Origin of the sequence: Gordonia sp. i37 (assembly GCF_002043085.1) — a bacterium.
Classification (GTDB): Bacteria; Actinomycetota; Actinomycetes; order Mycobacteriales; family Mycobacteriaceae; genus Gordonia; species Gordonia polyisoprenivorans.
Genome location: NZ_MVPX01000069.1, coordinates 1 through 43,944 on the forward strand (window position 1 = coordinate 1; position 43,944 = coordinate 43,944).

The 43,944-nt window shown below is 67.3% G+C and carries 44 protein-coding genes and 1 pseudogene; 25 read left to right on the forward strand and 20 right to left on the reverse strand.

What is annotated here, in order from left to right; all coding sequences use genetic code 11:
* Both B1964_RS02730 and B1964_RS02735 read right to left on the reverse strand, forming a co-directional pair.
* A partial coding sequence (locus B1964_RS02730) for a RidA family protein (RefSeq protein WP_079928713.1) occupies positions 1-335 on the reverse strand: 335 nt, incomplete at its 3' end.
* 34 nt (positions 336-369) lie between these two features.
* Positions 370-1,632, reverse strand: coding sequence for an NAD(P)/FAD-dependent oxidoreductase (locus tag B1964_RS02735; RefSeq protein WP_079928714.1), 1,263 nt, complete (start codon positions 1,630-1,632; stop codon positions 370-372).
* Positions 1,633-1,803: 171 nt separating this feature from the next.
* Between B1964_RS02735 and B1964_RS02740 the strand changes: the two genes are divergently transcribed.
* Positions 1,804-2,739 (forward strand): NADP-dependent oxidoreductase, encoded by a 936-nt coding sequence (locus tag B1964_RS02740; protein WP_079928715.1) that lies wholly within the window; start codon positions 1,804-1,806, stop codon positions 2,737-2,739.
* 18 nt (positions 2,740-2,757) lie between these two features.
* On the opposite strand, the gene paaI is transcribed toward B1964_RS02740, so the two are convergent.
* From paaI to B1964_RS02760, 4 genes are all read right to left on the reverse strand, one after another.
* Entirely contained in the window at positions 2,758-3,129 is a 372-nt protein-coding gene (paaI, locus tag B1964_RS02745) for a hydroxyphenylacetyl-CoA thioesterase PaaI (protein WP_172398733.1), read from the reverse strand.
* 44 nt (positions 3,130-3,173) lie between these two features.
* Positions 3,174-3,488 carry an EthD family reductase gene (locus B1964_RS02750; RefSeq protein ID WP_079928717.1) on the reverse strand — a complete coding sequence of 105 codons (315 nt, stop codon included), beginning with the start codon at positions 3,486-3,488 and terminating at the stop codon, positions 3,174-3,176.
* Between the two features lie 5 nt (positions 3,489-3,493).
* Entirely contained in the window at positions 3,494-5,533 is a 2,040-nt protein-coding gene (gene paaZ / locus B1964_RS02755; RefSeq protein WP_079928718.1) for a phenylacetic acid degradation bifunctional protein PaaZ, read from the reverse strand.
* 79 nt (positions 5,534-5,612) lie between these two features.
* Positions 5,613-6,227 carry a TetR/AcrR family transcriptional regulator gene (locus tag B1964_RS02760; protein ID WP_014361429.1) on the reverse strand — a complete coding sequence of 205 codons (615 nt, stop codon included), beginning with the start codon at positions 6,225-6,227 and terminating at the stop codon, positions 5,613-5,615.
* Positions 6,228-6,341: 114 nt separating this feature from the next.
* Between B1964_RS02760 and B1964_RS02765 the strand changes: the two genes are divergently transcribed.
* The 10 genes from B1964_RS02765 to B1964_RS02810 are packed head-to-tail and all read left to right on the forward strand — an operon-like array spanning position 6,342 to position 14,874.
* Positions 6,342-7,103 (forward strand): enoyl-CoA hydratase/isomerase family protein, encoded by a 762-nt coding sequence (locus B1964_RS02765; protein ID WP_079928719.1) that lies wholly within the window; start codon positions 6,342-6,344, stop codon positions 7,101-7,103.
* A complete protein-coding gene (locus B1964_RS02770; protein ID WP_079928720.1) occupies positions 7,100-7,978 on the forward strand; it encodes a 3-hydroxyacyl-CoA dehydrogenase family protein in 879 nt (292 codons plus the stop codon). The genes B1964_RS02765 and B1964_RS02770 overlap by 4 nt, the downstream gene beginning before the upstream one ends.
* Complete coding sequence (locus B1964_RS02775; protein WP_079928721.1) at positions 7,975-8,754, forward strand: enoyl-CoA hydratase-related protein; 780 nt, start codon at positions 7,975-7,977, stop codon at positions 8,752-8,754. The genes B1964_RS02770 and B1964_RS02775 overlap by 4 nt, the downstream gene beginning before the upstream one ends.
* 13 nt (positions 8,755-8,767) lie before the next feature.
* Positions 8,768-9,718: a 1,2-phenylacetyl-CoA epoxidase subunit PaaA gene (gene paaA / locus B1964_RS02780; RefSeq protein WP_006369754.1), complete on the forward strand. Its 951-nt coding sequence runs from the start codon at positions 8,768-8,770 to the stop codon at positions 9,716-9,718.
* Positions 9,715-10,008, forward strand: coding sequence for a 1,2-phenylacetyl-CoA epoxidase subunit PaaB (gene paaB / locus B1964_RS02785; protein ID WP_006369755.1), 294 nt, complete (start codon positions 9,715-9,717; stop codon positions 10,006-10,008). Before paaA ends, paaB begins: the two co-directional genes overlap by 4 nt.
* 12 nt (positions 10,009-10,020) lie before the next feature.
* Positions 10,021-10,938 (forward strand): 1,2-phenylacetyl-CoA epoxidase subunit PaaC, encoded by a 918-nt coding sequence (gene paaC, locus B1964_RS02790; protein ID WP_079928722.1) that lies wholly within the window; start codon positions 10,021-10,023, stop codon positions 10,936-10,938.
* Position 10,939: 1 nt separating this feature from the next.
* On the forward strand, positions 10,940-11,449 hold the full coding sequence (gene paaD / locus B1964_RS02795; RefSeq protein WP_014361423.1) for a 1,2-phenylacetyl-CoA epoxidase subunit PaaD: 510 nt from the start codon (positions 10,940-10,942) through the stop codon (positions 11,447-11,449).
* 2 nt (positions 11,450-11,451) lie between these two features.
* On the forward strand, positions 11,452-12,558 hold the full coding sequence (paaE, locus tag B1964_RS02800; RefSeq protein ID WP_079928723.1) for a 1,2-phenylacetyl-CoA epoxidase subunit PaaE: 1,107 nt from the start codon (positions 11,452-11,454) through the stop codon (positions 12,556-12,558).
* Positions 12,559-12,590: 32 nt separating this feature from the next.
* Positions 12,591-13,907 carry a phenylacetate--CoA ligase PaaK gene (paaK, locus tag B1964_RS02805; protein WP_079928724.1) on the forward strand — a complete coding sequence of 439 codons (1,317 nt, stop codon included), beginning with the start codon at positions 12,591-12,593 and terminating at the stop codon, positions 13,905-13,907.
* A 4-nt stretch (positions 13,908-13,911) separates the two neighbouring features.
* On the forward strand, positions 13,912-14,874 hold the full coding sequence (locus B1964_RS02810; RefSeq protein WP_079928725.1) for a helix-turn-helix domain-containing protein: 963 nt from the start codon (positions 13,912-13,914) through the stop codon (positions 14,872-14,874).
* Between the two features lie 136 nt (positions 14,875-15,010).
* Here B1964_RS02810 and B1964_RS02815 read toward each other — a convergent pair whose 3' ends face one another.
* Together B1964_RS02815 and styD are read right to left on the reverse strand one after the other, a co-directional pair.
* A complete protein-coding gene (locus tag B1964_RS02815) occupies positions 15,011-16,123 on the reverse strand; it encodes an NDMA-dependent alcohol dehydrogenase (protein ID WP_006369766.1) in 1,113 nt (370 codons plus the stop codon).
* 71 nt (positions 16,124-16,194) lie between these two features.
* Entirely contained in the window at positions 16,195-17,682 is a 1,488-nt protein-coding gene (gene styD, locus B1964_RS02820; RefSeq protein ID WP_079928744.1) for a phenylacetaldehyde dehydrogenase StyD, read from the reverse strand.
* A gap of 200 nt (positions 17,683-17,882) precedes the next feature.
* On the opposite strand from styD, the gene B1964_RS02825 reads away from it, so the two are divergent.
* Entirely contained in the window at positions 17,883-18,998 is a 1,116-nt protein-coding gene (locus tag B1964_RS02825; RefSeq protein ID WP_079928726.1) for an alpha/beta hydrolase family protein, read from the forward strand.
* A gap of 17 nt (positions 18,999-19,015) precedes the next feature.
* Here B1964_RS02825 and B1964_RS02830 read toward each other — a convergent pair whose 3' ends face one another.
* A complete protein-coding gene (locus tag B1964_RS02830) occupies positions 19,016-19,162 on the reverse strand; it encodes a DUF1059 domain-containing protein (protein WP_006369769.1) in 147 nt (48 codons plus the stop codon).
* Positions 19,159-19,803 carry a cholesterol catabolism transcriptional regulator KstR gene (gene kstR / locus B1964_RS02835; protein ID WP_006369770.1) on the reverse strand — a complete coding sequence of 215 codons (645 nt, stop codon included), beginning with the start codon at positions 19,801-19,803 and terminating at the stop codon, positions 19,159-19,161. The genes B1964_RS02830 and kstR overlap by 4 nt, the downstream gene beginning before the upstream one ends.
* A 136-nt stretch (positions 19,804-19,939) precedes the next feature.
* On the opposite strand from kstR, the gene B1964_RS02840 reads away from it, so the two are divergent.
* Genes B1964_RS02840 through B1964_RS02870 form a run of 7 tightly spaced genes read left to right on the forward strand, consistent with a single transcriptional unit; the run spans position 19,940 to position 28,703 of the window.
* On the forward strand, positions 19,940-22,081 hold the full coding sequence (locus B1964_RS02840) for an acyl-CoA dehydrogenase (protein ID WP_079928727.1): 2,142 nt from the start codon (positions 19,940-19,942) through the stop codon (positions 22,079-22,081).
* A gap of 49 nt (positions 22,082-22,130) precedes the next feature.
* Positions 22,131-23,201: an acyl-CoA dehydrogenase family protein gene (locus tag B1964_RS02845; protein ID WP_079928728.1), complete on the forward strand. Its 1,071-nt coding sequence runs from the start codon at positions 22,131-22,133 to the stop codon at positions 23,199-23,201.
* Entirely contained in the window at positions 23,191-24,354 is a 1,164-nt protein-coding gene (locus B1964_RS02850) for an acyl-CoA dehydrogenase family protein (RefSeq protein WP_079928729.1), read from the forward strand. Before B1964_RS02845 ends, B1964_RS02850 begins: the two co-directional genes overlap by 11 nt.
* Positions 24,351-25,361 (forward strand): OB-fold domain-containing protein, encoded by a 1,011-nt coding sequence (locus B1964_RS02855; RefSeq protein WP_079928730.1) that lies wholly within the window; start codon positions 24,351-24,353, stop codon positions 25,359-25,361. The genes B1964_RS02850 and B1964_RS02855 overlap by 4 nt, the downstream gene beginning before the upstream one ends.
* Complete coding sequence (locus B1964_RS02860) at positions 25,358-25,774, forward strand: MaoC family dehydratase (protein ID WP_079928731.1); 417 nt, start codon at positions 25,358-25,360, stop codon at positions 25,772-25,774. The genes B1964_RS02855 and B1964_RS02860 overlap by 4 nt, the downstream gene beginning before the upstream one ends.
* Positions 25,775-25,804: 30 nt before the next feature.
* Positions 25,805-26,980, forward strand: a complete 1,176-nt coding sequence (locus tag B1964_RS02865) for a lipid-transfer protein (RefSeq protein ID WP_079928732.1) — start codon at positions 25,805-25,807, stop codon at positions 26,978-26,980.
* Between the two features lie 28 nt (positions 26,981-27,008).
* On the forward strand, positions 27,009-28,703 hold the full coding sequence (locus B1964_RS02870) for an AMP-binding protein (RefSeq protein WP_079928733.1): 1,695 nt from the start codon (positions 27,009-27,011) through the stop codon (positions 28,701-28,703).
* A gap of 7 nt (positions 28,704-28,710) precedes the next feature.
* Here the strand turns inward: B1964_RS02870 and B1964_RS02875 are convergent, their stop codons facing one another.
* Together B1964_RS02875 and B1964_RS02880 are read right to left on the reverse strand one after the other, a co-directional pair.
* Positions 28,711-30,003: an SLC13 family permease gene (locus B1964_RS02875; protein ID WP_079928734.1), complete on the reverse strand. Its 1,293-nt coding sequence runs from the start codon at positions 30,001-30,003 to the stop codon at positions 28,711-28,713.
* A gap of 9 nt (positions 30,004-30,012) precedes the next feature.
* Complete coding sequence (locus B1964_RS02880) at positions 30,013-31,524, reverse strand: MFS transporter (RefSeq protein ID WP_079928735.1); 1,512 nt, start codon at positions 31,522-31,524, stop codon at positions 30,013-30,015.
* 129 nt (positions 31,525-31,653) lie between these two features.
* On the opposite strand from B1964_RS02880, the gene B1964_RS02885 reads away from it, so the two are divergent.
* The gene (locus B1964_RS02885) at positions 31,654-31,842 is read left to right on the forward strand and encodes a hypothetical protein (RefSeq protein WP_020170108.1); all 189 of its coding nucleotides are present in this window, start codon (positions 31,654-31,656) and stop codon (positions 31,840-31,842) included.
* Between the two features lie 52 nt (positions 31,843-31,894).
* Here the strand turns inward: B1964_RS02885 and B1964_RS02890 are convergent, their stop codons facing one another.
* The 5 genes from B1964_RS02890 to B1964_RS02910 form a co-directional block, all read right to left on the reverse strand.
* Entirely contained in the window at positions 31,895-32,323 is a 429-nt protein-coding gene (locus tag B1964_RS02890) for a hypothetical protein (RefSeq protein WP_020170109.1), read from the reverse strand.
* Positions 32,324-32,526: 203 nt separating this feature from the next.
* Positions 32,527-33,387, reverse strand: coding sequence for a MaoC/PaaZ C-terminal domain-containing protein (locus B1964_RS02895; RefSeq protein WP_079928736.1), 861 nt, complete (start codon positions 33,385-33,387; stop codon positions 32,527-32,529).
* 2 nt (positions 33,388-33,389) lie between these two features.
* A complete protein-coding gene (kstD, locus tag B1964_RS02900) occupies positions 33,390-35,171 on the reverse strand; it encodes a 3-oxosteroid 1-dehydrogenase (protein ID WP_079928737.1) in 1,782 nt (593 codons plus the stop codon).
* A 58-nt stretch (positions 35,172-35,229) separates the two neighbouring features.
* Entirely contained in the window at positions 35,230-36,330 is a 1,101-nt protein-coding gene (locus tag B1964_RS02905) for an acyl-CoA dehydrogenase family protein (protein ID WP_079928738.1), read from the reverse strand.
* Positions 36,327-37,463, reverse strand: coding sequence for an acyl-CoA dehydrogenase family protein (locus B1964_RS02910; protein ID WP_079928739.1), 1,137 nt, complete (start codon positions 37,461-37,463; stop codon positions 36,327-36,329). The genes B1964_RS02905 and B1964_RS02910 overlap by 4 nt, the downstream gene beginning before the upstream one ends.
* Before the next feature lie 98 nt (positions 37,464-37,561).
* Between B1964_RS02910 and B1964_RS02915 the strand changes: the two genes are divergently transcribed.
* From B1964_RS02915 to dmpG, 3 genes are read left to right on the forward strand one after another with little or no spacing between them, the layout of a single operon-like run.
* Complete coding sequence (locus B1964_RS02915; protein ID WP_079928740.1) at positions 37,562-38,350, forward strand: 2-keto-4-pentenoate hydratase; 789 nt, start codon at positions 37,562-37,564, stop codon at positions 38,348-38,350.
* Between the two features lie 40 nt (positions 38,351-38,390).
* Positions 38,391-39,311, forward strand: coding sequence for an acetaldehyde dehydrogenase (acetylating) (locus B1964_RS02920; RefSeq protein WP_079928741.1), 921 nt, complete (start codon positions 38,391-38,393; stop codon positions 39,309-39,311).
* On the forward strand, positions 39,308-40,384 hold the full coding sequence (dmpG, locus tag B1964_RS02925) for a 4-hydroxy-2-oxovalerate aldolase (RefSeq protein ID WP_079928742.1): 1,077 nt from the start codon (positions 39,308-39,310) through the stop codon (positions 40,382-40,384). The genes B1964_RS02920 and dmpG overlap by 4 nt, the downstream gene beginning before the upstream one ends.
* A 91-nt stretch (positions 40,385-40,475) precedes the next feature.
* On the opposite strand, the gene B1964_RS31530 is transcribed toward dmpG, so the two are convergent.
* A complete protein-coding gene (locus B1964_RS31530) occupies positions 40,476-40,790 on the reverse strand; it encodes a hypothetical protein (RefSeq protein ID WP_366664253.1) in 315 nt (104 codons plus the stop codon).
* 52 nt (positions 40,791-40,842) lie between these two features.
* Between B1964_RS31530 and B1964_RS31535 the strand changes: the two genes are divergently transcribed.
* Positions 40,843-41,472, forward strand: a complete 630-nt coding sequence (locus B1964_RS31535; RefSeq protein ID WP_366664254.1) for a hypothetical protein — start codon at positions 40,843-40,845, stop codon at positions 41,470-41,472.
* 69 nt (positions 41,473-41,541) lie between these two features.
* Here B1964_RS31535 and B1964_RS02935 read toward each other — a convergent pair whose 3' ends face one another.
* Positions 41,542-42,345: a VOC family protein gene (locus B1964_RS02935; protein ID WP_079928745.1), complete on the reverse strand. Its 804-nt coding sequence runs from the start codon at positions 42,343-42,345 to the stop codon at positions 41,542-41,544.
* A gap of 71 nt (positions 42,346-42,416) precedes the next feature.
* Positions 42,417-43,328 carry a LysR family transcriptional regulator gene (locus B1964_RS02940; protein WP_079928743.1) on the reverse strand — a complete coding sequence of 304 codons (912 nt, stop codon included), beginning with the start codon at positions 43,326-43,328 and terminating at the stop codon, positions 42,417-42,419.
* Between the two features lie 99 nt (positions 43,329-43,427).
* Between B1964_RS02940 and B1964_RS02945 the strand changes: the two are divergent.
* Positions 43,428-43,944: pseudogene (locus B1964_RS02945) on the forward strand (TDT family transporter); the annotation flags it as partial.

Genomic DNA, 43,944 nt, shown 5'->3' on the forward strand with positions numbered 1-43,944 from the left:
AGCCATCGGCCCATCACGCGGTACACGGTCTCGCGAAACCGGATGTCGGTGAGATACACGGTGACCTTGACGATGTCGCGCAGCGAACTCCCCGACTCGTCGAGCAGCATCGCGATGTTGGCCATGGCCTTGTCGGCCTGTGCCTCGACATCGCCGATGCCGATCGACTCGCGCGTGTCGAGGTCTTGTCCGATCTGACCGCGCAGGTACACCACGCCGCCTGCGACGACGGCCTGGCACAGATCGTTGTCGAGGTTCTGCTCGGGATAGGTGTCGCGGGTGTTGAACGGACGGATCCGGGTGTGGGTGACCCCGCGGGAGGGTGCGGCGCTCATGGAGAGAATCCTTTCGGCTGTCAGGTGCCGGGGCTCAGCGTGCGGCGAGAGCGGGCGCTTCGTAGGCGAGGTAACCGCGCTGGATGGCGATCTGATCGGCGAGATACTTGGCGTCGTGCCAGACACCCCAGATGAAGCTCGATCCGCGTCGCGACAGCCATGGCAGCCCGAGGAAATACACGCCGGGCTCGCTGGAGACACCGCGCTGATGCCGCGGCCGACCGAGTTCGTCGAGGGCCGCGACCTGTAGCCAGTCGTAGTCGTAGGCGAAGCCGGTGGCCCACACGATGGAGGCCACCGAATGCGCCGCCAGGTCGAGTGATCGGACCGGTGTGGTGACGCAGGCCGGATCGGGTCCGATGACCCGGGCCTGCGGTTCCTCGGGCAGATCGAGTCCGTTGCGGGCGATGTGGGCGTCGGCCTCGTCGAGCATCGACAGGTAGTTGGCGTCACCGGCCTCGATGTTGGCGCGCAGGTCGTCGGCAAAGGTCATGACTCCGTCGACGACGGCCTCCGCACGTCCGAGCAGGGTGATGCCATCGGCGGCGAGGCTGCGGAAATCGACGGTGTGTCCGCCGTGAGCGCCGCTGACGGCGATCGTGACATGCTCGGCCCCGGCGGGCGGAACGGCCATGTCCCACTTGCCGAGAACGCCGAGCCACCAACAGAAGTCACGGCCGCGATAGCTGCGCGGGGGACGGTCGTGCGGTCCGACCGCAAGATAAACCGTACGCCCCGATTCGCGGAGCTCGTCGGCGATCTGCACACCCGACGAGCCGGCACCGACGACGAGTACCGCGCCGTCGGGTAGCTGCTGTGGCCGGTGATAGGAACTCGAATGGATCTGGTGCAGTGCCGAATCGGCGGGTACCAGCGGCGGGATGACGGGCTTCTGGAAGGCCCCGGTTGCCGAGACGACGAAGCGGGCGTCGATGGTGCCCTCGCTCGTTTCGACACGAAAACCCGAGCGGCCGTTGTGTCGTCGGACCGAGATCACCTCGACACCGGTGCGGATGGGCGCGGAGATCATCGAGGCGTAGGCTGCGAGATAGTCGGCGACGCCGTCCTTTCCGACGAAGGAATCGGGGTCGGCATCGAATTGCATGTTCGGGAAGCGGTCGTGCCACGCCGGCCCGTTGGCGACGAGGGAGTCCCACCGCCACGAGCGCCAGCGCTCGGCGACGCGATCACGCTCGAGCACCAGGTGCTCGATTCCCTGCGCGCCGAGGTGTTCACTCATGGCGATACCGGCCTGCCCGGCACCGACGATGACCACGTCGATCTGCTCGTTCTCCACTGCCAACCTCCAACGTTCGCCCAATGTCTCGTGCGTCGGATCAAGGATCGCGTGAAGCTGTTGAATCTGTACAGCGGTATTAATCGGTGCATTGCATCGGTTTTCCCGAATACTGTCAGAGCGGTCGACAACCCACGGAATCAATCGATCGGGGAGCCCGTTGCAGCGACCATGCGAGCAATCACCTATGACCGCTTCGGCGGCTCCGATGTCCTGACGCTGCGCGATCTCCCGACACCTCACGTCGGACCCGACTCCGTCCTCGTGCGCGTGCGCGCTTCGAGTGTCAATCCCGTGGACTGGAAGGTTCGCCAGGGCTACCTCGCCGAGGTCCTCGACACCGTGTTCCCGGTCGTCCCGGGATGGGATGTCGCCGGTGTCGTCGAGCAAGTGGGCTTGGACACACCGGAATTCGAGGTCGGCGACGAGGTGTTCGGCTACGTCCGCAAAGACGTCGTCGGTGGGGAGGTGGCGGGCGGAACGCTCGCCGAATTCGTCGCCGCGCCGGTACGAACCCTCGCCCGCAAGCCGGCCGGGTGGTCGTTCGAAGACGCAGCGGCCGTTCCGCTCGCCGGGCTTACCGCGTACCAGACGATTCGGCGCGCGGGCGTGCGATCGGGGCACACGGTGCTCGTCCACGCCGCCGCCGGCGGTGTCGGCTCGTTTGCCGTGCAGATCGCGCGGTCGATGGGCGCCCGGGTGATCGGCACGGCGTCGGCCGCCAATCACGACTTCCTCCGACGCCTCGGTGCCGAACCCGTCACCTACGGACAGGGCCTGGCCGAGCGGGTATGCGCGCTCGAACCCCGAGGTGTGGACGCGGTTCTCGACTATGTCGGCGGTGACGCGCTGGACTCGGTGCCGGAGGTGTTGCGCGCGGGCGGCACCGTCGCCTCCATCACCGATGCGCGGGCGCGAGACGAGTTCGGTGGCCAGTACGTCTGGGTGCGGCCCGACGCCACCGATCTTGCAGAACTCGCCCGACTCGGCGAGACGGGTGCCCTGACTCCCGAGATCGCCGAGGTGTTCGACCTGGCCGATGCCGCCGCCGCGCACGAGCGCAGCGAGTCCGGCCATGTGCGCGGGAAGATCGTCGTCCGCGTCTGAGACCGGCCGGCGCGTGGCTCAGGGGCGGGCGATGGTGCGGCTGTCACCGCGGAATTCGGCGACCACCTGCTCGCCGCAGGTGACGGTGACATCGTAGATCCCATTGCGCCCGAAGCCCGCTACCTCGCGGGCGTCGGCGACGAGCAGGTCACCGGCGTGGGTGGGACGTAGGAAGCGGATATCGCAGCGGGCGGCCACCGCAGCGTCGTCACCGCTGTTGCAGGCGACCGCGAACGCGGTGTCGGCGAGGAGAAACACATAGCCGCCGTGGGTGATGCCGTGGCCGTTGACCATCTGTGCTGCTATGCGCATCGACATCCGCGCCCACCCGGCACCGAGCTCGAGGAGCTCGATGCCGAGCGCGCGAGACGCGTTGTCCTCGGCGAACATCCGCCGCGCGATCGCGTGGTCGGTGACCTCGTCGGGAACCGACGTCACGGACGCACCGAGGTCTCGGCGTGGGTGAACATGGTGACCCCACCGGTGGCGAAGTTGGGCACATCACCTGCGGCGGCGGCCATCTCGGGAGACCCCAGGCCGGCCTTCAACGAGTCGTCGTCGGCGAAGTACAGGCTCGCGACCGAATAGTACGGCGGCTCGGAGCCGTCGAGCGTCGACACCTTGGCATAGGTGTACTCGGTCAGGCCCGGGATCGCATTCGCGAGCGGGATGTGCACCCGCTCGTAGTAGTCGTCGAACGCGGCGGGGTCGGCGGGTTGTCCATAGCAGACGGCAACGCGAACGGTCATGTCGATTACTCCTTTTCGGCTTTGGCGACGAGCGTGAGCACGTCGTAGGTCGCCACCGGGTCGTCGTTCTGATTGGTGACGACGGCATCCCAGCGCACCTCACCGTAATCGGCGCTCTGGCGCGGCGTGATCTGTTTGGCCGTCAACGTGACGATGAGGCTGTCCTCGGCTTTGACCGGGGTGAGGAATCGCAATCCGTCGACACCGAAGTTGGCCAGCACCGGGCCCGGTGCCGGATCGACGAACAGGCCCGCGGCCAGCGACACCACCAGGTATCCGTGGGCGACGATGCCGCCGAAGAGGGGGTTGGCCGCGGCAGCCTCCGGGTCGGTGTGTGCATAGAAGGTGTCGCCGGTGAATTCGGCGAAGTGGTCGATGTCGGCGCGCGTCACCTGACGCGGCCCACCGACGATGGTGTCACCGATCTGCAACTGCGACAGATTCTTCCGGAACGGGTGCACGTCGGTGTGCACGCGGTCGGCGCCGCTGACCCAACGCCGTCCGATCGCGGTGAGGATGTTCGGTGTGCCCTGCACCGCGGTGCACTGCATGTGGTGGAGCACGCCGCGGATGCCGCCGAGTTCCTCCCCGCCACCCGCGCGGCCGGGGCCGCCGTGCACCAGGACCGGCAGCGGTGAGCCGTGGCCGGTGGATTCGGCGGCATCCTCGGCGTTGAGCACCAGAATGCGACCGTGGTAGGCGGCGATGCCGCGCACGACGGTCGCCGCGACATCGGTATCGGCGGTCACCAATGAGGCGACCAGCGATCCACGGCCGCGGGCGGCGAGGGCGATGGCGTCGTCGGTGTCGCGGTAGCCGATGACCGTCGACACTGGGCCGAAGGCCTCGATGTCGTGGATCTCCGGCGCCCAGCTGTCGTTGGCGCGCAACAGGATCGGCGAGAGAAATGCGCCTTTTGACCGCTCGGCGTCGACGAGCTCGACGTGGTCGGGGTCGCCGAAGACGATGTCGGCCGACTTGGTCAGTCCGCGAAGTGATTTCAGGACCTCGTCGCGCTGGTCGATGCTCGCGAGGGCGCCCATCCGGACGTCGGGGGCGGCGGGATTGCCGACGCGGATCACGGCCAGTCTCGTCGACGCGGCCTCGACTACGGCGTCGACGAGCGGCTCGGGGACCAGTGCGCGCCGGATCGCGGTGCATTTCTGCCCGGCCTTGACGGTCATCTCGGTGACGAGTTGCCGTACGTACAGCTCGAATTCGGGATCGTCGACACCGATGTCGGCGCCGAGGATCGATGCGTTGAGTGAGTCCGCCTCGGCGGTGAAGTGCAACCCGGATGCCACCACCGTCGGATGGGCGCGCAGCACGGCGGCGGTGTCGGCCGAGCCGGTGAACGCCACCGAATCCTGTCCGTCGAGATGGTCGAGCAGATCGCCCGCGCTTCCGCACAGTAGTTGCACCGATCCCTCGGGCAGGATGCCGCTCTCGACGATGCGGCGGACCACGAGTTCGGTGAGATAGGCAGTGGCACTGGCGGGTTTGACGATCGTGGGCACGCCGGCGATGAACGCCGGGGCCAGCTTCTCCAGGAAACCCCACACCGGGAAGTTGAAGGCATTGATCTGCACCGCAACCCCGCGTCGCGAGGTGTAGAGGTGCTGGCCGAGGAAGGTGCCATTCTTGCCGAGCGGCTCGACCGGGCCGTCGAGATAGACGGTGTCGTTGGGCAATTCCCGTCGTGTCTTGCTCGCGTAACTCAGGACGGTCCCGAATCCGCCGTCGATGTCGACGGCGCTGTCGCGGTCGGTGGCGCCGGTCTTGCGGGAGAGTTCATAGAACTCGTCCTTGCCCGCCATGAGGGTGAGGCCCAGTTGTTTGAGCAACCCGGCCCGCTCGTGGAAGGTCAGCGAGGCCAGCGCCTCTCTGCCGACGGTGCGTGCATATTCGACCATCGCGGCGCGATCGACACCGGTCGCCGAGATCCGCGCCACCTCCGATCCGTCGACGGCGTCGAGCAACGGCGTGCCCTCGTCGGGCGCGGCGTACCAGCGTCCTTGTGTCCAGCTTTCCAACAATCGGCTCACAGCCCAGCTCCCTCTACCGTCCATTCGGTCGGTAATTACCATCGCCGGGACGTTGGTTCCGTGTCAAGGGGTGGCGGTGTCAGCGCCGGCGGCGCAGTCCGTCGAACGTCATCGCGACCACGGCGTCGGCGAGTTCGTCGACGCTGACCCCGACGCGGGGCCGGTACCACTCGATGAGCGAGTTGACCGTGCCGAACAGCAGCCGCGCCACCAGCGCCGGGTCGACCTCCGGCGAGACATCGCCCTCCTCGGCGGCGCCGATGACGAGGTTGCCGACGAACTCGTCGAACTCGCGTCGACGGGCCAGTGCCCGGCGCTCGACGACCGAGTTGCCACGTACCCGCAGCAGCAGCGTGACGTAGGGGAGTTCGGCGGCCAGGATCTCCACACTGCGCCTGACCAGGTATTCCAGCCGATCGATGTGCCGGCCCTCAGTCGTGCCGGCCTCGGTGGTGGCGGCAAAGAGTGCTCCGAGTGCACGCCCGAGAGCCAGCTCGAGGAGTTCCTGCTTGCCCGAGACGTGGTGATAGATCGACGACTTGCTGATCCCGAGCCGGTCGGCGAGCACATCCATGCTGGTGCCGTCGTACCCCTTCTCGTTGAACACCTTGACCGCGACCGCGAGCAGCGAGTCGAGGTCGTAACCGGGGCGCCCCGGGCGGCCCGTGCGCTTGGCCGGTTTCGCTGTGGTCATGGATCTCATGATGGCAAAGAGTCCGCGGAGTGGCGTCCGGGGTGGGCAAGGGGTTGCAACCGACCAAAAGGTCGGTTATTAATGGAGGGGTCCACAGTGTGAGGAGGGCCAATCATGGCCGGTGCGGTGACCACCGACACGCGACCCGTCGATCTCGACCACGTGGTGATCTCCGACGACGGTGATCGCTACCGGGTCACGCTGAACCGTCCGGAGCGTCGCAACGCGATCACCGGCGAGATGATCGCCGAACTGCACCGGGTGTGTGCGATCGTCGAGCGGGCGCCCAAACCGGTGCTGCTGTGCGGGGCCGGACGCAACTTCGCGGGCGGCGCCGACCTCGCACAGCTCGCCCGACGTACCCGCGACGATGCCCTGGCCGGGATCAATCGCACCCTGTTCGACCGGATCGCGGCGCTCGCGCTTCCCACTGTCGCCGTCGTCGAGGGTTACGCGCTCGGTGGTGGTGCCGAACTCGCCTATGCCTGCGACATCCGCATCGCCGCACCGGATGCGGTGTTCGGCAACCCGGAGCCCGCTCTGGGCATCCTCGCCGCGGCCGGCGCGAGCTACCGCCTCCCGCAACTCGTCGGCATCTCGGTCGCCAAACAGATCCTGCTCGCCGGCGCGCGACTCGACGCCGAGCAGGCGCTCCGGCACGGCCTGGTCATGGAGGTCGCCGACGACCCGTTCGCCGCGGCCGAGACCGTCATCGATCGCATCGTCGCGCAGTCGGCGCTGGCGCTGCGCCTGTCGAAGACCGTCATCGACGCCCCCGGGCATCACCCGTGGGCCGACGACATCGCACAGGCCGTGCTCTTCGAAGGACCCGACAAGACCGACCGCATGGCCGCATTCCTGGAGAAGAAGTCATGAACAGCAGCACTTCTGGCGGCGATCTCCCGGCAACCGTCGGCGTCGTCGGTGGCGGACGGATGGGCGCGGGCATCGCGCAGGTCTTCGCCGAGCGCGGTGTCACGGTGACCATCGCGGACTCGCTCGACCAGGAGGGAGCCCGCAGTCGTGTCGCGACCGGTCTGCAACGCGCCGCGGACCGCGGCCAATTGGGGGGACGGGCACCCGACGAGGTTCTGACACGGGTGCACACCGTCGGTGAACCTCGCGCGTTGCCGACGGATCTCGGTCTGGTCGTCGAGGCGGTTCCCGAGAACGTCTCGCTCAAACTCGACGTTCTCGCGCAGGTCGCCGAGACGGCGGCCGCCACCACCGTCATCGCCTCCAACACGAGCTCCCTGTCGATCACCGAACTCGGTGCGGCACTGTCCGACCCGTCACGATTCGTCGGCATGCACTTCTTCAATCCGGTGCCGGTCTCCGAACTCGTCGAGATCGTGTGGGCCGGCACCACCGCCCAGAGCACCGTCGACGCCGTCCGCGGATGGGTCGACGCCCTCGGCAAGACGGCGATCGTCGTCAACGACTCCCCGGGATTCGCCACGAGCCGGCTCGGGGTCCACCTGGGTCTCGAAGCCATCCGGATGGTCGAAGAAGGCGTTGCCGACGCCGAATCCATCGACCGCGCCATGGAATTGGGCTATCGGCACCCGATGGGTCCGCTCCGGTCGACCGATCTCGTCGGACTCGACGTGCGGTTGGCCGTCGCCGACCACCTCGCCGCGACCCTCGGGGCGCGATTCGAACCGCCACAACTGCTGCGCGACAAGGTTGCCCGCGGTGAACTCGGTCGCAAGTCCGGCCGTGGCTTCTACGATTGGAAGGCTGACAGATGACAGCGACACTGGAGATCACCGACGGACTCGCCACCATCACGCTGGCGCGCCCGCGCGCCCACAACGCGCTCGACGTCGAGACCAAGACGGCGCTGCGCCAGGCGATCGAGAAGGTCGCGGGTGATCGCACGGTACGTGCGGTATTGCTGGCGGCCGAGGGCAAGAACTTCTGCGTCGGACAGGATCTCGGCGATCACGTCGCCGAACTGAAGAAGTCGCCCGAGCATGCGATGGACACCGTCGCCGACCACTACAACCCGGTCATCCGGGCGCTCGCGGGCATCGAGGTGCCGGTGATCGCGGCCGTCCGCGGTGCCTGCGTCGGTGCGGGATTCGGGATCGCGCTGACCGCCGACATCCGGATCGCCTCGCAGAACGCCACGTTCGCCACCGCATTCGCGGGCATCGGTCTGGCGAGTGACTCGGGCCTCTCGCATCATCTGGTCTCCATGCTCGGCAGTAGCCGCGCCACCGGACTGCTGATGCTCGGCGATCGCATCGACGCCGCGCAGGCCCTCGATTGGGGACTTGTGCATCGCGTCGTTGACGATTCCGATTTCGATTCCGCCGCAGTGGATCTGGCTCGTCACCTCGCCGACGGACCCACCGAGGCGTTCCGCCGGATCAAGGGCCTGGTCGGGGCCGGCGCCGTCGGACTGAGCGAAGCGCTGGACCGTGAGTACGACGCACAACGTCACCTCGGGGCGACCGCCGACCACGCCGCCGCCGTCGAGGCATTCCTCGACAAGCGCACGCCCGAGTTCAGCGGTCGCTGAGAGAGCAGGAACGATGACCGACACGCAACTACAGCAATCCGAGCTTCAGCAGTCGTTCGACGCGACCATCGCCGCCGAGGCGCGCATCGAACCGCGTGACTGGATGCCCGAGGGCTACCGCAAGACGCTGATCCGGCAGATCGCCCAGCACGCGCATTCGGAGATCATCGGCATGCAGCCCGAGGGAAACTGGCTGACCAGGGCTCCGTCGTTGCGGCGCAAGGCGATATTGATGGCCAAGGTGCAGGACGAGGCCGGCCACGGCCTCTACCTGTACTCGGCCGCCGAGACACTGGGCGCCGATCGCGCCGACCTCACCGACAAACTCATCTCCGGGCGGCAGAAGTACTCCTCGATCTTCAACTACCCGACGCTGACCTACGCCGACGTCGGGACCATCGGGTGGCTGGTCGACGGCGCGGCCATCTGCAACCAGGTACCGTTGTGCCGCAGCTCTTTCGGACCGTACGCCCGGGCGATGATCCGCGTGTGCAAGGAGGAGTCCTTCCATCAGCGGCAGGGTTATGAGCTGCTCACCACAATGATGGGTGGCACCGACGAGCAGCGCGCGATGGTCCAGGAATCCGTCGACCGGTTCTGGTGGCCGGCGCTGATGATGTTCGGTCCGCCCGATGACCGTTCGCCCAACAGCGAGCAGTCGATGGCGTGGGGTATCAAGCGGCACAGCAACGACGAGCTGCGCCAGAAGTTCGTCGACATGAGCGTCCCGCAGGCCGAGGCCCTCGGCGTGAGCTTCCCCGACCCGGATCTGGCGTGGAATGCCGAACGCGGACACTACGACTTCGGCGAACCCGACTGGAGTGAATTCACCGAGGTCGTCAAGGGCAACGGTGCGATGAACGTCGAACGGATCGCCGTCCGCCGCGCCGCACACGAGGACGGCGCCTGGGTGCGGGACGCGGCAACGGCTTTCGCCGCACGGGAACAGGAGAACCACCGATGAGTGACATCAAGGCGGAATGGCCGCTGTACGAGGTGTTCGTGCGCGGCAAGCGTGGGCTGAACCACGTGCACGTCGGGTCGCTGCACGCCGCCGACGACCAGATGGCCTTGCGGCATGCGCGCGACGTGTACACCCGCCGCAACGAGGGCGTCAGTATTTGGGTGGTGCGCTCGGCCGACATCGTCGCCACCAGTCCGTCGGAGAAGGACCCCTTCTTCGCCCCGAGCGGCGACAAGGTGTACCGGCATCCCACGTTCTACGACATCCCCGACAACGTCCCCCACATGTGAGAGGACGACGACATGACCGATCATGACAACGCCTACGAGGGCCTCGTCGACGAGGATTCGCACGGCCAGTGGGCCTTCGGCACCAGCTTCGACGATCCGCTCGCCGGCGTCGACACCACCGTCCCCGACGACGTCGACCACGCCGCGCTGGCCGCCTACTGCCTGATGCTCGGCGACGACGCGCTGATCAGTGCTCAGCGACTCGCCCAATGGTGCACCCACGCACCCGAACTCGAGGAAGAGGTGGCGCTGGCGAACATCGGACTCGACCTCCTCGGTGCGGCGCGGCTCCTGCTCGCCCGCGCCGCGGCCGCCGATCCGGCTGTGGTACCCCACATCTCCGAGACCACGCCGGTGCCCGCCGAAGACGCACTGGCCTTCTTCCGGGACGAGTCGTCGTTCCGCAACGTGCATCTCGTCGAGATCGCCAACGGCGACTTCGCGGTCTCGCTCGTCCGGCTGCTGGTGTTCTCGACCTGGCGACTGGCCCTGTTCGACAGACTGCGCACCTCACGGGATCCGGTGCTGGCCGCGGTCGCCGACAAGGGCGTCAAAGAGCTGACCTATCACCGTGATTACGCGGCCCGCTGGGTGGTCACCCTCGGGTGCGGCACCGCGGAGTCACGACGCCGTCTGCTCGACGCGCTGTCGCGGGTGTGGCCCTACGTCGACGAGCTGTTCGTCCCGGCATCCGAGGAACTCGCACTCGCCGTCGTCGGCGTCGCGGTCGATCCCGCTTGCGTGCGAAGCGAATTCGACGACATCGTGGGCCAGGTCTGTCACGCCGCCGAGGTCGAGATCCCCGACGGACCGCACATCGGACGGGTCGGGGGCCGCGCCGGGCGTGACGGTCTGCACACCGAGCACATGGGATTGCTGCTCGCCGAGATGCAGAGCGTGGCCCGTCGCCACTCCGAAGGGGTGTGGTGAGATGCAGACACTCGCAACCCGATCCGCGCGTGAGATCGTGGAATCGATTCTCGACCCGGAGATGCCGATGGTCACCCTCGCCGACCTCGGGATCATCCGCGAGGTCCGGCTCGACGATCCCGGCGCGGTGACCGTCACGATCACCCCGACCTACTCGGGCTGCCCGGCGATGGCCACGATTCGCGACGACATCACCGCGGCACTGCAGCGTCACGGATTTGCCGACGTCACGATCCGGACCAGCCTCACCCCGGCGTGGAGCACCGACTGGATCACCGACGAAGGGCGCGCCAAGCTCGTCGAGGCCGGCTACTCGCCACCGAGTGCTGCTCCGCTGCGGCCGTCCGGGCCGATCCCGCTGACGTTGACCGCGCGCCCGCGCGAGGTGGCGTGCCCCCAGTGTGGTTCGACTCGTACGCAACTGATCTCGGAGTTCGGTGCCACCCTGTGCAAAGCCCACTACCAGTGTCTGGCGTGTGCCGAGCCGTTCGATCACGTCAAGGAGATCTGACCGTGACCGCAACCGTCGAGACCACCGCCGTTCCGGTCACCGGTCCGTCGCGCAACCGCGACTTCCACCGCCTGACCGTTGCCGACGTCGAATCCCTGTGTGACGACGCCGTCGCCGTCCGGTTCGACGTTCCGCCGGATCTGCGGGACACCTTCACCTTTCGGCCCGGACAGTCCCTCACGTTGCGGCGAACGGTCGACGGGACCGAACACCGGCGCACCTACTCGATCTGCGCGCCCGCGGGCGCCGCGCCGCGGGTGGGTGTTCGTGAGGTCAATGGGGGACTGTTCTCGAGCTGGCTCGTCCATCAGGTGCGTCCCGGCGATCGCATCGAGGTGCAGCCGCCATCGGGATCGTTTCAGGCGAACCCGGATTCGGGCGGGCGGCACCTGTTGATCGCGGCCGGCTCGGGCATCACCCCGATACTGTCGATCGCTGCGTCGATGCTGGCGACTCCCGACGCCGAGGTGACGCTGATCTACGCCAACCGCAAGACCCGGTCGGTGATGTTCGCCGAGGACATCGCCGATCTCAAGGACGCCCACGGTCCGCGGTTCGACGTGATCCACGTGCTCTCCCGCGAGCCGCGCGAGGCCGAATTGTTCAGCGGGCGACTCGATCGTGATCGTCTCGAGGAGATCCTCACCACCGTCGTACCGACCGGCGACATGGACCACTTCTGGTTGTGCGGCCCGCTCGGCATGGTCGAGGCGGCCGAGGAGGTGCTCCTGGCCCGTGACATCGCCAGGGACCGTATCCACCACGAACTCTTCTACGTCGAGGCAACGCCGCCGCCACCGGATCGGCATCGGGAGCCGGGGATCTCGGGGCCCACCAGCGAGGTGAACATCGTCCTCGACGGACGTTCGGTTGCCGGTTCGCTCTCTCGGGACGAGAGCATCCTCGACGCGGGGGAGAACCTGCGCTCGGACCTGCCGTTCGCCTGCAAGGGCGGGGTGTGCGGAACCTGCCGCGCCAAGATCACCTGTGGGGAGGTCGACATGCGACGTAACTATGCCCTCGAGGAGTCCGAGGTGGCCGCCGGGTTCGTCCTCACCTGCCAGTCCTATCCCGTAACCGAGTCCGTGACCGTCGATTTCGACGCCTGACACCGTCCTCCCTCTCACGCCTGGAGTCCACCATGACCAGCACCCTCCCCAGCGCCGCCGGCGGCTCGGAGACCGTCGCCATCGAATACGCGAGTCGCGACCGGATCGCCGATCTGCAGCTCTCGCGTCTCAAGTGGTCCTTGCACCACGCCTACGACAACGTCGCGCATTACCGGAAAGCTTTCGACGAGAAGGGGGTTCATCCGAGCGATCTGAAGGAACTCTCGGATCTGTCGTTGTTCCCGTTCACGGCGAAAGCCGATCTGCGCGACAACTATCCGTTCGGGATGTTCGCGGTACCGCAGGAGCAGGTGTCGCGGATTCACGCCTCATCGGGAACAACGGGCCGTCCCACCGTCGTCGGTTACACCGCGAACGATCTGAACAACTGGGCCGATCTGGTGGCCCGCAGCCTGCGGGCGGCGGGGGTTCGGCCGTCGGACAAGGTCCACGTCGCCTACGGCTACGGTCTGTTCACCGGTGGGCTGGGCGCACACTACGGCGCAGAGCGTCTGGGCTGCACGGTGATCCCGATGTCCGGCGGCATGACCGATCGCCAGATCCAGCTGATCGAGGACTTCGCCCCCGATGCCATCATGGTCACGCCGTCGTACATGTTGACCATCGTCGATGCGATGATCGCCAAGGGCATCGATCCATCGTCGACGTCGTTGCGCGTCGGCGTGTTCGGTGCCGAGCCGTGGACCGAGCAGATGCGGCGTGAACTCGAGACCCAGGTGGGGATGGACGCCGTCGACATCTACGGACTGTCGGAGGTGATGGGGCCCGGTGTCGCGCAGGAGTGCGTGGAAACCAAAGACGGACTGCACATCTGGGAGGACCACTTCTATCCCGAGATCGTCGACCCGATGACCGGTGAGGTGCTGCCGGACGGGGAGGAGGGGGAACTCGTCTTCACCTCTCTGACCAAGGAGGCGATGCCGATCATCCGGTACCGCACCCGCGATCTGACGCGACTGCTGCCGGGCACCGCGCGTTCGGTGCGACGAATGCAGAAGGTGACCGGACGATGCGACGACATGATCATCCTGCGCGGGGTCAATCTGTTCCCGACGCAGATCGAGGAACTGATCCTCACCGTGCCGGCACTCGCGCCCCAATTCCAGTGCGTCCTCGAACGTCCCGGCCGCATGGACAATCTGACCGTGCGTGTCGAATACCGCCCCGACGCACCGGGTTCGGACTGGCAGCCTGCTGCCGATTCGCTGAGAAAGGCTATCAAGAATCGGATCGGGGTTACCGTGGATGTCGAGATCGCCGAGCCCGGGACCCTCCAACGATCGACCGGCAAGGCGAAACGATTGGTCGACAACCGCCCCAAGGATTGATGTCATGAGCACCGCCGCCTCACACGATCTGGAGTTCGACGTGTGGCGGGAGGCGATCTCGAGTGCCTTCGTGCCGTTGGACGCCGCGCCGCTCGTCGGCGCGCCCACGGCATTCAGCGGCGGCCTCGCCAGCCGGGAACTCGGGGACCTCCAGCTGTCGGAGGTGCTCGGGGCGTCGGCGTGGGTGCGCCGGACCGCGTCGACGATCCGGCGGGCCGACCCCGGCGTGATCAAGGTGGCGCTGCAGTTGTCGGGGCATTCGACGGTGTCACAGGCCGGGCGGGAGGCCGAACTCGGACCCGGGGACCTGGCCGTCTACGACACGAGCCGACGTTACGAGCTGGCCTTGGCCGACTCGTTCGACATCCTGGTCGCCGTCATCCCGCGAGAGACGTTGCGTATCAATGACTCCGAACTCGATGACGGTGTGGCGCGCACCATCACCTCATGCACCGGTGTGGGCGCTCTGCTGCGTCCGATGCTCTGTGCGCTGCGGGAACAATCGCTGGGCGAGGAGTCGATGGCGCCTCGGGGAATGCGCGCACAGTCCCTCGTGACCGATGCCGTGGCCGACCTCGTCAGCGCCTGCCTGCGTGCCGCGGTGCCCGACACCGGCATCGGTGCCGGGGACACTGTGCTGATGTCGGCGCGGACGTACATCGAAGGGCACCTCGGTGACCCGTTCCTGACACCGGCAGCCGTTGCGGCTCATCATCATGTGTCGCTGCGCTATCTGCAGAAGCTCTTCGCGCAGGACGGCGACACCGTCGCCGGATTCATCCGTCGGCTGCGACTGGAGCGATGCCGCCGCGACCTGGCCGACCCGCTGCAGATCCACCGCAGCGTCGGGGCGATCTGTGCCGCCAACGGTCTCGTCGAGGCCGCCCACTTCTCCCGGATCTTCAAGAGCGCCTACGGCATGAGCCCGCGTCAATACCGCGACTCCCACCTGCCCGCCGCCGGCTGATCCTGTACCCCGGCATCCCACATCCACGCCCGCATCCACGGACTGGACTGACCGACTGTATGAAAAACGCTGCCCGAGTTGGCAAACGCGGGTGGTACACCCACCGCGTCTGCCAACTCGGACAGCGTTCGCAACGTCAGTACATGATCACCCCGCGCACGTTCTCGGCGCGGCGCATCGCGGCGTAGCCGTCGTTGACCTGGTCGAGAGTGTATGTGCGCGTGATCATCTCGTCGAGCTTGAGGCGCCCCTCCATGTACAGACGTAGCAGGTGGGGGATGTCGAAGCGGATGTTGGCGTTGCCGAACCATGCTCCCTTGAACGTCTTGCGCATCGCGGTGAGGTCGAACAGGCTCATCGTGACATCTGTGGCGGTCAGGTCACCTACCGAGACCTGCACGCACACACCACCCTTGGCGACCAGGCTCATCGCCGGTGCCACCAGGGCGCCCTGTGCGACGTCGACGGTGATGAGCACCTTGTCGGCCAGCTGACCCCAGGTGATTTCCTGCAAGAGTTCCTGTGCCTCCTCGATGCTCGCGACCGCGTGCGTGGCGCCGAAGATCTTGGCCTGATCCCGCTTGAACGGCGACGGATCGACGAGCACGACGTGCCGCGCACCCGCCAGCGCTGCACCCTGCACCGCGCCACAGCCTACGCCGCCCATACCCAATACGACGACGGTCTCACCGGCGGAAACGCCGGCCGCGTAGACCGACGAGCCCCAACCGGTGGTCACACCGCACCCGACGAGAGCGGCCTTGTCGAGCGGGATGTCCTTGGTGAGTTTGACGCACGACGCCTCGTTGACCACGGTTACCGGTGCGAAGGTGCCGAGCAGACACATCAGACCCGCATCCTGGCCGTTGACGTGATGGCGAGAAGTGCCGTCGGAGAGCTGCACGCCGGCAAGCAGATTGGCGCCGAGATCACAGATGCTCGACATCCCCTTGGCGCACGACGGGCACCGCCCGCAGGCCGGGATGAAACCGAGGGCGACGTGGTCGCCGACCTCGACGGACTTCACCCCCGGGCCGATCTCGGTCACCACACCGGCGCCCTCGTGGCCGCCGATGTACGGATACATCCCCACGGGCACGCTGCCGTCGCGGACGTGCTCGTCGGAATGGCACATCCCCGACGCCGCCAGCTCGACCTTCACCTCGCCGTACTTCGGCGCGTCGAGCTCGAGTTCCTCGATCTGCCAATCCTGACCGGGCTCCCACAGAACTGCTGCTTGTGTCTTCATGATCGATCCTTGTCTTCGGTGAAGTTACTTCGGTGGTCCGATGTTCGGGCGGTCGTCAAAGGTCCGTCTGTTCAGAGAACGACGGTGACGACCTTCTCCTCGGTGTTCGCGACGATGCCCGCCCACCCGAGCTCACGGCCGACACCGCTGGTCTTCATGCCGCCCCAGGGCAACGCCGGGTCGATCGCCGCCCACCCGTTGACCCAGACCGCTCCGGCCCGTACCCGCGCCGCAAGCGAATGCGCCTGAGCCACATCCGATGTCCAGATACTGGCGGCGAGGCCGTAATCGGTGTCGTTGGCCAGTGCGATCGCCTCGTCCGACTCGTCGAAGGCGATCACCGTGCCGACCGGCCCGAAGATCTCCTCGCGGGCGATCCGCATGTCGTTGGTGGCGTCGGCAAAGATGGTGGGCTGCACGAAGAATCCGGACTCCCCGCCACGCTCGCCACCGGCGACGAGTCGTGCCCCCTCGGACCGGCCGGACGCGATGTAGTCCAGCACGGTGGCCTGCTGTTTCGCGTTGACCAACGCACCCATGGTGGTGGCCGGATCCAGCGGGTCGCCGAGGACCTGCGCGGCCGCGGCGCCGGCGAGTCCCTCGACCACCGCGTCGTAGTGCGAACGATGCACCAGCACACGGGTTCCGGCGGCGCACACCTCGCCCTGATTGAAGAACAGCCCCATCGCGGTGCCGTTGATCGCGGCCTCGACGTCAGCGTCGGCGAGGATGATCTGCGGTGACTTGCCGCCGAGTTCGAGCGTGGTGCGCTTGAAGGTGTCGGCGGCCACCTTGAGGATGTGGCGACCCACCCGCGGACTTCCGGTGAAGCTGATCTTGTCGACGTCGGGATGCGCGGTCAACGCCTCACCCGCCACCTGGCCCAGTCCGGGGACGACGCCGACGACACCGTCGGGCAGTCCGGCCTCGGCGAGTAGCGATGCCAGATGCAGGATCGACAGCGGTGCATCCTCCGGGGGCTTCACCACGACGGTGTTCCCGGCCGCCAGGGCGGGTGCGAGCTTCCATGCGGCGATCATCAGCGGGGTGTTCCACGGGATGATCGCGCCGATCACACCGACCGGCTCGCGCACGGTGTAGGAGTGCGTCGGCCGCCCGAAGTAGCCGGCGGTGGGGATCGATTGACCGGTGATCTTGTCGGCCCAGCCCGCGAAGTGACGGAACGTGGCCGCCGCGTTGGGGACGTCGAGCATGGCCGGCTGGCCGATCGGCTTGCCGATGTCGAGCGACTCGAGACGGGCCAGGATGTCGGCATCACGCTCGATGAGGTCGGCCACCCGGTTGAGCAGTGCGCCGCGGGCCGCGCCGGGGGTGGCGGCCCAACTGCCCGACAGCGCGGCGCGGGCCGCGCGGACCGCGTCATCGATGTCGGCGGCCGAACCCGCGGCGACGTCGACCAGCGGCCGACCGGTCGCCGGGTTCAGGTCGGTGAAGGTCTCACCGTCGGCGGCCGTGTGCCAGGCACCTCCGATGAAAAGCCTCGTCTCGGTGCCCGCGGGTAGGTGGGTGGCCTCGCCGTCGATGTTCACTGCCGTCATTGCGTCTCCGCTCTCTCGGTCGTTGTGACTGCTGCCACAATTCTCGAAATCGGCGGCCGGCATTACTTGCACGTGCGCGCATGGATTGTTGACCGAACGCGAACCATCACAACTGGCTAACGACCGCTCCCGCGATTTCCGGGACGCCGATTAGGGGCGTTAAGCTGAGAAAACTGTGACTGTTGTGATTGAAGGGGCTGATGGTGCATAAGAGCTTGGTGCGGGTTCTGGCGGCGGTGTCGACCGCCGTGACCGTCGGCGCGCTCACCGGCACGGGCGTCGGCATCGCCGACACCGATCCGGCGCCGCCCAATTCCTCGACCAACACCACGACGACGTCGACCACCTCGACCGCCGACCAGCCGGCCAATCCCGCCAATCCGGCACCGATGAATGCGTCGAAGATCCAGACCCTCGTCCACGACTCGCCCCAGCAGGTCACCGCGATCGTGTACTCGGCGTCGATGGACAAGCTGATCCCGGTGACGGTCCTGCTGCCCAAGGACAAGAGCAAGCCCGCGCCGACGCTGTACCTGCTCAACGGTGCGGGTGGCGGCGAGGACTCGGCCACCTGGGCCGCCAAGACCAGCTACATGCAGTACTTCGCCGACAAGAACGTGTACGTGGTGACGCCGATCGGCGGCGCCTTCTCCTATTACACCGACTGGCAGAAGGACGATCCGGTACTCGGGCGCAACAAGTGGACGACCTTCCTCACCAAAGAGCTTCCGCCGCTGATCAACAAGGAGTTCGACACGACGGGCGAGAACGCCATCGCCGGTATCTCGATGGCCGGCACGTCGGTGCTCAATCTCGCGATCGCGGCCCCCGGGTTGTACAAGTCGGTCGCCGCCTACAGCGGGTGCGCCCGCACCAGTGACCCGTTGGGGCTGGCGTACATCCGGATGGTCGTCGGCGATCGCGGCCACGGCAACATCGTCAACATGTGGGGTGTACCCGGCGGTCCCGGATGGGTGGCCAACGACCCCTACGTCAACGCCGGAAAACTCAAGGGCACCAAGGTGTACATGACCAGCGGCAGCGGTCTGCCGGGTCCCAACGATCAGCTCAATGCGCCACTCATCGACGGTGATCCGGTCACCCTGGGTAACCAGATCCTCCTCGGCGGCGTGATCGAGGCCGCGGTGAACCAGTGCACCGAGCAGATGGCCCAGCGGATGAACGAGCTCGGCGTCGAGAACAAGGTGATGTTGCGCCCCACCGGAACTCACTCGTGGGCCTACTGGGAACAGGACCTGCACGACACCTGGCCGATGATCGCCGCCGATCTCGCGAAGCGGCCGGCCGGCAACTAGGTCGGGCCGGTGGGCGCCTAGTAGGCCATGAACAGGATCTCGTTGCGCGAGTACTCGTGGTCGGGGTGATTCTCGGCCAGGTGCTTGCGGACGTTGTCGACGAGTTCGTCTTCGGTGGTGCCGCGCAGCATCTCGCCGCACGGGCAGGTCAGTCGGGTCTTCATGAGTGGGGCACCCGATCCTTCAGGAGTAGTCGGACGGTCAGTTCGAGGCGATTGGTGACATCGGTCGCCGACGCGCGGCGCGTGAGCCACTGCACCAGGTTCGACATCCACACGTCGGCGAGCACGCGGGCGATGGCGAGATCCTCCTCGCCCGGTTCTCCCTCGTCGACGATCGCGCCGGCGAGTAGTCGGTCGATGATGCCGGCGACCTGATCGACCTCGGCGGTCGCCGACGCGTCGGCGAACATGAACGCCCGGGTCATCGCCTCGGTGAGAAGCGGATCGCGCTGCATCGCGAAGGTGATCATGTCCAGGACGTGCCGCAGACGTTCGATCGCGTTGTCGCCGCGCAGTTGTGACCGGTCGACCCGGGACTCGACGCGGGCGAGTTCGCGCGCCAGCGAGGTCACCAGCAGGTGCACCTTGGACGGGAAGTACCGGTAGAGCGTGCCGACCGCGACGTCGGCCTTCTCGGCGACGGTCCGCATCTGGACGGCGTCGTAGCCGCCCTTGGACGCCAACGTCAGGGTGGCGTCGAGGATTCGACGTCGTCGGTCTCGCTGGGCCGCGGACCCGTATTCGCCTGTGCCGGTGTCGGCGACCGCTTCGGTCGCGGTTGCGGCGTTGTCAGATGCAGCCATGTGCTCTCGGACATCCTCACGTCGTCGGGTCGTGGTGGGCCGCGCGGTCGAGTAGGTGGGTACCGAACCCGCGTCCCTCATGGCATATTAGAACAGGTTCTAGTTCTTGGTCACCTTTCGACACCGAAGGAATCCCGTGACTCTCGCCACGTCCTCCGAACAGCTCGCGGTCTGCGAGGCCATCGCGGCCTGGTCGGCACGGGTCGGTACCACCGACATCGCCCGCGCCCAGATCGACAAACCGGGCGAGGACTGGTTGGGATTGTTCCACCAACTCGCCGAGTTCGGGCTGTTCGCCGCGGTGTTACCCGAATCGAAGGGTGGTCTGGGCGCGGGCTTCACCGACCTCGCCGCCATGCTCGAGCAATGCGGCCGCGACCTCATACCCGGCCCGATCGGGGAGACCGCGGCGACCGCACTCGCGCTCACCATGACCGACGACCCGCGGGCCGAGGAACTGCTGGCCGCGGTGGTCGCAGGTGAGGCTCCCGGAGTCGTCCCGGTCTTCGACGGTCCGCTGCCATCCATCGGGGATCGGGTCGAGCTGGTGGTCCCCGGATACGTCGACGCAGCGGTACTGCTCCTGCCCACCGTCGACGGATGGCGGATTCTCGCGCCTGCGTACGGGATGCGCGAGCGGACCGTCGAGCCCCCGGTCGACGGGGCCACGCCGGTCACCCGCGTCACGATCGAGGGCCTCGAGCCGGATGCGCCGATCGTGTGCGCCGATTCGCCCCTCGTCGACGGTGTACTGGCGTTGGCGCGCAACGCTTTCGCGAGTGGGGTGTGCCGCTGGGCGCTCGACACCGCCGTCGGCTACGCCAAGGTCCGCACCCAGTTCGGGGTCGCGATCGGCTCCTTCCAGGCGATCAAACACATCTGTGCCGACATGCTGTGCCGCACCGAGCAGGTCGAGGCCGCGGCCTGGGATCTCGCGAACGCCCTCGACTCCGCCGCTGCCGACGCCGACGAACAGTTGTCGCTGAGCGTCGACGTCGCCGACATCCTGGTCGCCGACCTCCCCGTCGCCGTCACCAAGGACTGCGTGCAGGTCCTCGGCGGCATCGGCTTCACCTTCGAGCACGATGCGCATCTGTATCTGCGGTCGGCGATGACCGCGCGCGCCCGTCTCGACGCCGGTGTTCCCGCGCGGATCTCGCTGTCGCAGCGTGGACTCGACGGCGGGCGGCGGGAGTTCGAGATCGACCTGTCGGCCGTCGAGAGCCAACGAGCAGAGGTCCGCGCGATGGCCGAAAAGGTGCGCGCCGCACCGGAATCGGAGCAACGTCGGCTTCTCGCCGAGAGCGGCTATCTGGCACCGCACTGGCCGCCGCCGCACGGGCTCGGCGCCGACCCCGCACTCCAACTGCTCATCGACGCCGAGTTCGACCGCGCCGGTGTCGTCCGGCCGGACCTCGTCATCGGGGCCTGGGCGATCCCGACGATCCTCGAGCACGGTACCGACGCCCAACGCGACCGTTTCGTGGCGCCCACGCTGGCCGGCGACATCATCTGGTGTCAGCTGTTCAGCGAACCCGAGGCGGGCTCGGATCTCGCCTCGCTGCGCACCCGTGCCACCCGGACCGACGGCGGCTGGATGCTGACCGGACAGAAGATCTGGAACTCACAGGCGCACAACGCGCAGTGGGGAATCTGCTTGGCGCGCACCGGCGATGGTGACACCCCCAAGCACAAGGGCATCACCTACTTCCTGGTCGACATGGCCTCGCCGGGCATCGACATCCGGCCGCTGCGCGAGCTGACGGGTCGCGCGAACTTCAACGAGGTCTTCCTCGACGAGGTGTTCGTCCCCGACGACTGCGTGGTCGGTGAGGTCGGCGGCGGGTGGCGACTGGCGCGCACGACCCTGGCGAACGAGCGGGTGGCGATGGGTGGTTCCGGGCTCGGCAAGGAGATGGAGTCGCTGCTGCACCAGATCTCCGGGATGTCCCGGCCGCTCGAACGCGCCGAGCAGGCACGATTGGGCCGACTCGTCGCCGACGCCCACATCGGTCGGGTCCTCGACGCACGTGCGGTCACCCGGCGCCTGGCCGGCCATGATCCAGGGGCGCTGTCGAATGTGCGCAAACTGATCGGCGTCGCCCACCGGCAGTCGGTCCCCGAGGCCGCGCTCGATTTCCTGGGACTCGACGCGGTGATGGCCGGTGGCGCTTCGGATCTCGCGTTGCAGAATCGGTGCCTGTCGATCGCGGGCGGCACCACCCAGATCCTCAAGACGGCCGCGGCGGAGCGAATCCTCGGACTCCCGCGCGCCTGATCTGATACAACTAGAACAGGTTCTAATTCTTGCGATAGGAGGTGCCGGGGTGGACTTTGCCGTCGATAGCGAGGCGATCGCCGTCGGGGACGTCGCCGCCGAGGTGCTCACACGACACGACACGGTCTGGGAGTCGAAGTTCGCCGACACCGTCGGCGGCTTCGACACCGCGCTCTGGGACGAGATGACCGCTGCCGGACTCGGACATCTGGCGCTGCCGGAGTCGCTGGGTGGTGACGATCTCGGCATCCTCGCGTTGACACCGCTGTTGCGTCGGCTGGGGGAGTCGGCGGCCGTGGTGCCCGCGATCGGATCACTGACCTCGGCTTTGGTGCTGCGCACCCTCGACTCGCGGCAGCGATGGGCGGGCACGCTCGCCGAGGGCGCCTGGCACGCCGTCGCACTCGGCGAGCTCGGCGGTGCGCTCACCGACGCCCCGGCGACCACGCTGCGCGATGGCCGGCTCAACGGGGTCAAGACCGGAGTCCTGCACGCGGAGGGTTCGACGGTGCTGCTCGTCGGCGCCGACGCCGGAGTCGTCGCGGTACGCACGGAGGCACCCGGCGTGTCGCTGGTGCGCACCCCGTCCTCGAGCGGCTGGGGTGAGTACACGGTGCGTTTCGGCGACGTGTCCGTCGACGCAGCCGACCTGCTCACCGCCGACCTCGCGGTGTTGCGTGACGCCTACCGGATCGCGTTGTGCACCTATGCCGACGGCCTGATCGCCGGCGCCACCCGACTGACCGCCGACCACGTCACCAATCGTCACCAGTTCGACAAACCCATCGCACTGTTCCAGGCGGTCAGTCAGCAACTCGCCGACGTCTACGTCGTCGGCCGCTCGATGAACCTCGCGACCACCGCCGCGGCGTGGCGGATGTCGGAAGATCTTGATGCGCAACAAGATCTGGCCATCGGCACCTACTGGATGGCCGACGAGCTGCCCCCGACCCTGCGCACGATGATCCACCTGCACGGCGGACTGGGCGTCGACGTCACCTATCCGCTGCACCGGTATTTCTCGATCGCCAAGGACCTCGCCCGATTGGTCGGGGGGCCGTCGGCGCGGATCGACGAGCTCGCGGGCCTGCACGCCGAGGAGACCACCGATGTTCATTGACCTGACGCCCGATCAACGGGCTCTCAAAATGCAACTGCGCGAATACTTCTCCGACCTGATCAGTCCCGACGACGCACACACCATGCTCACCGAGCGGCACGGCAAGACCTACCGCAAGGTGATCAAGCAGATGGGTACCGACGGGTGGCTCGGCGTCGGATGGCCCAAAGAGTATGGCGGCAAGGGTTTCGGTGAGATCGAACAACAGATCTTCACCAACGAGGCGGTCCGTGCCGACGTCCCGCTGCCCGCGGTGACCCTGCAGACGGTCGGCCCGACCCTGCAGGAACACGGCACCGAGGAGCAGAAAGACCTGTTCCTACCCAAGATCCTCTCCGGCGACGTGCATTTCGCGATCGGCTACACCGAGCCCGAGGCCGGCACCGACCTGGCGTCGTTGACCACCACCGCAGTGCTCGACGGCGACCACTACGTCGTCAACGGGCAGAAGATCTTCACCACCGGTGGCCACGACGCCGACTACATCTGGCTCGCGGTACGCACCGACAAGAATGCCCCCAAGCACAAGGGCATCTCGATTCTCATCGTCGACACCACCGATCCCGGCTACTCGTGGACGCCCATCATCACCGCCGACGGCGCGCATCACGTCAACGCCACGTACTACAACGACGTGCGGGTGCCGGTCTCGATGCGTGTCGGCGAGGAGGGCGGCGGCTGGCGGCTGATCACCACCCAGCTCAACCACGAGCGGGTGATGCTCGGCCCCGCCGGACGCGTCGAGGGACTGGCCGCGCGCGTGCGGCGCTGGGCACAGCGTCCGGGTGCCGACGGCACACCGATCGCCGAGTACCCCGACGTCCGTCGCACGCTCGCCCGGATCGACGCCTACGCCCGGATCAACGAACTGCTCAACTGGCAGGTGGCCTCCACCGGTGAGGCCATCTCGATGGCCGACGCCGCGGCCACCAAGGTCTTCGCGACCGAACGACTGCAGGGCATCCACCGCATGATCGACGAGATCCTCACTTGCCATGGTGATCTCACCGACCCCGACACCGACGAGCTTGTGCGATGGCTCGACGTGCAGGCCAAACGCAACGTGGTCATCACCTTCGGTGGCGGCGTCAACGAGGTGATGCGCGACATGATCGCCACCGCCGGACTCGGATTGCCGAGGGCCAAGCGATGACCGCCCAGACGAGCGAGGCCATCCTCGAGGCCACCGAACAGATCAAGGCGGCCGGACCGAGCGCACCGGTCGCCGGCCGGGATCCGGTGAACCTGCCCATGATCCGCAACTGGGTGGAGGCAATGGGTGACGACAACCCCATCTACGTCGACGCAGACGCGGCTCGTGCCGCAGGCCACCGGGGGATTGTTGCACCACCGGCGATGGCGCAGGTGTGGACGATGCGCGGACTGCGCGGGGTGCGCAGCGCCGACGATCCGCTCGGGCGCGCCAGCGAACTGTTCGACGAGGCCGGCTACACCTCGGTCGTCGCCACCAACTGCGACACCACCTATCACCGTTACGTCGAGGTCGGTGAAGAGGTGAGCCTGTCGGCCGAACTCGTCGACGTCGTCGGCCCCAAGACCACCGCGCTCGGCGAGGGCTGGTTCTTCACCACCCGCAACACCTGGTCGGTCGGCGATGAGGTGGTCGCCGAGATGGACTTCCGCATCCTCAAATTCCGTCCGCCGGCCGGCCCAGCCGTTCCGGAGACTACGACGGTCCCGGAGGATCTGGACCCCGCGAAGATGTTGCGGCCCAGTCCGTCCCGGGACACCGCGTTCTTCTGGGACGGTGTGGCGGCGCACGAACTGCGCATCCAGCAGGTCGCCGACGGCTCGTTGCGGCATCCGCCGATCCCGGCGACCTGGAAACCCCGCGCAGCCGACGGAACCGTCCCGGACACCGACTATGTGGTCTCCACCGGATTCGGAACCGTGTACAGCTACGTGGTGCACCGCGCGCCGAAGGTCCCCGGACGCGGCCTGCCCTTTGTCGTCGCGCTCGTCGAACTCGACGAGGGTGTCCGCATGCTCGGCGAGCTGCGCGGCGTGGACCCCGATGCGGTGCAAATCGGGATGCCGGTCACCACAACCTATCTCGACTTCCCCGCCGACCCCGACACCGGTGCGCCGGCGTGGGCGCTCTACGCCTTCACCCCGCGTGAGAACGGAGAGCGGTCATGACCATCGAGGCGGCACCGGCCGTGGAGGTGGGAACAAGGTTGCCGGAGTTGACGATCGAGGCCACCCCGACCTTCGTCGTGGCCAGCGCGCTGGCCACCCGCGACTTCCAGGACGTGCACCACGACCGGGATCTCGCGCACGCCAAGGGCTCCAAGGACATCTTCGTCAACATCCTCACCGACACCGGACTGGTCGAACGGTTCGTCACCGACTGGGCCGGCCCGTCAGCCCGCATCACCAAGATCACCCTCAAGTTGGGGGTGCCCTGGTACGCCTACGATTCGGTGACGTTCACCGGCGAGGTGACCGCATGCGATCAGGACGCGGTCACCGTGTCGGTGGTGGGTACCAATTCCCTTGGCAAACACGTCATCTCGACGGTCTCACTGACGTTGCACGCAGGAGCGAAGTGATGGGAACAGCGAAGTGATGGGAACACTGAAGTGACGGGCAGGCTGGGCGGACAGGCCGCCATCGTCGGCATCGGTGCCACCGAGTTCTCCAAGGATTCCGGGCGCAGTGAGCTCCGGCTGGCCGCGGAGGCGGTAAGTGCGGCGATCGCCGACGCCGGACTGACCCCCGCCGACGTCGACGGCCTGGTCACCTTCACCATGGACACCAATGCCGAGATCGCCGTCGCCCGCGCCGTCGGCATCGACGAGATGACCTACTTCTCCCGCATCCATTACGGCGGCGGGGCGGCGTGTGCGACCGTGCAACAGGCCGCGATGGCGGTCGCGACCGGTGTCGCCGACGTCGTCGTGGCCTACCGTGCCTTCAACGAGCGGTCGGGATTGCGCTTCGGGCAGGTGAATTCGGCCGTCGCCAATCAGGAGAACTCGTCGGGTACCGACAATGCGTTCTCCTACCCGCACGGCTTGTCGACCCCGGCGGCATTCGTCGCGATGGTCGCGCAGCGTTACATGCACGACTTCGGCGCCACCAGTGCCGACTTCGGTCGGATCGCCGTCGTCGACCGCAAACACGCGGCGGTGAACCCGAATGCGTTCTTCTACGGCAAACCCATCACCCTCGACGACCACCAGGCCTCGCGCTACATCGCCGAACCGTTGCATCTGCTGGACTGCTGCCAGGAGTCCGATGGTGGTGTGGCGCTGGTGATCACGTCGGTCGAGCGTGCCAAGGACCTGCCGCATACGCCTGCGGTGATCGCCGCCGCTGCCGCGGGAAGTGCGGCCGACCAGTTCATCATGACCAGCTACTACCGCGACGAGTTGGCGGCCCTCCCCGAGATGGGCCTCGTCGGCCGGCAGCTGTGGGAGCAGTCCGGGTTGGGCCCCGACGACATGGATCTGGCGGTCCTCTACGACCACTTCACCCCGTACACGCTGCTCCAGCTCGAAGAGCTGGGCTTCTGCGGCCAAGGCGAGGCCAAGGATTTCGTCGCCGAGCCCGGCGCCCTGGAAGTGGGTGGGCGGTTGCCGCTCAACACCCACGGCGGCCAGCTCGGTGAGGCCTACATCCACGGCATGAACGGCATTGCCGAAGGTGTACGGCAACTGCGCGGTACGTCGGTCAACCAGGTCGACGATGCGACGAGGGTCGTCGTGACCGCAGGCACCGGCGTCCCCACCAGCGGTCTGGTCCTGACCGCATGACCTCACACCCCGAAGGAGTTCGTCAATCATGACCCCAGACGCCCAGACCCCAGACGCCCAGACCCCCGTTTCGCAGACCCCCGTCAAGTTCAATCTGGCCGACGTGTTCGAGACCGTTGCGGACTCGGTGCCCGAGCGGATCGCCCTGAGTTACGAGGGCCGCCAGATCAGTTACGCAGAACTCGACAGGCTCGCCAACCGGGTGGCACACCTGTTGCGCGACAACGGTATCGGTACGGCAGATCACGTCTCACTGTTCCTGAAGAACAGCGTCGAGCACGTCACCAGCCTGCTCGGGCTGCTGAAGATCCGCGCGGTCCCGGTGAACGTCAATTATCGCTACACCAACTCCGAGCTGCGCTACATCTTCGACAACTCCGACTCACGGGGCATCATCGTCGAACTCTCCGAGCATCAAAGCAGTGTTGCCGCGCTGCTTCCCGAATTGCCGCTGGTGCGCACGGTGTTCGTCGTCGGCGACATCATCGACGAATTGACCACGGCCGCAGCGTCGTTACCCGAAGGGCGCACGGTCTCGATCGTGCCGTTCGCCGAAGAGGCCGCGGCGTCCGAGGATCGCGACTTCGAGGCCCGCACCGGTGACGAGCTGTACCTGCTCTACACCGGCGGCACCACCGGATACCCCAAGGGCGTGATGTGGCGTCACGACGATTTCTTCCGCAAGCCCATCTCCGGCGGCAACCCGTATGGCGACGCCCGCAAGGATCTCGCCGAGGTGGGCAGTGCGGTCAAGGAATTCGGCTCCATCGCCTTCAACATCGCGGCTCCACTCATGCACGGCGCGGCGTCGTACTCGTTGTTCACCTTCCTCACCCTCGGTGGGCGGTTGGTGCTGATGCGCGACTTCGACCCGGCCGCAATCGTGGCGGGCATCGAGGACGAGAAGATCCAGATCATTCTCATCGTCGGTGACGCGATGGGCATGCCGCTCGTCGAGGAGATGGAACGCCGCAAGGACGACGTCGACCTGTCGTCGCTGTTCTCGGTGACCTCCGGTGGCGCGATCTGGTCGCACCACAACCGCGACCGATTCGCGGCGATCAAACCCGAACTCATCCTGCGCGACAACTTCGGGGCGTCGGAGTCGGGCAACGACGGTGAGATCATGATGGACGACAACGGCAATCTGCGGGTGCCGCCGACCGACAAGATGATGGTCGTCGACGAGCGGCTCAACCGGATCGAGCCCGGCTCGGGCGACGTCGGTTACATCGCACGCATCGGCAATGTGCCGCTCGGGTACTACAAGGACGAGGAGAAGAGCGCCCGGACGTTCCCGACCCTGCCCGACGGCCGTCGCATCTCGATTCTCGGCGACATGGGCACCGTGGAGGCCGACGGGTCGATCGTCTTTCTCGGCCGGGGTTCACAGTGCATCAACACCGGTGGGGAGAAGGTGTACGCCGAGGAGGTCGAGGCGGTGTTGCACGCCCATCCCGCGATCGGCGATGCACTCGTCGTCCCGGTGCCCGACGAACGCTACGGTCAGCGGGTGGCCGCGGTCGCCCGCGTCGCCGACGGCGAGGCAGAGCCCACCCTCGCCGAGATCCAGGAGTACTGCCGCGAATCGCTGGCCGGATACAAGGTTCCGCGGACCATCGTGTTCGTCGACGAGGTCAAGCGCACCCCGGCGGGCAAGGCGGACTACCGCTGGGCCAAGAACGCCGCGGCGGCCTCCGATCAGCAGGCTGTGACAGCCTGAGTGCGGATCACATCACCTGCAGGCCGACCCAGAGCGCGACGACCGCGGCGATGAGGGTCGGCGGAACGGTGAGCGTGCCCAGCAGCACGTAGCGTCGCGTCGGCGGCGCGATGGTGTGGCGGCGCATCACGTCGCGCCACAATAGGTTTGCCAGCGAACCGAAGTAGGCGAGGTTGGGGCCGATGTTGACGCCGAGCAGCATGGCCAACGCCAAGCCGTGATCATGGGCGACCATCGGCAGCAGGAGCAGTGTCGCCGGGAGGTTGTTGAGCACGTTGGCCGCGACCGCCGCGAGTGCGGCGACCGCCAGGAGTGCCCACAGCGAGTTGCCACCCGGGATGAGATGGGTGATCGCCTCGCCGATCGGTCCGAGCCGGATGGGCAGGATGATGATGCCCAGCGCGGCGACGAACGCGAGGAACGGGATGTTCACCGCGCGCAGCGCACGAACCGCGGTGACCACGGGCGCCTTGCGCATCGGAACGATGAGCATCACCGCGGCCCCGACACCGGCGATCGCGGCCAAGGGAATTCCCAACGGCTCGGCGATGACGAAGCCGCACAGCAGTAGACCGAGCAGGATCAGCGTGACGACCGGCGCCGGGCGCCGGGTGGTGCGCTCGGGTGTGCCGCTGTGCGGCTGTACCGGAGTGCGGGTGGTCTGCGGTGCGGTGGTCTGCAGTTCGCCGGCGAAGAAGATCCGGAAGATGACGTATTCGACGACGATCGCGACCACCCACGGGGCCGCCATCAGTCCGGCGAAGGAGAGGAAACCGAGCCCGGTCGCCGAAAAGGCCAGCAGATTGGTCAGATTCGACACCGGCAACAGCGTCGAGGCACTGTTGGCCAGGTGTGCGGTCGCCGTACCGACCGGGGTCACCCGGGCGCCGATCCGCCGCGCGGTGGCCACTGCCACCGGGGTCAACAGCACGATCGTGGTGTCGATCGACAGCACCGCCGTGGTGAGCGCCGCGGCGACGAACACCAGGCCGAGTAGGTGCGTGGGCGATCCGCGGCTCCAGTCCGCGAGCAACTGACCCACCCAGGCGAAGACCCCGGTGCGTGCGCACACCTCGGCGACCACCAGCATGGCGGCGAGGAAGCCGATGGTCGGCCCGATGAACTCGAGTTCGTCGCGCCCCTGCGACCACGACACGACGCCGAGAAGGGTCACCAGCACCGCGGCCGGAACCGCGACGATCGCCGGCGAAAGGCGTTGTGCGGACACCGCGATCCCGATGACGGCGATCAGGGCGAGCACGGCCACGGCGGTGCCCAGTGGACTGTGGACGTCGAGCACGTCGAGAGCCTACGCAACCACCCGTTGCGGCGCGAGGATCGTGGTCACCACGGACCCGACGACGAGCACGATGCCCAGCACCAGACACCCCTGGTTCATCGGGACGACGAAGGCGTCCTGCGCGCCGTGCAGGACGCGGGCGCCGAGGTCACCGGGCAGCCGCGCCGCGACCTCCCGTGCCTCGGCCAACGAACGGGTGATGTGGTCGGCGGCAGCGGGCTCGGCACGGACGAGGTCGGCGGTCGGGCCGATGCGGTGTGCGTATCCGGCGGCGAGCAGACTGCCGGCCAGGGCGATGCCGATGGCGGCGCCGATCTCGCGGGCGGTGTCGTTGACCGCGGAGCCGACCCCCTGATTCTCCAGCGGCGTGTTGGACATGATCGCGGTCGTCGACGGGGCGGTCGCCAGACCGATACCGATCGCGCAGATCGCGAGCATCCACGCCATCATCCAGTAGGCGTCGTAGTCGATGACCCCCAACAGGATCAGCCCGATGCCGGCGATGAGCAGTCCACCGCCCAGCACGAAGCGCAGGGAGTGAAAGCGCACCGCGAGCCAATTGCCCAGCAGTGCAAAGATGCTCACACCCAGGACCATCGGCATGAGGGCGAAGGCCGAGCGCAGCGGCGAGAAGTCGAACACCAGCTGCAGGCGTTGCAGCAGAAGGTAGAAGGCGCCGAAGGAGGCGAAGAACTGCAGCGCCACCGACAACGCACCGGCCCCGAACGCGCGATTGGTGAACAGGCGGACGTCGAGGAGTTGACGGGTGCCGCGCAATTCGATCAGGCAGAACACGGCGACGAGGAGTACGCCGCCGATCAGGGTGAAAAGGACCAGCGCATCATCCCAGCCGCGGTGTGGGGCCTCGAGGAGCCCGAACACGATGCCGGTGACCGCGAGGATCGACACGGCCGATCCGGCGTAGTCGAAGGGTTGTGGATGGGAGTCCTTGGAGGTGCCGATCGTCAGGCACACCAGTGCCGTCAGCACCGCCGACGCGGCGAAGGTGATGAAAATCGAATGCCACGAGAAGAATTCCAGCAGGACGCCGGAGACGAAGAATCCGGCGATCGCGCCCGCGCCGGCGACAGCGGCCCAGATACTGATGCCGATGCTGCGCTTGTCGGCCGGCACACCGGAGGTGATGAGCGACAACGTCGTCGGCATGATGAATGCCGCGCCCACGCCGGCGACGCATCGGGTGATGATCAACTGCGTCGGATCGGTGGCCCAGATCGCCGTCAGCGACCCGACCGCGAAGATGGCCAGACCGACGATCAACATCTCGCGGCGGCCGAAACGGTCGCCGATCGCGCCGGCGGGCAGCAGCAGCGCGGCGAGGGCGAGCGTGTAGCCGTCGGCGATCCAGGTCATCTGGCCGGTGTCGGCGCCGAGGTCGATGGCGATGTCGGCGAGCGCGGTGTTCAACGCGGCCATGGCGGCCACCACCATGCTGACCGCCGCGCAGGCGATCGCGATCAGCCACACCGAGCGCAGATCGAGCGCCCTGAGCCGATTCATCCGGCCCTCCCTCCCCGAAGTGCTGCAGAAAACGGACACAAGAGTGTGATCCAGGCGACACGCGGGGTGCAAATCGCGACACCACAGGCAACCTGTGACACATTGATCACTGGAGTAACAAACCCGGGGTTGCAGATCGCCACTGTGGTCGTGGCCTCGGACAACCGAAAGTGGGAGATCATGGCCGCACCGGTCGCCTCTTCACGATCCACCGACACGCCGACCGCACGCCTGCACGTCTGGCGGGTGCTGGTGATGCTGGCGGCGCTCATCGCCGTCGTGTGCGCGCTGGTACTCGTCGTCACCAGCGCAGCCTGAGGGCCGCGACGCCCACCCGGATGCGACCGGGTGAGCGAGCCGCGGCCGCGGGTCACGCGTGCTTCTCGATCACGTCGCCGACGGCGGGAAGTGCCTCGGACACATAGCCCTTGGCCTTACCGCGCAGCGTGCCGTAGGCCTTGGCCAGCGGCGCCTTGGCGGATTCCACCTGGGCGTCGGTCACCGCGAGCAGGGCCTCCGACGCGGTGTCGGGGTCACTGGCCAGATGCGCACCGAACGATGTGCCCGCGGGCTTGGAGTCCCAGAACGGCTGCAGGGCGGCGACGAAATCGGGCAGCATCAGGTTGGTCGCCTTCTTCACGATGTCGGGCTTGACCTTGCCGACGGCACCGTATGCAGCCTTGACGGTCGCACCGCCGAGCCCCTTCTGGGCTGCGACCTGCGAGTCGATCACCCCCACCAGATCGTCGACGACGGCCGGACGGGTGGGACCGAGCAGGGACTGCAGCGAATCGCTCATCAAGATTCTCCTCAAGGGACGGTTTCGACGAAGGACGGGCGCGGCCGGCGCGACCGGCGCCCCCTGAGCAGAATAGACGGGTCGGTCAGTTCTCGAACGAGGCCAAACATGTGTCGACTTGGGGGATGCGTGTCCTGCAGGACACGCATCCCCCAAGTCGACACATATTTGCTCAGTCCGCGGTTGTGCCGAGGCAGTGGCCGTCAGCGCTTCTCGATGACCACGTTCTTCAGCGCGGGTGCGCCGTCGCGGTCGGCGACGCTCGCGGCGATCAGCAGCGACCGGCCTTCGTCCCACACGTCGATGTCGATGGTCTCGCCCGGGAACACCACGCCGGCGAAGGTGGCCGAGTAGTCGGCCACAGCGGTCACGTCGCCGTCGAGGAGTGCGTCGACGACGGCTCGACACACCGTCCCGTACGTGCAGAGCCCGTGCAGGATCGGGCGGGGAAATCCTGCACGAGAAGCGAATTCGGGGTCGGAGTGCAGCGGGTTGCGGTCACCACACAGCCGATAGAGCAGCGCCTGGTTGGGCAGTGTCGGTACCGACCGGCGCTGGTCGGGCGCCCGATCGGGGTAGTCGAGCTTGGCGGAGTTGCCGCGGTCGCCGCCGAAACCGCCCTCGCCCTTGGCGAAGATGGACGAGCGCGCCGTCCACAGCGGTGTGCCGGCGTCGTCGACGGTGACCGATTCCTGGATGATCACCGCCGCCGATCCCTTGTCCTGGATCTCGGCGATCGTGGTCCGGGTGGTGGCCTTTCCCGACGCGGGGATCGGGCGGTGCGCGGTGACCTGCTGGCTGCCGTGGACCACCTTGGCCAGGTCGATGTCGACACCCGGGAAGGACACCTTCGGTGCCTCGGTGGCATGGAAGGACGCCGCCACGGTCGCGAAGGAGGGCAACACCTTCGGGGCGACGTCGTCGACGTAGGTCAGACCCGCGCGGTCCATCGGGTCGGCGGCCGCACCGACGGCCAGGTGATAGAGCGCGACGTCGGAGGCCGACCATTCGAAGCCGACCTCGGGTAGCTCGGCGCCCAGTGCCACGGACAGGTCGATCGGCATGGTCAGTTCTCCTCGCCGGCGGACGCCGATGTCGTTGTGGTATCCGGGATTCGGACCCCGGGGTGTTCGGCGCAGTCGAGCGCGGCCAAGTAGCCGAAGACCATCGCGGGTCCGATGGTGGCGCCCGGTCCGGCGTAGGTGTGGCCCATCACCGGCGCCGAGGTGTTACCGGCCGCGTAGAGCCCCTCGATGACCGATCCGTCGGCGCGCAACGCCCGGGCGTGCGCGTCGGTGTCGATGCCGCCCTTGGTGCCGAGATCACCGGGCACCATCTTCACCGCGTAGAACGGCGCCTTGTCGACCACTCCGAGACTCGGATTGGGCTTGTTGGTGATGTCGCCGTAGTAGTGGTCGTAGCCGCTGCGCCCGCGCCCGAAGTCCTCGTCGGTGCCGCTGCGCGCGAAGCCGTTGAACCGATCGGTGGTGGCGCGCAACGCCTCCGCGGGAACCCCGATCTTCTCGGCCAGGGCCTCGATGGAGTCGGCCTTGACGACCACTCCGGACTCGAACCACTTCTTCGGAAGCGGCTGGCGCGCATTGATGCCGGCGAACAGGTAGCGGTTGCGGCAGCGTTGGTCGAAGATGAGCCACGACGGGACGTTCTCGCCGGGGCCCTCGCCCTGTCCGAAGTCGCCGCCGTACATCTGGTGCACCGCTTCGACATACGGCAGCGACTCGTTCATGAAGCGTAGTCCGCGTTCGTTGATCATGAAGGTGCCGGGAACGGCGCGCTCGGACAGCGCGAACCACGGCCCGCGCGGCAACGGGATGGTCGGACCCCACCACGCGTCGTCCATCAGCGACACCGCGGCGCCGATCTTGAGGCCCGCGTTGATACCGTCGCCGGTGTTGGTCGGTGCGCCGGTCGTCCACTCCGACCCGATGGGTTCGCGCTGGTACTTCTTGCGCATCTCGGCGTTGTGCTCGAAGCCGCCGCACGCGAGGATGACACCGCGCTGCGCGTGCAGCCGAGTACGCGTGCCCTCGTGCTCGGCGATCACCCCGACCACCCGGTCGTTCTCGGTGATCAGGTCGACCAGACCCGTCGACAGCCGCAGTGGCACACCGGCTCTGCGGACCCCCAGCAGCAGCTCGGCAGCCAGCGCGGCGCCCATCGCGATGAGTTTCTTGCCGCGGCTGCGGGCCCAGAAGAACCGGGCGCCGACCTTGCCCATCCGCACCGGTCCGCGCCAGTGCCGTAGGCCCGTGTTGAGCCAGCGGTAATCCGATTGCAGCACAACCATGTTGAGCGGCGCCTTGGTGTACTGCGGATGCAGGGTCGACAGGTCGTCGCCGAGCGCCCGGGCGTCGAAGGGCCGCGGTTCGACGCTGCGTCCGCCGAGGCGTCCGCCGGGTGCCTCGGGGTAGTAGTCGGAGTAGTTCTTCACCCATTCGAGGTCGAGGGGAGCATGGGCCATCAGGAATTCCAACGCCTCGGGGCCGCGATCGATGTACGCGTCGATCTTCTCCGCAGGCGCGTGCTCACCGATGATCGCGTGGACGTACTGCCGCGCCGTCTCCTGGTTGTCGCGCACCCCGTCGCGCTTGAGCACCGGGTTGCCCGGAATCCAGACGCCGCCGCCGGAGCGTGAGGTGGAGCCGCCCCAGTACGCCGACTTCTCGATGATCACCGTCCGCAGGCCCTGCGCGGCCGCGGTGATGGCGGCGCTCAGGCCCGCGGCACCGGCGCCGACGACGATGACGTCGTAGGTCTCGTCCGTCTCTGGACGCCCCGCCGGGGGAGTGGATGCCTGCTGTCCTGCTGGTTCGGTCGCGCCGGCCATGAATCGGTCCCTTCGTGCGCCGCGGGTGGAACGTGTTCTCACCTAAAAGTAGAACACGTTACAGATTCGCGGCGCCAGGGGTCGCACTCGGCGGGGCGTGATCGGCGTCGACGACGAGATCCCACGGGTCGATCCCGTCGTCCGACGCACGTCCGGCAAGCACCCGTGACCAGTACTTCTCGTCGCCGTGTCGGTCCCGCCAGGCCAGCAGCGCCATGGTGAATCGGCCGAGATGATGTTCGGAGGTGAATCCGATCGCGCCGTGGATCTGATGCGCCCCGGCGGCCACCTCCCGCGCGGTCGACGAGGCGACGGCCTTGGCCGCGGCGATCGTGCCGCCGTGATCGGGGTTCTCGGCCATCTCGACGGCGTGCTCCACCGCGGCACGGGTTTGTGCGGTCAGCGCCGCCATCGACGCCAGACGTTGCTGGATGGCCTGGAACTTGGACAGCGGTCGACCGAACTGGGTGCGTTGCGACGCGTGGCGCACCGTGGTCTCGACGATGGTGTCCGCGCAGGCGGACATGGCCACCGCATAGGCCAGCGCGCCACGCAGTCGCAGTTCCGCCGAGTCGACCGGAGAGTCCGTGAGCTGTTCGACGACCACGGCGTCGAGAGCCACGTCGTCGACGGACGCCCCGAGTAGATCGGTGCCGTGGTAGAGCGTCAGGCCGGGTGCGGTTCGGGAGACCAGCGCCACCGAGGACGCGAAGTGAACCACGAGGACGTCGGCGTCGCAGGCGTGTACGACGCCGGGCAGCAACCCGTCGAGCACCCATCCCTCGTCGGTGGAGCGCACGGTGGCGCCCTCTCCGCCCAGGGCGAGTGTCGCAGTGCGCCCGCCGAGGTCGAGCCCCGAGCGTGCGGCCAACCAGGTGGCGAGGACGGTGTGCTCGATGAGTGGGGTGAGTGCGCCGCTCGCCGCTGCCGCCGACACCACGGTCAGTGCATCGGTGAACTCGCCACCGGTGCCCCCGAGATCCTCGTCGATACCGACGCCGGTGAACCCCGCATCGGTCAGCGCCGCCCAGACCCCGGTGTCGATCGTGGTGGCCGGTGTCGTGGTGGCCGGTGTCGTGGTGTCTGGTGTCGTGGTGTCTGGGCCGACGCGCTCGATCACCGCGGTCACCGCCGCATGCAGCTCGGCGTCCCCGATCACCGCAATCCCATTCCTCTGGCCACGATTCCACGCAGGATCTCGTTGGTACCGCCGCGAAGTGTGAAGGCGGGTGTGTGGCGCATCGCGGTCGCCAGCAGGGTGGCGAAGGGGTTCGCATCGCTGACCCGCGCCACGGTGTCCGACGAGGATCGGATGGCCTCGACGACGTCACCCTCGAACTGCGAGCCGATGTCCTTGACCATCGCGGCCAGCACATCGGGTGCGCCGCCCTCGGCGAGTTCGGCGGCCACCTGCAACGACATCCGGCGCAACGCCCACGCACGGGCGGTCAGCGTTCCCAGGGTGATCCGCTGCTCGTCGGACGCTCCGACTCTGCGCAACTCGTCGGCCCACGCCCGCAGCAGCGGCATCGTCGACAGGTATCGTTCCGGGCCGGAGCGTTCAAAAGCCAACTCGCTCATCACTTGTTTCCATCCCGCGCCGCGTTCACCGAGCAGTGCCCCGGTGCCGACGTTCGCGTCGTGGAAGATCACCTCGTTGAAGTGGGCGCCGCCGTCGATGCTGCGCAAGGGGCGGATCTCGATGTCGGGGTGGGGAAGATCGACGATCAGCTGGGACAGTCCGGACTGGCGGTCGGCGGGTGTGCCGTCGGTGCGGGCCAACAACACCATCGCGTGCGCGACGTGTGCGCCGGTGGTCCACACCTTGGTGCCGCTGATCCGCCACGATCCGTCGTCGGCGCGCACCGCGCGGGTGCGTACCGAGGCGAGGTCGGAGCCGGCGTCGGGCTCACTCATGCCGATCGCAAAATATGTTGTACCCGAGCATATTCCGGGAAGGTAGTGTTGCCGCTGGCGTTCGGTGCCGTGGACGAGGATGCCCGGTGCCATCTGCCGGTCGGCGATCCAATGCGCCGCGACCGGTGCCCCGCAGGCGAGGAGTTCTTCGGTGACGACGAATCGTTCGACCGCGCTGCGGCCACCGCCGCCGTACCGCTCGGGCATCGTCATACCCAGCCAGCCGTGCCGGCCGAGGTGTGCACTGAACGCCGGGTCGAATCCGCTCATCCAGTTGTCGCAGGCCGGGACGAAGGTGCCGGCATCGAGTTCGGCGGTCAGGAACTCACGCACCTCGTGGCGCAGCGTGTCGATACTCGCCTGGTCGGTGCCCACGGTCGAACCGTAGCACCGGACCGGACCGAGGAGTCCTCCCGGAAACCTGGAACATGTTCTAAACTAGAACACGTTCATTCCACGGAAGTGAGGCTCTCATGGCGGTTGACCAGGCAATCCGCGAGCGGATCGCCGCTGATCTGTGGACCGCGGAGCGGACCGCGACGGCGATCGGCCGACCGACCGATGCCCACCCGGGTCTCGATGTCGTCGACGCTTACGAGATCCAGCTGATCAACATCCGCAAGCGCCTCGACGCCGGTGCGAAGGTCGCCGGGCACAAGGTCGGGCTGGCATCGGAGGCCATGCAGAAGATGATGAACGTCGACGAGCCCGACTACGGGCATCTGCTCGACGAGATGCAGTACCACGAAGCCACCCCGATCGACACCGCGACGCTGTGCTTCCCGCGGGTGGAGGTGGAGGTGGGGTTCATCCTGGGCAAGGATCTGCCCGGTGCGGGATGCACCAACGACGACGTGATCGATGCCGTCGAGTGGGTGGTGCCGTCGATCGAGCTGATCGATTCGCGGATCACCGATTGGCAGATCACGTTGTGCGACACCATCGCCGACAACGCATCGTCGTGCGGCTGGATTCTCGGCACCGAACGGGTGGCGATCACCGACATCGACACCGGTGACATCGACGCGGTCTTGCACCGCAACGGCGAGGTCGTCGCGAAGGGCAATTCCTCTGCGGTGCTGGGCCATCCGTTGAACGCGGTGAGCTGGCTGGCGCGCAAGGTGGAGTCCTTCGGGGTACGACTACGCCAGGGGGATGTGATCCTGCCGGGCACCGCGACACGGGCGTTCGATGTCGGGCCGGGTGATCACGTCGTCGCCGAGTTCGCCGGACTCGGCAGCGTCACCCTCGATTTCACCTGACCAACAACAGTTTTCGACAACACTCTCAGAGGAGGCGCAGGTGGCAGCCAAGCTGACCGCGGCGATCATCGGGTCGGGCAACATCGGTACCGACCTGATGTACAAGCTGGAACGATCCGAGGTGATCGCTCCCCGATGGATGGTCGGGATCGATGCCGACTCGGAGGGTATGAAGCGGGCCGCCGACCACGGGCTCATCACGATGAGTGGCGGCGCCGACGAGTTGCTCGCGTCGTCGGAGAAACCGGACCTGATCTTCGAGGCGACGTCGGCCTATGTGCACCGCGAGTATGCGCCGCGATATGAGCAGGCGGGTATCACCGCGGTCGACCTGACGCCGGCCGCCGTGGGCCCGGCAGTGGTGCCGCCGGCCAATCTGCGCGAGCATCTCGACGCGCCGAACACCAACATGATCACCTGTGGTGGGCAGGCGACGATCCCGATGGTCCACGCGGTGTCGTCGGTGGTGCCGGTGCCCTACGCCGAGATCGTCGCATCGGTCGCGTCGGTGTCGGCAGGTCCGGGGACGCGGGCCAACATCGACGAGTTCACCCGGACCACGTCGAAGGGAATCGAGACGATCGGTGGCGCCGCGCGCGGCAAGGCGATCATCATCCTCAATCCGGCCGATCCGCCGATGATCATGCGCGACACCATCTTCTGCGCCATCCCCGACGACGCCGACACCGATGCCATCGCCGAGTCGATCCACAAGCGGGAGAAAGAGATCCAGGCCTACGTGCCCGGCTATCGACTACTGCAGGACCCGCAGTTCGATCCGCCGAGTGCGCTCAACGGCGGCCACGCCCGCGTCTCGATCTTCGTCGAGGTCGAGGGCGCCGGGGACTTCTTGCCGCCGTACGCCGGCAACCTCGACATCATGACCGCCGCCGCCACCAAGGTCGGCGAGGAGATCGCCCGTAACAAGATGGATGGGCAGAAGTTGGGGGTTTCGGCATGAGCACACCGACGACGGACCTGATGGCCAACGCCCGCAAGTATTCCGAGAGCCTCGACATCCGGATCACCGACTCGTCGCTGCGCGACGGAAGTCATCACAAGCGTCACCAGTTCACCACCGACGAGGTACGAGCGATCGTCGGTGCCCTGGACGACGCGGGAGTGCCGGTCATCGAGGTCACCCACGGTGACGGCCTCGGCGGATCGTCATTCAACTACGGATTCTCCAAAACGCCTGAACAGCAGCTGATCTCCGCGGCAGCCGAGACGGCCAAGCGGGCGAAGATCGCGTTCCTGATGTTGCCGGGTCTCGGTACCAAGGACGATATCCGCGCCGCGCAGGACAACGGTGGCCAGATCTGTCGCATCGCCACGCACTGCACCGAGGCCGACGTGTCGATCCAACACTTCGGACTGGCCCGCGAACTCGGGCTCGAGACCGTCGGCTTCCTGATGATGAGTCACAGTCAGCCACCGGAAGTGCTTGCCGCCCAGGCGCGGGTCATGGCCGACGCGGGCTGTCAGTGCGTCTACGTCGTCGACTCGGCGGGCGCGCTGGTGCTCGAGGATGTCACCGTCCGGGTGCAGGCGCTCGTCGCCGAACTCGGCGACGACGCGCAGGTCGGTTTCCACGGGCACGAGAATCTCGATATCGCCGTGGCCAATTCGATCAACGCGATCCGCGCTGGCGCCCAGCAGATCGATGGGTCCATCCGGCGCTTCGGCGCGGGTGCCGGCAACACGCCCACCGAGGCGTTCGTCGGGGTGTGCGACAAACTCGGCATCACCACCGGCGTGGACTTCATGAAGATCGCCGACGCGGCGCAGGACGTGGTGCGCCCGGCGATGCCCTCGGAGTGCCTGGTCGACCGATCGGCGATGATGATGGGCTACGCGGGCTGCTACAGCTCATTCCTCAAACATGCCGAGGGGCACGCCGAACGCTACGGCGTCTCCGCCGCGGAGATCCTCATCGAGGCCGGCAACCGCAAACTCGTCGGCGGCCAGGAAGACCAACTCATCGACATCGCCCTCGAGCTCAAGAAGAAGGCCGACGCCAACGCCGGTGTGTAGCGGGCTTGCGAAGTCAACATCGAAACGCGGCCTGAACTCGTAGACGCGGTCTTTGCACGGACCGCGTCCACGAGTTCGCACGGCATGTACTTCACGCTGCCATCAAGGCGAAGTGGGTCAGCCACCGACGGATGCGGGTGACGACGGTCCCGGCGTCGAGGTCGGCCCACACCCAGCGGATGACCATGATGCCTTGGGCGCGTATGCGGTCTTCGCGAATCTTTTCGCGGATGACGGCGTCGGCCGCATCCTCTCCTGGCCGTAAATGCTTCTGATACTTGACTTTTCCGTCGAACTCGCCGACGAGGACTCCACTCCAATCGAAGTCGGTCCGGGCGATCTCGTTGCCCTCCGCGTCGTAGAAGCGGTGCTGGAGCCGTGCCGAGGGAATGCCGGCTTCGATCATCTGTGCTCGGCTCCTCCGACTCGCCGGGGCTTTCAGCGTTGCCGTCGGCGTGATGCAGAGCGCGCCGCGCGACGCCGACCCCACGTCGAACCCCGCGCAGCAACGACTCCATCGTCGCCCGATCGGCGCCGGCACGCAGCGCCGCGTCGAAGACTGCAAGTGCCCCGGCGAATCCCGCCGTGGTGGTGCACGCCACGTCGACGGCCACGTACTCAATACCTGGAACGATGACGCCGTCGATCTCGATGAGGTGGTCGGGAGGAACGATGCCGACGTGGTTGTGTCGCGTCGCTGTTCGTCCGCCACCGCGAGCGCGGCCGGTGGTCGTGTGGATGCGGCGGAAGTTGGGCGAGAGCATCGGCAGCCGGTGCAGTGCGGCAGCGGATTGATGGCTGGGTACCGACTCGTCAAATCGTCCAAGGCGGCTGGTGGCGATGACGGCCAAGCGATGGATTTCGGCGCGTTCACGGTGCTGCGCGGGGATGTAGGCGCCTCTTACCAGTTGGGTGATTTCGCCGTGGCTGCGTGCTCTGGCGAGATCGGTGTCGGTGAAACCGGCCGTAAGGCAGGCGTGTCGGTAGATGATGTCATGTTCGTCTGTGGGAAAGCGTGTCATGCAGGGTTGGACGCACGAGGGGACGGATCGGCTCCATCGACACCAAGACGCGGCCTGAACTCGTAGACGCGGTCTTTGCACGGGCCGCGTTCACGAGTTCATGCCGCGCCGGGCAGGCGCCGCCCGATCCGTCGCCTACATCCCGGCCGGCGGATGGCCGAGGCAGATCATCGCGCCGAACGGGTCCTTGATGACGGCGAGGGTGCCGTACGGGGTGTCCTCGCCGGGCATGACGATCTCACCGCCGAGACCGGCGGCCTGTGCGACGGTCGCGGCGACGTCGTCGACGCAGATGTAGATCTGCCAGAACGACGGGGCGTCGCCGAACAGTCCGGTGGCGTCCATGACGCCGGCGTACGCGGTCTCCCCGAAGAACAGCTGCGAGTAGCGCAGCGGCCCGCCGGGGGCGACCTCCTGACCGGTGTTGTCGATGACGGTGTCGGCGCGGGCGCCAACGGTCTCGGTGTAGAACGCGAGTGAGGCCGGGTAGTCGCGGGTGGCGAGTTCGAACCAGTAGGGCGCTCCGTGCACACCCCACTCGGTGAAACCGTGATGCTGGTTGGGCTTCCAGAACCCGATGACGGCTCCGGCGTTGTCGACGGTGACCATCATGGTGCCCTCGTCGCCGACTGCCATGGGCGGCACCATGATCGAACCACCCGCGGCTTCGACGTTCTTGACGGTGGTCTCCGGGTCATCGGTACGCAGGTAGAGCGACCAGATGTCGGACGGGCCACCACCTTCGGCCATGTACGGACTGAGCCCGGCGACGCGTTTGCCGTGCAGGGTGAAGTTCTGATAGCCGCCGAACTCCTCGCGCGGTGGGCCTTCGACCTCCCAGCCGAAGAGGGCCTGGTAGAACTCGGCGGCCTTCGCCGGCTCGCTGCTCATCAGGTCGAACCAGATCGGTGCGCCCACGGGGGCGGAATATGCGGTCATGGTGAACTCCTGTTTCCGATGACGATTGGTGACAAGTGTGAGACCTCCATCCTCGTCGAAACTCATCGGTGTCACGGCCGACCTGCCGATCTCGTGACGTGCGTGAGGAAGTCGCGTGCCGCACCGGCGCGCGGTTCGTCGCCACCGATCCACACCGCCCGCAGCGCGCGGCGCAGATCGAGCCCGGACACCGGCACTGCGATCAGCCGACGACCGAGGTCGTCGCGTACCGACAGATCGGACACGACCGCCGGTCCGGCGCCGGCGATGACCGCCGAGCGTACTGCCGCGGTCGTCGACAACTCGAGCACCGGTTGCGCCCGGGACATGTCGGGGTCGTGGGCCGCGGCCAGCATGGTGTCCAGGAAGAGTCTTGTCCCGGAACCGGATTCGCGGGTCACCAGCGGGGTGCGGGCCAACTCGTCGGCGCTCACCGCCGTGCGCCGACGAGTCCACGGATGCCCGGGCGGTACGACGAGCACCAGGGTGTCGTGGGCCACGACGCGACTGCGTACCCCGGGCGCCACCTGCGGGCCCTCGACGAAGCCGAGTTCGACGTCGCCGGCCCGGACCAATTCGCAGGCGTGCTCGGAGTTCGTCGCGGTGAACGACACCTTGGGTGCGTGTTCGACGCTCTGCCCGAACGACACCAACCACTGCGGAAGGAGATGTTCGGCGACCGTCAGACTGGCAGCCAGACGCAGTTCGTCGCGTCGTTCGCGACGCAGTGCGGCGAGCCCGGCGTCGAATTCCGAGGCCAGGCCGAGAAGCCGATCGGCCCACTCCGACACCAGGATTCCGGCCTCGGTGGGTGCGGTGCCGGTGGGGGAGCGCGTCAGCAGCGAGATCCCGAGCGTGGCCTCCAATGCCCGCATCCGCGCCGACACGGCCTGCTGGGTGATCCCCAGTTCGCCCGCGGCGGCGTTGAGGCTGCCGGTGGTGACCACCGCGAGAAGTGTCTCCAGCGAGGGCAGGTCGGGCATGCGTGGGCTCAACACCCTCCCAGGTTACAACCATCCGTTGTAACTCTTGCAGGGAATCGCCTTCTACCTGCCGCGACGTCGATCGGCGACCGTAGGTGCATGACGTTGCGCGAACCACCGGTCCGGACCCACTTCGCCCATGTGCCGCCGAACTGGTTCGCGACGGTGATGGGCACCGGCATTCTCGCCGTCGCCGCGCACGGGCTCGGGCACGGCACACTGCTGACCGCGCTGTCGATCGTGTTCTGGTTGCTCGCGTGCCTCGTCTACATCGGGGTGATCGCCGCGACCGTCATGCACTGGCGTCGCCACCGCGATGCCGCACGTGCGCACCTGCAGCATCCGGTGATCGCGCACTTCTACGGCGCCGTGCCGATGGCGACGCTGACCGTCGGCACGTCGACCCTGGTGGCCGGTGTCCATGTGATCGGGCCGAGCGCCGCGCTCGCCGTCGACATCGTGTGCTTCACCCTCGGCACGCTCGGCGGAGTCGCGACGGCACTGCTGATCCCCGCCCGCCACCTCCTCGGCCGATCGGGCGACCCTGCAGGACCGGACCGGCCGGAACCGTTCGGGGGTTGGCTGATGTCGGTGGTCCCGCCGATGGTGTCGGCAT

What these genes read in the sequence shown, in the direction of transcription:
- paaK (WP_079928724.1), top strand. Translation starts at nt 12,591, where the DNA reads ATGACCAGCACCCTCCCCAGCGCCGCCGGCGGCTCGGAGACCGTCGCC.
- B1964_RS02935 (WP_079928745.1), bottom strand. Translation starts at nt 42,345, where the DNA reads ATGACCGCATATTCCGCCCCCGTGGGCGCACCGATCTGGTTCGACCTG.
- B1964_RS02760 (WP_014361429.1), bottom strand. Translation starts at nt 6,227, where the DNA reads ATGACCACAGCGAAACCGGCCAAGCGCACGGGCCGCCCGGGGCGCCCC.
- B1964_RS02815 (WP_006369766.1), bottom strand. Translation starts at nt 16,123, where the DNA reads ATGAAGACACAAGCAGCAGTTCTGTGGGAGCCCGGTCAGGATTGGCAG.
- kstR (WP_006369770.1), bottom strand. Translation starts at nt 19,803, where the DNA reads ATGGCTGCATCTGACAACGCCGCAACCGCGACCGAAGCGGTCGCCGAC.
- paaB (WP_006369755.1), top strand. Translation starts at nt 9,715, where the DNA reads ATGAGTGACATCAAGGCGGAATGGCCGCTGTACGAGGTGTTCGTGCGC.
- B1964_RS02740 (WP_079928715.1), top strand. Translation starts at nt 1,804, where the DNA reads ATGCGAGCAATCACCTATGACCGCTTCGGCGGCTCCGATGTCCTGACG.
- B1964_RS31530 (WP_366664253.1), bottom strand. Translation starts at nt 40,790, where the DNA reads ATGATCGAAGCCGGCATTCCCTCGGCACGGCTCCAGCACCGCTTCTAC.
- B1964_RS02940 (WP_079928743.1), bottom strand. Translation starts at nt 43,328, where the DNA reads ATGCCCGACCTGCCCTCGCTGGAGACACTTCTCGCGGTGGTCACCACC.
- B1964_RS02830 (WP_006369769.1), bottom strand. Translation starts at nt 19,162, where the DNA reads ATGAAGACCCGACTGACCTGCCCGTGCGGCGAGATGCTGCGCGGCACC.
- B1964_RS02915 (WP_079928740.1), top strand. Translation starts at nt 37,562, where the DNA reads ATGGCGGTTGACCAGGCAATCCGCGAGCGGATCGCCGCTGATCTGTGG.
- B1964_RS02860 (WP_079928731.1), top strand. Translation starts at nt 25,358, where the DNA reads ATGACCATCGAGGCGGCACCGGCCGTGGAGGTGGGAACAAGGTTGCCG.
- dmpG (WP_079928742.1), top strand. Translation starts at nt 39,308, where the DNA reads ATGAGCACACCGACGACGGACCTGATGGCCAACGCCCGCAAGTATTCC.
- paaD (WP_014361423.1), top strand. Translation starts at nt 10,940, where the DNA reads ATGCAGACACTCGCAACCCGATCCGCGCGTGAGATCGTGGAATCGATT.
- paaA (WP_006369754.1), top strand. Translation starts at nt 8,768, where the DNA reads ATGACCGACACGCAACTACAGCAATCCGAGCTTCAGCAGTCGTTCGAC.
- B1964_RS02765 (WP_079928719.1), top strand. Translation starts at nt 6,342, where the DNA reads ATGGCCGGTGCGGTGACCACCGACACGCGACCCGTCGATCTCGACCAC.
- styD (WP_079928744.1), bottom strand. Translation starts at nt 17,682, where the DNA reads ATGACGGCAGTGAACATCGACGGCGAGGCCACCCACCTACCCGCGGGC.
- B1964_RS02850 (WP_079928729.1), top strand. Translation starts at nt 23,191, where the DNA reads ATGTTCATTGACCTGACGCCCGATCAACGGGCTCTCAAAATGCAACTG.
- B1964_RS02895 (WP_079928736.1), bottom strand. Translation starts at nt 33,387, where the DNA reads ATGCCGATCGACCTGTCCGTGGCACTGGGCGCCGAGCTACCCGAGGTC.
- B1964_RS02750 (WP_079928717.1), bottom strand. Translation starts at nt 3,488, where the DNA reads ATGACCGTTCGCGTTGCCGTCTGCTATGGACAACCCGCCGACCCCGCC.
- B1964_RS02890 (WP_020170109.1), bottom strand. Translation starts at nt 32,323, where the DNA reads ATGAGCGATTCGCTGCAGTCCCTGCTCGGTCCCACCCGTCCGGCCGTC.
- B1964_RS02825 (WP_079928726.1), top strand. Translation starts at nt 17,883, where the DNA reads ATGGTGCATAAGAGCTTGGTGCGGGTTCTGGCGGCGGTGTCGACCGCC.
- B1964_RS02810 (WP_079928725.1), top strand. Translation starts at nt 13,912, where the DNA reads ATGAGCACCGCCGCCTCACACGATCTGGAGTTCGACGTGTGGCGGGAG.
- kstD (WP_079928737.1), bottom strand. Translation starts at nt 35,171, where the DNA reads ATGGCCGGCGCGACCGAACCAGCAGGACAGCAGGCATCCACTCCCCCG.
- paaC (WP_079928722.1), top strand. Translation starts at nt 10,021, where the DNA reads ATGACCGATCATGACAACGCCTACGAGGGCCTCGTCGACGAGGATTCG.
- B1964_RS31535 (WP_366664254.1), top strand. Translation starts at nt 40,843, where the DNA reads ATGCAGAGCGCGCCGCGCGACGCCGACCCCACGTCGAACCCCGCGCAG.
- B1964_RS02855 (WP_079928730.1), top strand. Translation starts at nt 24,351, where the DNA reads ATGACCGCCCAGACGAGCGAGGCCATCCTCGAGGCCACCGAACAGATC.
- paaI (WP_172398733.1), bottom strand. Translation starts at nt 3,129, where the DNA reads ATGTTCGCCGAGGACAACGCGTCTCGCGCGCTCGGCATCGAGCTCCTC.
- B1964_RS02880 (WP_079928735.1), bottom strand. Translation starts at nt 31,524, where the DNA reads ATGAATCGGCTCAGGGCGCTCGATCTGCGCTCGGTGTGGCTGATCGCG.
- B1964_RS02770 (WP_079928720.1), top strand. Translation starts at nt 7,100, where the DNA reads ATGAACAGCAGCACTTCTGGCGGCGATCTCCCGGCAACCGTCGGCGTC.
- B1964_RS02870 (WP_079928733.1), top strand. Translation starts at nt 27,009, where the DNA reads ATGACCCCAGACGCCCAGACCCCAGACGCCCAGACCCCCGTTTCGCAG.
- B1964_RS02775 (WP_079928721.1), top strand. Translation starts at nt 7,975, where the DNA reads ATGACAGCGACACTGGAGATCACCGACGGACTCGCCACCATCACGCTG.